Here is a 57,101-nt window from a genome sequence, read left to right on the forward strand (position 1 = left end):
ACCACGTAGTCGGACTGTTTGACGGTCAGCACCGCGCCGCGCATGACGCGGGCGATCTGGGTCCAGCCGAGGACGGCCAGGGCCAACACCACGGTCCACACCGTGCGGATGGTGAACGCGTTCAGCAGCACCAGGGCGCCGAGCAGCAGCGGGATGCCGAAGAAGATGTCGACGATCCGGGAGATCACCGCGTCGACGGCTCCGCCGTAGTACCCGGCGACCATGCCGGTCAGCCCACCGAGCAGGGTGACCGCCGCGGTCACGAAGATGCCGACGGTGATCGAGGCCCGGGCGCCGTAGATCACCCTGGCGTAGATGGACCGGCCCTGCGCGTCGTAGCCGAACCAGCCGGCACCGAAGAAGTCCGTCCAGTCCGGCCGCTTGAGGTAGTCGTGCACCAGGTCGGCCTTGCGCGGGTTGGCGTCGGTGAAGGCCCAAGGGAAGATCGCCATGACGACCAGCAGCAGGATCAGCACCACCGAGAGCAGGAAGATCGGCCGCCGGCGCAGGTCCCGCCAGGCGTCGCCCCAGAGGCTGCGGGCCTGTTCCCGCTTCTCCGGGTCGGGTTCGACCAGGGTCTCCTGCTCGACGGCCATGCCCTGCTCCCCCGCGTAGTCGAGGCGGGAGATGCCCGGCTTGGGGTGGGGTCGGTACGAGTCCTCGTCGTGGATGTCAGGCATAGCGGATCCTCGGGTCCAGGACCGCGTAGAGCAGGTCGACGAGCAGGCTGGCGACCAGGTAGATGATCACCAGGACGGTCACGATGCCGACCACGGTCGGGCCTTCCTTCTGGTTGATCGCCCGGTACAGGACGTTGCCGATGCCCTGCACGTTGAAGATGCCCTCGGTGACGATCGCACCGCCCATCAGCGCGCCGAGGTCGGTGCCGAGGAAGGTGACCACCGGGATCAGCGAGTTGCGCAGCAGGTGGCGGGAGATGATGGTCCGCCGGCGCAGTCCCTTGGCGGTCGCGGTGCGGATGTAGTCGGCCCGCAGGTTCTCGCCGATGGAGGTCCGGGTGAGCCGGGCGACGAACGCGAGCGAGAGCGAGCCCAGGACGGCCGCCGGCAGGATGAGCTGGGTGAGGTCGTAGCTGTCCTGCACCGTCGGCGTGACCCAGCCCAGGTTGGTGGCGAACACGGTCTGCGCGATGTAGGCCAGTACGAAGACCGGGATCGAGATCACCACCAGGGTCAGGATCAGCACCAGGGTGTCCGCGACGCTGCCGCGCTTCAGCCCGGAGAGCACGCCGAAGGCGAGTCCCACGACCAGCTCGAAGGAGAAGGCCAGCAGCGCCAGCCGGATGGTGACCGGGAAGGCGTCCGCCATGATGTCGGCGACCGGCCGGCCGGTGAAGCTGGTGCCGAAGTCCCCCTGGAAGAGGTTCCCCATGTAGTGCAGGTACTGCTTCCAGACCGGCTGGTCCAGGTAGTACGAGTGCTTGATGCTCGCGACCACGGTCGGGTCGGCGGCCTTGTCGCCGAACAGGGCGACCACCGGGTCGCCCGGCAGCGTGTAGACCATCACGAAGATCAGCAGTGTGGTGCCGAAGAACACCGGGATCATCTGCAGCACCCGCCGCAGCACGTAACTGCCCATCGAGCCTCCTTCCTAGGTGCCCGACCGGGCGGGCCGGGCGGGCAGGGAGACCGCGCCCCGCCCTCCGTGCGGGGAGGGCGGGGCCGGCGCGGGGATCAGGGCCCGGGATCAGCCCTTGACCTCGACCTGCGTCCAGGCCGGGTTGCCGAAGGAGTCGAACTTCACGTTCTGCACCTTGGTCGAGTAGCCCGAGTTGGTGCGGTAGTACCAGAGCGGGATGGTCGGCATCCCGGTCGCCAGCACCGCCTCGGCCTGCTGGTAGCCGGTCACCGTGTCGGCGACGCTGGCGGCCTCGTCGGCCTTGGTGGCGGCGGCGTCGAACTGGGGGCTGCTGTACCCGGTGTCGTTGGAGGCGGCGCCGGTGCGGTAGACATCGGCCAGGAAGTTCGCGTTCAGCGGGTAGTCCTGCACCCAGCCGGTGCGGAAGGCACCGTTGAGCTGGTGCGAGGTGATGGCCTGGCGGGCGGTCTTGAAGTCGGGCTTGGGGTCTCCCAGGCAGTCGACGCCGGTGTTCTGCCGGATCGAGTTGCAGACCGCGTCGACCCACTCCTTGTGGCCGCCGTCCGCGTTGTAGGTGATCAGCACCTTGTTGCCGGGGACGCCGCCGCCCTGCTGGATCAGCTGCTTGGCCTTGGCGACGTCGAAGTTGCAGAAGTCCCCGCAGGTGCCCGCCTTGTAGCCCTCGACGCCCTCGGCCACCCAGGCGCTGGCGGGCGCCCGGGAACCCTGCAGCACGGTCTTGGTGATGGTCGCGCGGTCGATCGCCATCGACAGGCCCTGACGTACCTGGGCCTTCTCCGGCGCTGCCCAGTCGGCCTGGTAGAGCGTGAAGCCGATGTTCTGGATGGCACCCTGCGGGGCGTCCACCGCCCGGTCGCCGAGGTCGTTCTTGTACGTCGCCAGAGCGGACGGCGGCACCTGGTCCATCACGTCCAGGTTGTTGGACTGCAGGTCGGCGTAGGCGGCCTCGGACGTGGTGTACATCTTGAAGACGATGCCGCCGTTCTTCGGCTTGTCCACGCCCTTGTAGCCCGGGTAGGACTTGGTGACCACCTGGCTGTTGTGCGACCAGCTGACGAACTGGTACGGACCGTTGCCCACGGGCTTCTGCCCGTATCCGGCCGGGTCGTTGAAGAAGGCGTCCGGCAGCGGCGAGAAGGCGATGTAGCCGAGCTTGTACTCGAAGTACGAGACCTTGTGGTTCAGCTTGACGGTGAAGTGCAGGTCGTCCGTGACGGTCAGCCCGGACATCTTGGTCGCGGTCGGGCTGCCGGCGGCCGGGTGGACGTCCTGGTAGCCCTCGATGTCCGAGAACCAGGAGCTGTTGATCTGGTTGTTCGCCGGGTTGGCAGCCCAGTTCCAGGCGTCGACGAAGTTCTTGGCGTGCACGGGGGTGCCGTCGTGGAACGTCCAGCCGTCGTTCATCGTGACGGTGAAGGTCTGGGAGTCACTCGTGTCGATCGCGCTCGCGACCTGCATCCGGATCTTGGCGTTGGTGGGGTCGTAGTCCACCAGGCCCTTGAACAGGTTCTGGATGATGCGACCGCCGCCGACCTCGTTCGCGTTCGCGGGCTGCAGCGGGTTCTGCGGCTCGTTGCTCTGGTAGCTGAAGGTCTTGGCGGTGTCCGACGAGCTACTGCCTCCTCCGCCGCTGCTGCTGCACCCGGTGGCCACCAGGACCACGGACGTCGCAGCGGCGAGGACCAGGCGAGCGCGAGCGGCTACGGGCATGGAGGTCCCTCCTCAGGGTGTGTGTCGCATCACACCCCATGAGAAGCGCGCCCCGGCGACGGCGCGAGTCGGGGGCACCCGGACGGGTGCCTCGACGCGCTGCGGAGTTGACGGAACGCCGGAAGGGCCCGTGGCGGGGAAGCCACGGGCCCTTCCGGGTGCGTACGGGACGTCAGGCCGCGGCCGACTCCCGGACCTCGGCGAAGTGGCAGGCCGACTCGTGGGCGGCCGGGCCCTCCAGCGTGGTCGGGATCGCCAGCAGCGGGACCTCCGTCGAGCAGCGCTCCTCCGCCTTCCAGCAGCGGGTGCGGAAGCGGCAGCCGGACGGCGGGTTGGCCGGCGAGGGGATGTCCCCGCTGAGCACGATCCGGTCCCGGGTCTCGCGCGCCGCCGGGTCCGGCACCGGCACGGCCGACAGCAGCGCCTGGGTGTACGGGTGGGTGGCGTTCTCGTAGATCTGCTCGTCGGAGCCGATCTCGACCATCTTGCCCAGGTACATCACGCCGACGCGGTCGGAGATGTGCCGGACGATGGAGAGGTCGTGCGCGATGAACATGTACGACAGGCCGAACTCGCCCTGCAGCTGCTCCAGCAGGTTGATCACCTGCGCCTGGACGGACACGTCCAGGGCGGAGACCGGCTCGTCGCAGATGATGATCTCCGGCTTGAGCGCGAGGCCGCGGGCGATGCCGATGCGCTGGCGCTGACCGCCGGAGAACTGGTGCGGGTACCGGTTGATGTACTCCGGGTTCAGACCCACGACGTCCAGCAGGTCCTGGACGGCCTTGCGGCGGTCGCCCTTGGGCGCCACCTCGGGGTGGATCTCGAAGGGCTCACCGATGATGTCGCCGACCGTCATGCGCGGGTTCAGCGAGGTGTACGGGTCCTGGAACACCATCTGGATGTTGCGCCGGACGGCCTTGAGGGCCGCACCGCTGAGGGTGGAGATGTCCTCGCCCTTGAACAGCACCTGGCCGGAGGTGGCCCGCTCCAGGTTCATCAGCACCTTGGCCAGCGTGGACTTGCCACAGCCGGACTCGCCGACGATGCCGAGCGTCTCGCCCTTCTTCAGCTCGAAGCTGATGCCGTCGACGGCCTTGACCGCCCCGACATGCTTCTTGAACAGGACGCCCTGGGTCAGCGGGTAGTGCTTGACCAGGTCCTTGACCTCCAGGATGTTCTCAGCCATGGAGGGTCTCCTTCCAGAGGTGGCACGCGCTGCGGCGGCCGGTGAGCTCCGTGCCGTCCTCGTCGGTCACGTGGTGCAGCACCGGGATCTCCGTGCGGCACTGGTCGGTGGCGACGTCGCAGCGGGGGTTGAACGCGCAGCCGGCCGGAACCTTCAGCAGGTTCGGAGGCAGGCCCTTGATCGCGTACAGCTCCTGGCCCTTCTGGTCCAGGCGCGGGATCGAGCGGAGCAGGCCCTTGGTGTACGGGTGCGCGGGGTTCGCGTACAGGTCGTGCACCGGGGCGGTCTCGACGATCCGGCCCGCGTACATCACGGCGATCTTGTCCGCGACGTCGGCGACCACGCCGAGGTCGTGGGTGATCAGGATCAGGCCCATGTTGTACTCGGCCTGGAGCTCCGCCAGCAGGTCCATCACCTGGGCCTGGACGGTGACGTCCAGGGCGGTGGTGGGCTCGTCGGCGATGATCAGGTCGGGCTGCAGCGACAGCGCCATGGCGATCATGATGCGCTGGCGCATGCCGCCGGAGAACTGGTGCGGGTAGTCGTTCACCCGCTGCTTGGCGGCCGGGATGCGCACCCGGTCCATCAGCTCGATGGCCTTGGCCTTGGCCTCGGCCTTGGACGCGCCCTCGTGCACCCGGAACATCTCGCCGAGCTGGTAGCCCACGCTGAGCACGGGGTTGAGCGCGGACAGCGCGTCCTGGAAGATCATCGCGATCTTCCGGCCGCGGATCTTGCGCCGCTCCTCGTTGCTCATCTTGAGCATGTCCCGGCCGCGGTACAGGATCTCGCCCTGGGTCACCTTGCCCGGGGGCATGTCCAGGATGCCCATGATGGTCTGGGCCGTCACGGACTTGCCGGAGCCGGACTCGCCGAGCACGGCGAGGGTTTCGCCGGCCGCGACGGAGTAGTTGACTCCGTTCACGGCCTTGGCGATGCCGTCCCGGGTGTGGAACTCCACGTGGAGGTCCTTGACCTCCAGGAGCGGGGTTCCGACTTCGAGACGATCGTTCTTCTGGCTGTTGTTCTCGATCACGGTGGTCATCGGGTCGTCACCTCTTCTCTCAGCGGAGCTTCGGGTCGAGGGCGTCGCGCACCGCGTCGCCGAGCATGATGAAGGCCAGCACGGTGAGGCTCAGCATGCCTGCCGGGAAGAACAGCGCGAACGGCGCCGTACGGATCAGCTTCTGGGCCGAGGCGATGTCGATGCCCCAGGAGATGGTCGGGTCCTGCAGACCGATGCCCAGGAAGCTCAGCGTCGCCTCCAGGGCGATGTAGCCGCCGAGGGCGATGGTGGCGACGACGATCACCGGGGCGATCGCGTTCGGCAGGATGTGCTTGAACATGATCCGGCTGGTGCTGGCGCCGAGTGCCTTGGCGGCCGTCACGAAGTCGGACTGCTTGACCGTGATCACCGAACCGCGCATGACACGGGTCATCTGGGTCCAGCCCAGGGCGACCAGGGCGAAGACCACGCTCCAGATCGTGCGGGTGGGGAAGGCGTTGAGGATCACCAGCGCGCCGAGCAGCAGCGGGATGCCGAAGAAGATGTCGGTGATGCGGGAGATGATCGTGTCGACCCAGCCGCCGAAGTAACCGGCGATCATGCCGGCGATGCCGCCGAGGACGGTCGTACCGACGGTGACGCAGATGCCGACCACGACCGAGGCACGGGCGCCGTAGATGATGCGGGCGTAGATGCTGCGGCCTTGGCCGTCGTAACCGAACCAGTCCCCTTCGAAGAAGTGGGTGTAGTTCGGCGGCGTGTGGAAGTGGTTGCGCAGGTCGCCGGCGCGCGGGTCCACCGAGGTGAACAGCCCGGGGGCGATCGCGATCACGATCAGCAGCAGGATGAGCAGCGCGGAGATCACGAAGATCGGCTTGCGCCGGAGGTCGTGCCAGGCATCGGAGCCGAGGCTGCGCGGCTTCTCCGGCTTGGCGGCCACCGCAACGGTGGTCTGGGCCGGGATCTTCCCGGTCGTCTTCTTCTCGGTCAGGTCAGGCATACCGGATCCTCGGGTCCAGGACCGCGTAAAGCAGGTCGACGATCAGGCCGGCGGCCAGGTACACGATCACCAGGAAGGCCACGAAGCCGGAGACGGTCGCGCCTTCCTTCATGTTGATCGCTTGGTAGAGCGCGTGGCCGACACCCTGGACGTTGAAGATGCCCTCGGTGACGATCGCACCGCCCATCAGCGCGCCCAGGTCGGTGCCGAGGAAGGTGACCACCGGGATCAGCGAGTTGCGCAGCAGGTGGGTGCCGATGACCTTCCGGCGCGGCAGGCCCTTGGCCACCGCGGTACGGACGTAGTCGGACTTGATGTTCTCGGCGATGGAGGTACGGGTGAGGCGCGCGACGTAGGCCAGCGACAGCGAACCGAGCACGACGGCCGGCAGCACCAGCTGGGTGATGTCGTCGCTGTGCTGCACGGTCGGCGTGACCCACTTGAGGTTGATGCCGAAGATCGTCTGGAAGAGGAAGCCCAGCACCGGGACCGGGATCGAGATCAGCAGCAGGGTGAAGACCAGCGCGCCCTTGTCGAAGATCTTGCCGCGGCGCAGACCGGCGACCAGGCCGATGCCGATGCCGAGCACGATCTCGATGACGAACGCGAACAGCGCCAGTCGGACCGTCACCGGCAGCGCCTCGGTGATCTTGTCGAGCACCGGACGTCCGTCCAGTGCCTTGCCGAAGTCACCGGTGAGCAGGCCCCCCATGTAGGAGAGGTACTGCTGGACCAGCGGCTCGTCCAAGTGCTGCTGGTGCTTCAGGGCTGCGAGCTGCACCGGGTCCGGCGCCTTGTCGCCCCACAGTGCTGCCAGCGGGTCGCCGGGCAGCAAGTGCACCATGAAAAAGATGAGTGCGGTCGTTCCGAGGAACACCGGGATCATCTGGAGCAGTCGCCTCGCGACAAAGCGCCCCATCGTGCCTCCATGTATGACTCTGCCGGGCCCGTCAACCCGGCAAGAGATAAGTCGGCGTGCCAACGGCCGGTGCCAGTCCTCGCCCTCGTGGGGATGGGACGGGCACCGGCCGTTGTCACCGGGTCAGGCGGTGCCGACCGATTACTTCTTCTTCTTGACCTCGACGTCGGTGTAGACCGGGTCGCCGAAGGAGTTGAACTTCACGTTCTGAACGTTGTTGGAGTAGCCGGAGTTGGTCTTGTAGTACCAGAGCGGGATCTGCGGCATGTCCTTGGCCAGAACGGCCTCGGCCTGCTGGTACAGCTCCGCGGTCTTCTCGACCGTGGTGGCGGCGTCGGCCTCGTGCGCCAGCTTGTCGAACTCGGGGCTGGAGTAGCTGCCGTCGTTCGCCGCGGCACCGGTGCCGTAGACGTCACGCAGGAAGTTGGCGTTCAGCGGGTAGTCCTGCACCCAGCCGGTACGCATCATGCTGGTGACCTGCTTCTTCGTGATGATGTCACGAGAGGTCTTGAAGTCCGGCTTCGGGTCACCGAGGCACTCGACGCCGGTCGCCTGGCGGATGGAGTTGCAGACCGCGTCCACCCACTCCTTGTGACCACCGTCGGAGTTGTAGAGGATGGTGATCTTGTTGCCCGGGACGCCGCCACCCTCCTGGATGAGCTGCTTGGCCTTGGCCGGGTCGTACTTGCACGCGTCGCCGCAGGTGCCGGCCTTGTAGCCCATGACGCCGGGCGCCACGAACGAGTCGGCGGGCTGACGGCTGTTGTTCAGCACGGTCTTGGTGATGGTGTCGCGGTCGATCGCCATCGACAGGCCCTGGCGGACCTTGGCCTTGTCCGCGCCCTGCCACTCGGGCTGGTACATCGCGAACGAGATGTTCTGGATCGCGCCCTGCGCGGAGTCGACGGCGCGCTTGCCCAGGTCGTCCTTGTACTTCGGCAGGTCGGTCGAGTCGACCTGGTCCAGGACGTCCAGGGTGTCGGACATCAGGTCCTTGTACGCGGCCTCGGGGGCGGTGTAGCTGCGGAAGATGATTCCGCCGTTCTTCGCCTTGTTGACGCCGGTGTACTTGTCGTACGCCTTCAGCGTGACGGCCTTGTTGTGCTCCCACGAGACGAACTGGTAGGGGCCGTTGCCGACCGGCTTCTCGCCGTAGCCCTTCGGGTCCGCGAAGAAGCCCTCCGGCAGCGGGAAGAAGGCCGAGTAGCCGAGCTTGTACGTGAAGTACGAGACGGGGGCGGTCAGTTCGATGGTGAAGTGGGTGTCGTCGACGACCTTGAGGCCGGACATCTCCTTGGCGGTCGGGTCGCCCTTGTCCGGGTGGACGGCGTCGTAGCCGACGATGTCCGAGAACCAGTCGGAGTTGATCTGGCTGTTGGCCGGGTTGGCGGACCAGTTCCAGGACTTGACGAAGGACTGGGAGGTGACCGGGGTGCCGTCGTGGAAGGTCCAGCCGGACTTCAGCGTGACGGTGTAGTTCTTCGCGTCGGTGGTCTCGATCTTGTCGGCCACCTGGTTGCGCAGCGCACCGGTCGCGGGGTCGTAGTCGACGAGGCCCGTGAAGAGCTGCTTGACGATACGGCCGCCCTGGTTCTCCATGGCGTTGGCCGGCTGCAGCGGACGCTGCGGCTCCGCGCTCTGGTAGCTGAAGACGCCCGCCGGGTCAACCGCGGCACTGTCCGAGCTCCCGCCGGAGGAGTCGCTGCCGCCGCTGCTGCTACAAGCAGTCGCGGCGAGCGCGACAGCAACAGCTGCGACAACCCACTTGGCCTGGCTCACACCACGCATCGGTGTGCCTCCTGAATTCGACGATTGCGACGAGGAAGGCACCGCGGAACGGTAGTAACCGGACCCGCAATGCCGTCCGCGCTCGTGGTTTCGGCGCGCACCCCTGCGCGTTCACCCTTGACCCGAGCCTGACTGCACCCACTATCCGTCACGCACGGACACGAAAGTGACCAGTGACGATCTCAATTAGGTCACATGAACAGTCGGTAAGTTTCGAAAACCGGACATTTGAGACATAGCCAGACAGGCACCAAACGGACAGTCGTCACGGATGACGAACTGCCACGTTCGCTCAGCGGACACCTGGGTGTGATGAGCGCTATTCGGTTAATAGCGGCCCCGACAACTTGGAGTAGTTGAAAAAGTTCGCCCCCCTCTCCATTGGAAAGGGGGGCGAAGCATTCCGGCCAAAGGCCGATCAAGCCGTCCGGATCACGCCTTCTTGGCGCGCGAGGCGGTGCGACCGCGGTCCTTCTGGTCGAGCACGACCTTGCGGATGCGAACCGTCTCCGGAGTCACCTCGATGCACTCGTCCTCGCGGCAGAACTCCAGCGACTGCTCCAGCGAGAGCTTGCGCGGCGGGACGATCGACTCGGCCACGTCGGCGTTCGACGACCGCATGTTGGTGAGCTTCTTCTCCTTGGTGATGTTCACGTCCATGTCGTCGGAGCGCGAGTTCTCACCGACGATCATGCCCTCGTACACCTCGGTGCCCGGCTCGCAGAAGAGCACGCCGCGCTCCTGCAGGTTGGTCATCGCGAAGGCGGTGACCACACCGGCCCGGTCGGCGACCAGCGAGCCGTTGTTGCGGGTGGTCAGCGTGCCGAACCACGGCTCGTGGCCCTCGTGGATCGAGTGGGCGATGCCGGTGCCGCGGGTGTTGGTGAGGAACTCGGTGCGGAAGCCGATCAGGCCGCGGGACGGCACGACGAACTCCATCCGGACCCAGCCCGAGCCGTGGTTGGACATGTTGTCCATCCGGCCCTTGCGGATGCCCATGAGCTGGGTGACGGCACCCATGTGCTCCTCGGGCACGTCCACGGTGAGGCGCTCGACCGGCTCGTGGGTCTTGCCGTTGACCTCCTTGGTGACCACCTGCGGCTTGCCGACGGTCAGCTCGAAGCCCTCGCGGCGCATGGTCTCGATCAGGATGGCCAGCGCCAGCTCACCGCGGCCCTGCACCTCCCAGGCGTCCGGACGCTCGGTGTCCAGCACGCGCAGCGAGACGTTACCGATCAGCTCGCGGTCCAGGCGGTCCTTCACCTGACGGGCGGTGACCTTGCGGTCCACCTTGGCGCCGGACTTGGCATCCGCGCCCTTGCCGCTGCCGCCACGGCCGACCAGCGGCGAGGTGTTGGTGCCGATGGTCATCGAGATGGCCGGCTCGTCCACCGTGATCAGCGGCAGCGCGATCGGGTTCTCCGGGTCGGCCAGGGTCTCGCCGATCATGATGTCGCCGATGCCGGCGACGGCGCAGATGTCACCGGGGCCCGCCACCTCGGCCGGCTTGCGGGTGAGCGCCTCGGTCATCAGCAGCTCGGAGATGCGGACGTTGGAGATCGAGCCGTCGCGCTTGATCCAGGCCACGGTCTGGCCCTTGCGCAGCTCGCCCTGCTCGACGCGCAGCAGCGCGATGCGGCCGAGGAAGTTGTCGGCGTCCAGGTTGGTGACGTGGGCCTGGAGCGGCGCGTCCTCGTCGTAGCTGGGGGCCGGCACGTGCTCCAGCAGGGTGGAGAAGAACGGCTCCAGGCTGGTGCTGTCGGCCGGGACGGTGCCGTTCTCCGGCTTGGTCAGCGAGGCGACGCCGTCACGGGCACAGGCGTAGACGATCGGGAACTCGATCTGGTCCTCGTCCGCGTCCAGGTCCAGGAACAGGTCGTAGGTCTCGTTGATGACCTCGTCGATCCGGGAGTCCGGGCGGTCCGTCTTGTTGATGCACAGGATGACGGGCAGGCGGGCCGAGAGCGCCTTGCGGAGCACGAAGCGGGTCTGCGGCAGCGGGCCCTCGGAGGCGTCGACCAGCAGGACGACCGCGTCCACCATCGACAGGCCGCGCTCCACCTCGCCACCGAAGTCGGCGTGGCCCGGGGTGTCGATGATGTTGATGGTGATCGGCGCGCCACCATCCTTCGGGTGGTACTTGACCGCCGTGTTCTTCGCGAGAATGGTGATGCCCTTCTCACGCTCCAGGTCGTTCGAGTCCATCATGCGGTCGTCGAGGTGCTGGTGGGCGGCGAAGGCGCCGGCCTGCTTCAGCATGGCGTCGACCAGGGTCGTCTTCCCGTGGTCGACGTGGGCGACGATGGCGACGTTACGGATGTCGTTGCGCGTGGGCATGCCTAGCGGATTCTCCCGGAATCGTGGGTTACGGCGGGCCCGGCCGCGAGACGCGCACTTGCGGCCCTCGGCCGCTGCCACCCGTTCCGCCTGCTACTACCGGTCCACCCGCCGGGCATCTGGACATGCCTCGGCTTTTCCCTATGGTACGGGGAAGCGCCCAAGGGGGCAGAAACGAGCAGGTCGGGCGGGACCAAGATCACAGGCGGGTCACACCCTCTTCACCCGGCGGTCGCGTTCCGACACCCTTCCGTTCGTGATCCGACACCCCCGGGCCGCGCGGGGCGTCTAACGCTTCCAGCCCACGTCCTGGAACCGCGGCCACCCGAACCCGAACACCCCGGCCCCGACCACCCCGGCCCGCACCCCGACCAGCTCCGGCCGCTGGTACAGCGGCACCGAGTGCCCGAGCTCCCAGATCCGTACGTCCGCCTCCTGCAGCAGGTCCAGCCGGGCCGCCGGATCGAGTTCGGCGGCCGCCCGGTCGAACAGCCGGTCGATCTCCTCGGTGCCGCTGCGACCGTAGTTCCGGCCGGAGTCGAGCGCCCCGTCGGCGTCCGGCCGGGGCTTGGCGTACACGGCGCGCTGCTCGGCGGCCGGGCTGGGGCCGGCCGGCCAGGAGAAGAGCGCCAGGTCGTAGTCCCCGGCCGCCAGGTGGTCCTGGACGAAGGTGTCGGTGGGCGCGGTCTGCGGCTTCACCGCGATGCCGTAGCGGGCGAGGTCGGCGGCGAGCGCGTCGGCGGTGCGCCGGGCGGTCGCGGAGCCGGCCGGGAGGAGCAGGCCCAGGGCGAGTTCCCTGCCGTCCTTGACCCGGGTGGTGCCGCTCGCCAGCTTCCAGCCGGCCTCGTCCAGCAGCCGCGCCGGGTCGTCCGGCCCGATCGCGGCGCTGTCGTCCCGGTAGCCCTCCTGGTCGGCGGCGAGCAGGTGGCTGCCGAGCGGGGCGCCGGGCAGCCCGAGCGGGCCGAGCGCGGCCAGGGCGATCCGTCCCCGGTCGAGCGCCCGGGCCACCGCCCGCCGTACGCCCGGTTCGGTGAGCGGCCCGCGCTCGGCGTTGAGGGTGAGCTGGGTGAGCGAGGCGGCGGCCGCCCGGTGGACGGTGACCCCGGGCAGCGACTCGGCCCGCCGCAACGCCGCCTCGGGCGCGGCGGCGGGCGGAGCGGCGGGCGGAGCGGCGGCGGGCGAGCGCTCGGCCGGCGAAGGGGACGACGAAGGGGACGACGAGGGGGACGACGAGGGGGACGACGTCGCGACCGGCGCCGCCCGGTCCACCGTCGCGGTGAGCGGGGCGATGTCCAGCCGCCCCCGGTCCAGCGCGTCCAGCCGCCGCTCGGGCGGCGCGGCCAGGAAGTCGATCCGGTCCGTCTTCGGCAGGTCCCCCCACCAGAGCGGGTTGCGCTGCACGGTGACCCGCCCGTCCTCGGCGTCGTACCGGGTGAGGGCGTACGGCCCGGCGCTCAGGTGCCCGGTGCCGGCCAGCGCCCGGTTGAAGGCCTCCGGCGTGGCCGTCTCGGCGGCCGGGTAGAGCGGCCCGAACAGCGCCCGCCACTCGGCGTAGGGCCGCCGGAAGGTCACCTTGACCTCGTGCGGGTCACCGCCCTGGGTGACCGAGTCGACGGCGTCGTACCCGGCGGCCCGCCTGCCCCGGTAGGCCGGGTCCAGCCCGGACAGGGCGGCCCGCTGGGCGGTGAGGTCGGCGGCCGTCAGCGGGGTGCCGTCGCTCCAGACGGCGTGCGGGTTGAGCCGGTAGGTGACCACCTGGGGCTGTTGCCCGGGCGGGGTGGACTCGGCGCCGACCAGGTAGTCCGGGTCGGGGACGAGCCGGCCGTGCTCGTCGGGCCGGAACAGCGAGGGGTAGAGCGCGTGGGCGAGCAGCGCCGAGTCGGCGTCGGCGCCGCGCTGGTAGACGTTGAGCGTGGTCGGGACGCCGTCCAGCGCCCAGTGCAGCGTGCCGCCGTCCTGGACGGCGTCGCGGTCGGCGGGCCGGACGTCCCCGGTGGTGGCGGTGGGGTCGGCCGAGGCGGGTGCGGCCGAGGGGCCGCGGACCGGGTCGTCGGAGCAGCCTCCGAGAGCGGCGGCGAGCAGCAGCGCGACGGCTGCGGCGGTGAGCTGGCGGACGCGCATGGCGGACATCGAACGCCGCCCGCCCGCCCGGGCCCGCGCCGACACGACGTCCCCCCGGGCGACTGCACCCGGACGGCCCAGCGCCGGACCCGGTTACAGCGCCAGCTCGAACCAGACGATCTTGCCCTTGGGCGTGCGCCGACTGCCCCAGCGCTCGGCCAGCAGGCTGACCAGCTGCAGGCCTCGGCCGCCCTCGTCGGTCTCCTGGGCGCGCCGCTGCCGGGGCTGGGCGTAGCCGTCGTCCCAGACCTCGCAGACCATGCTGCGGTCGCGCAGCAGGCGCAGCCGGATCTCGCCCCGCCCGTGCTTGAGCGCGTTCGTGACCAGCTCGCTGACCAGCAGCTCGGTGGTGTCGACCAGTTCCTCCAGCCCCCGGGCGAGCAGCCAGCTGCAGGCCAGTTCGCGGGCCTTGGCGACGGAGGTGGGCTCGGGCGGCAGGAACCAGTTGCCGACGGCGTCCTCGGGGAAGGCGTGCACCTTGGCCATCAGCAGCGCGATGTCGTCCTCGCCGTGGTGCGGGTCGAGTTCGCCGAGGACGTGGTCGCAGAGGTCCTCCAGGCCCTTGCCGCGGCCGGCGAGCGCGGCCCGGAAGGCGCGCAGGCCCTCGTCCAGCTGGTGCTTGCGGCTCTCCACCAGGCCATCGGTGTAGAGGCCGAGCACGGCGCCGTCCGGGAGGGTCAGTTCGACCTCCTCGAAGGGCTCGCCGCCGACGCCGAGCGGCAGACCGGGCGGCACGTCGAGCATCCGGGCGGGCTCGCCGGGGCTGAGCAGGACGGGCGGCAGGTGGCCGGCGTTGGCGAACACGCAGCGGCGGGTGACGGCGTCGTAGACGGCGTAGACGCAGGTGGCCAGGTAGACCTCGCGGGCCTCCTCGTCGGCCGTCGAGGTGAGCCGGCCGTACGGGGCGGGCGGGCCGGCCGGGACGGAGTCGTCGCCGAGGCCTCGGGCGATCTCGTCCAGCGCGCCGAGCACCTCGGCCGGGTCGAGGTCGAGCATGGCCAGGGTCCGTACCGCGGTGCGCAGTTGGCCCATGGCGACGGCGGCGCGCAGGCCGCGGCCCATCACGTCGCCGATGACCAGGGCGGTGCGGTTGCCGGGCAGCGGGATGACGTCGAACCAGTCGCCGCCGACCTCGGTGTTGTTGTTGCTGGGCAGGTAGCGGCAGGCGATCTCCAGGCCGCTGGCGGCCGGGTTGCCCGGGGGCAGCAGGCTGCGCTGGAGGATCAGCGCCCGCTCGTGCTCGCGGCGGTAGAGCCGGGCGTTGTCGATGCAGACGGCGGCGCGGGCGACGAGTTCCTCGGCGATCGCCACGTCGCGGGCGTCGAAGGGCTCGCTGCCGATGGCCCGGGAGAGCTGGACGAGGCCGAGGACCTGGTCGCGGGCGACCAGCGGGACGATCAGGGTGGAGCGCAGCAGCGGGTCGCGGCCGGGCTCGGGGACGACGCTGCGGCCGGTGCGCAGCGCCCGGGCGTGCGGGGAGCGGCGCGGGTAGCAGAGGGTGCCGCCGGCTTCGGCGATCGGCAGGCCGGTGACGGAGCCGAGCACCGAGGAGGCCCCGCCGAGCACGCTGGAGACGGCGACCCGGCGCAGTTCGCCGCTGCCGTCGGTGAGCACGGTGTCGCCGAGCCGGCCGGCGCTGGGGACGGTCTCGCCGGAGAGCAGCGCGGTGTAGAGGTCGACGGTGGCGAGGTCGCAGAACGGCGGGACGACGACGTCTAGGAGTTCCTTGGCGGTGGTCTCCAGGTCGAGGGTGGAGCCGATGTGCGCGCTGGCCTCGTTGAGCAGGGCGAGGTTGCGGCGCACGCCGTCGGCCTCGCGCTCGGCGACGTGCCGGCTGGTGACGTCGGAGACCTGCCCGGCGACGCCCATCGGCTGCCCGGCCGCGCCGTTGAGCCGGTACAGCGAGACGGCCCAGAGCCGGTTGCCCTCCCGGGTCGGGACGGCGCTGTGGAAGCGCAGGTCGAAGACGGGCTCGCCGGAGGCGAGGACCTTGCGCAGGGCGGCGCTGAGCCGGTCGGCCTCGGACGGCGGGAAGAGGTCGTGCGGGGTGAGGCCCTCGAGGTCGGTGGGGACGAGGCCCATCCCGGAGGCGAAGGCGTCGTTGACCCGCTGCAGCCGCAGCCGGTCGTCGAAGAGCACGAAGCCGGTGGGCGTCTGGCCGAAGACGGCCTCGGAGGCGGCGAGGTCGGTCTCGATCCGGCGCAGTCGGCCGAGGTCGACGGCCAGACAGGTGGCGCCCGCGGTGGGCAGGGCGCTGTCGGGCATCAGGTAGAGCTCGGCGAGGCCCTCGCCGCCGACGGCGTCCCGGTAGGGGGTGGTGCCGACCCACTCCTCGCCGGCCAGGGTGCGCTCCAGCCGGGCGCGGCCGCGCTGCCAGAGTTCGCGGGGGACGAAGGTGGTGATCGGGTCCGAGCCGACGGCTTCGGCGGCGGCGACCCCGAAGAACTCGGCGGCGCGCTCGCTCCACTGGCTGATCCGCCCGTCCGGGCCGATCGCGAAGGTGGCGACCCGGATGTAGTCGTAGATCGAGCCCGGGTCCCCGGCGCCCCAGGGCCTGGGTTCGGCCGTGGGGTGGGCGCCCCGGTACCCGGACCGATCCGGGCCCGCGGCGCCGACGGCCGGCGGGGCCGCCGGTGCGGGCAGGTGCGGGGACCCGACCTGCCCGGGCACAGCGGCATGACCGCTGCTGCTCGGCGCGTTCCGCGCCGGAGTGCTGTTCAACGGACCGACCCCTCCAACCCGCGACCGTCCGGATGTCGAGAAGACCGAGTATTCATCATCGGGGGGTGCGTTCACACGCCCTCAACATCACAACATCAGATCGGGCGAAGGTTTTTGTCCTACCGCCCGCGCAACCACAATGCCACGCCCGCGCCCCCTTCCGGGGCGCGCGCTCCCCCTGGGCGCCCGATGGCATATGCAGCACCGTTCTCCTGCGGCTCTACTCGCGTCACTCTGCCGGGTCACTACCCGACAGCGCGAGCTCGAACCAGACCACCTTGCCGATCCCCTCGGCCCTGGCGCCCCAGTGCAGCGCCAACCGGTGGACCAGCTCCAGACCCCGGCCGCCCTCGTCGGCCTCGGCCGCGTGGCGCTCCCGGGGCGGGTCCGGCAGCGGGTCGGAGATCTCGACCAGCAGCGTCTCGCCGAGCGTCAGCCGTACCCCGATCGGGGCGCTGGCGTACCGGACGGCGTTCGTGACCAGCTCGCTGACCAGCAGCTCGGCGGTGTCGGTGAGGTCCTCGACGCCCCACTCGGCGAGCGTGGCGCGGACCAGCCGGCGGGCCCGGGAGACGGCGGTGGGTTCGGCGGGCAGGGTCCAGCCGGCCGTCGGGGTGCCGGCCTGGCCGTGCCCGAGCCGGGCCAGCAGCAGGGCGACGTCGTCCGGCTCGCGGCCCTGCTCCATGGTGTCGAGCACCGCCTCGCAGGCGGCCTGGATGGAGGCGTGCGGGTCCTGGAGCACGGTGACCAGCCGGCCGAGGCCTACGTCGAGGTCCTTGTCCCGGGACTCCACCAGGCCGTCGGTGCACAGCACGAGCAGGCTGCCCTCGGGGATCTTCAGTTCGACCGATTCGAACGGAACTCCGCCCACGCCGAGCGGGGCGCCGGAGGGCAGGTCGAGGATCCGGCCGACCCCGCCGGGCAGCGGGCCGCCGGTGCGGGTCGGCTCGGTGGCCTCCTCGCCGGGCACCACCAGCACCGGCGGGATGTGCCCGGCCTTGGCCACCGTCAGCATCGCCGTGCCCGGGTCGAAGACCGCGTAGACGCAGGTGGCCAGCAGCGCCTCGTCCGGGCCCTGGGCGAGGTCGTCGGCCAGCTCGTGGACGTGCCGCAGCAGGACGTCCGGCGGCAGGTCGAGGGCGGCCAGCACCCGGACGGCGGTGCGCAGCCGGCCCATGGTGGCGGCGGCCCGCAGGCCGTGGCCCATCACGTCGCCGACCACCAGCGCGGTGCGGTCGCCGGGCAGCGGGATGACGTCGAACCAGTCGCCGCCGACCTCGGTGCCGCTGCTGCCGGGCACGTACCGGTAGGCGACCTCGACACCGGTGGGCTGGGGGACCTGCTGCGGGAGCAGGGTGCGCTGGAGGGTGAGCGCGGCGGTGCGCTCGCGGGCGTACAGCCGGGCGTTGTCCAGCGAGCTGCCGGCCCGGTCGGCGAGTTCGACGGTGAAGGCGAGGTCGTCGCGGTCGAAGCCCTCGCGGTAGCCGGCCCGGCTGACCAGCAGCAAGCCGATCACGATGCCGCGGGCGCGCAGCGGGACGACCAGCATCGAGTGGACGCCCAGGTCGTGGGCGGCCTGCATCTTGGGGTCGCCGGGGTAGGTGACGTCGTCCAACTGCTCGGCGCCGGAGAGCAGTTCGGGCACGCCGGTGCGCAGCACCCGGCCGCAGGCGGAGTCCTCGGCGAAGGTGATCCGGGCGCCGCGCCGGAGCATCACCTCGACCTCGGGGCCGTCCTGGACGGAGGCGGTGCCGAGCTGGAGCAGCGAGGTGCGCCGGTCGTGTCCGTGCCGGGGCAGGTCGTCGCCGTGGGCGACGGCCTGGAGCAGGATCACCGCGGAGTGGTCGGTCAGCCGGGGGACGACGGAGCTGGCGAGTTCCTGGGCGATCCGGGCGGCGTCGAGCAGGTCGCCGACCCGGGAGCCGAACTCGTTGAGCAGCGAGAGCCGGCGCCGGGCGTGCTCGACCTTGGCCACCGCGCGGTAGCGCTCGGTCACGTCCATCACGGTGCCGGAGATGCCGAGCACCCGGCCGGACCGGTCGGTCATCCGGCTGTAGGAGATCGAGCGGTAGCCGGCCCGGGTGGTGACCGGGGAGGCGAGGGTGACGTCGATGACCGGCTCGCCGGTGGCCAGCACCTGGCGCTGGATCGCGGTGATCTCGTCGGCGGCCCGCTCGGGCAGGGTCTCGCCGATGGTGCGGCCGACGTGGTCCTCCGGGGCGACGCCGTTCATCTCGGCCAGGGTCTGGTTGACGGCGGTGTAGCGCAGGTCGGTGTCCAGGATCGCGATGCCCAGCGGGGACTGTTCGAACAGCGCGTCGCGCACCGCGAGGTCCCGCTCGACGGCCCGTACGCCGGCTGCCTCGGCGAGGTTGACCTGCAGGAACGGGGTGCCGTCGCCGTCCACCAGCAGGGAGATCCGGGCGTCCACGGCGACCGGCACACCGTCCCGGTCCCGCAGTTCGGCGTTGCCCGCCCAGCGGCCGTTGCGCAGGGTGTCCTGGACGGCGGCCCGGATCCGGGCGACCTGCTCCTGGTCCGGGATCAGTTCCTCGATCCGGCGGCCGACCAGCAGCTCGCTCGGCCAGCCGAGCAGCTCCTCGGCGGCCGGGCTCCACAGCACCACCCGGCCCGCGGTGTCCAGGATCGCGATGGCGACCTTGAGCATGTCCAGCAGGCTGCCGTCGGGGGGCGCGCCCAGGCCCTGCCGGGCGTCGGCCGGCCCGCCGGGGAACGGCCGGCCGGGGCGACTGCGCAGGCCGGACCGGACACCGGCCTCGGGGACGGCCAGGGTCGGCGCCGGCTGGACGGGCTGCGGCGCGGCGCCCGGGACGGCTGAGCCGCCGCGCCGACGGCCGGACGGCGGCTGCGGGGCGGCCGGACGGGCGGCGCGGCGCAGCCGGGCGCGGGCGGCGGCGGTGCCCGCCCGCCGCGCTCCCCCGCCGCCGTTCCCGGTTGTCGACACCGACGGGGCCTCCGGCTCTGGTCGGGATCGGCGTCGCCGGCTGGGACGGCTCACCGACTGGTGACGAATAGTGCCGAAAAGTGACATACCCAGCAGAACCCAGGCTATCCCGGCTGCCGGGTCGTCTTGTCCGATTGACCTATCCGGCGGCTTGCGCGTCGCCCGCCGTCGCGAGCAGCGCCGCGACCTGCGGAAGCACCTCGCGGTCGTGGCCGATCCAGTCCACCGACTCCAGCTCCGCCGGGCCCAGCCAGCGCAGTTCGTCGTGGTCCGCCAGCGCGCTCGGCTCGCCGGCCAGCAACTCGGCGGCCCAGAAGCGCAGCTCCAGCCCCGGGCGCACGGTCCACGCGCCGGGCAGCCGCCGCAGCGCCCGCGCCCGTACGCCCAGTTCCTCCCGCAGTTCGCGCTCCAGCGCCTGCGCCTCGGTCTCGCCGGGCTCGGTCTTGCCGCCTGGGAACTCCCAGCGCCCGGCGACCGCTGCGGGCGAGTTGCGGCGGGCGGCGAGCACCCGGCCGCCGCGGATCAGCACCCCGCCGACGACGATCCGGAGCGGGGTCCCGGTGGTGGTCTCGCCGGTCTGGTCCATGCCCCGAGCCTAGGGGGCCGGCTCCGGCTCCTGGGACTCGACCCAGTAGAGCTGCTTGTGGCCGCGCGCCTCGAACTCGGCCGCCAGGCGGTGCGCCTCGGCCTCGGGCAGGTCCGCGGCGACCAGGAAGCGGTTGCCGTTGTCGTCCTGTCGCATCACCCGGAAGGTGCTCATGCCGGGAGGGTACCGGGGCGCGCGCCCGGTGTCCCCGGCCGGCGTGGGGGTCGGGCCGGGGACACCGGGGTGACCCTACGGGCCGTTCGCTACCGGCAGGTACGGGCGCGGTTAACGCCGGGTAACCCGGCGGCCGGGCGGCTCAGACCCGGAGGTCGGGCACCTGCTCGCCGGTGGACAGGCCGAGCGAGCGCCGGACGTCCACGCTGAGCGGAGTGGTCTTGGCGACCAGCGCGCGAGCCCGGCGAAGGTCCCCCGCCAGGTCGCTGCCGGTGGCCGCGGCGTCCCAGGCGGCGGCCGCCTGGGACTGGGTCTCGGCCAGCTTGTCGATCTTCGGCTGGACGTCGGTCGGCCACTCGGCGGTCGGCCGGCGCAGCGCGGCGGCCTCGGCCCGGGAGGCGATGGCCATCCTCCGGGCCCAGGACCGGTACTCGGCCTCGGCGGCGGCCACGTCCTTGGCGGGCGCGTCCACATAGGCCGTGTTGAAGCCCCGGACGGCCTCCAGGTAGGCCAGCTGAACCGAGGTCAGGCTGCGGCGGTCGGTGCGGACGGTCCCCAGGTGCTGGTCCTCGCGGTCCTCGAAGGCGCAGGTGACGTACCGTTCGCCGACCGCCCAGTTGCCGGCGCTCGGGTAGAGGTAGACGTCGTCCATGCCGTCCGGGACGGCCCACTGGTCCAGCGCGTAGTCGTCGAGCACCGTGCGGCACAGCGTCGCGGCCCGCTCGCGCACGACGGCCGCGCCCGGGTAGGGGCCCCCGCCGTCGGGCACCTTCGCGGTGCCGGCCACCTCGCCGTTGTGCCGCTCCGAGCAAGCCACCCGGCGCACCCAGGAGACCGTCTCGTCGCCGTTCTCGTCCGGCTTCCCGCTCACGCCGGAGGAGGTGTAGCAGTCCCCGGCCTTCAGGGCGGACCAGCGGACGGATCCGGCCGGCGGCTTCTGGGTGTACCCGCCGCCGCGCCCGTCCCGCGCGGGACCGAAGTCCCCCGCGCCCAGGGCGAGCGACAGCAGCACCGTGCCCGCCGCCCCGAACACCAGACCGGTCACCGCCATGCCGCGGCCGCGCTGCCCGCGCCGCCTGATCTGGAACAGCGCGATGACCCCGAACACCAGGGCCACCGGCGAGAGCAGGCTCAGGCCGGTCGCCAGCGAGCCGACGGCGAAGCCGTTGGTGCGCGGCTCCGGCCGGGGGTCGTACGGGTTGAGGAGGGTGTGGGGGTACGGCGGGTAGGGGTGGGGCGGCTGGTGCGGGGCCGGGTTCTGCCGCGGCTGCGGGGCCGCGGGCCGGAAGCCGGACTCGGCGGCGGGTGACACCGAGGCCCAGCCGCCGGCCGGCAGCGGCGGGGGCGGCGGCGGGGGCGGGGCCTGCGACGGCGCCGGGGCGGGCGGGTCGGCCGGCGGGGCCCACGGGTCCCGCGGGTCCGGGGCGACCTTCGCCCCCGGGAGCTCCGGGGTCTCCGGCGCCTTCAGTGCCTCCGGCGCCGCGCCGTCGGGGCTCTCGGGGCTCTCGGGGTTCGCTACGGCCCCGGCGTCCGGTGCGGCCCCGGTGTCCGGTGCCTTGCGGAAGTCCACCCGCGGGTCCGGCCCCGCGGCGGCGGGCGGCCCGGACTCAGGCTTGGACACGTCGGCTCCCCCGACCCGCCGGAGCGGGCCTCTTACTCGGCGTTTCGGCTCTCGACACCGCCGCTCGGGCCGGGCGGGCCCGATCTGGACGGTCGCGCGACTTTACCCGATCTTTCCGAACGCCCGCCCGGCCGTCACCGCCCCGGTCCGGCCTCCGGGACCTGGGCCAGGATCTCGCCGTGGAGCATCGAGAACCACCCGTCCTCGGCGGCGCTCCACTCCCGCCAGCCGTCCGCGATCCGGGCCAGCTCGTCCCGGTCCGCGAAACCCCGCTCCACGGCCGTCCGGCCGAAGGCCGTGCCGGTCACCCGGTCCGCCCACATCCCGCCCCACCAGTCACGCCGCTCGGGCGTCGCGAACGTCCAGGTGCCGGTGCTCGCGGTGACCTCGGTGAGGCCGGCCGCGCGGGCCCAGGACAGCAGCCGCCGCCCGGCGTCCGGCTCGCCGCCGTTGGCGCGGGCGGTCCGCCGGTACAGCTCCAGCCAGCGGTCCAGCGCCGGCACCTCCGGGAACCAGGTCATCGAGGCGTAGTCGACGTCCCGGGCGGCGATCACCCCGCCGGGGGCGGTCACCCTGCGCATCTCGCCCAGCGCGGCCACCGGATCGGCCACGTGCTGCAGCACCTGGTGGGCGTGCACCACGTCGAACTCGCCGTCCCGGTACGGCAGTCGGTGCACATCGGCGAGCTCGAACACCACGTTGGACAGGCCGCGCCCGGCGACGTACCCGGCGGCCTGCTCCAGGACCTCGGCGGAGGCGTCCACGGCCACCACCCGCCCGGCCGGGCCGACCAGTTCGGCCAGGTCGGCGGTGATGGTGCCGGGGCCGCAGCCGACGTCCAGCAGTGCCTGGCCGGGCCGCAGGCGGTCCAGCAGGTAGGCGGCCGAGTCGGCGGCGGTGCGGGAGCGGTGCGAGCGCAGTACGGCCTCCTGGTGGCCGTGGGTGTAGGCGGCGGGCTGTGGTCCGGACATGGCTCCCCCTGAGGCGTGGTCGGTGTTCCGTCGTTCCGTCTCCTCGACGCTACGCCCATCCCGCATCGCGAGAAAATCCGTCTCACATAGCGACCACCACACGCCCCGCCCGCCCGGGGCCGCCGTACCGTGGAGGCGCCCCGACCGAACGGCCCCGACAGAACGGTCCCGCCCATGCCCGGCCCCGGCCAGCGCCCCTTCGTCCTGCTGAGCGCCGCCGTGTCGCTCGACGGCCACCTCGACGACGCCTCCCCCGAGCGCCTGCTGCTCTCCAGCGCCGCCGACTTCGACCGGGTCGACGCGGAGCGGGCGGCCGCCGACGCGATCCTGGTCGGCGGCAACACCCTGCGCGCCGACAACCCGCGGCTGCTGGTCAACGACCCCGCCCGGCGGGCCGCCCGGGTGGCGGCCGGGCGCCCGGAGCACCCGCTGAAGGTGACGCTCAGCGCGAGCGGCGCGCTCGACGCCGGCCTGCGCTTCTGGCACACCGGCGGCACCAAGCTCGCCTACACCACGGCGGCCGGGGCGGCGGTGCTGGCGCCCCGGCTCGACGGGCTGGCCGAGGTGGTCCCGCTCGGCGACTCGGTGGACCTCGGTGCGGTGCTGGACGACCTGGGCGCGCGCGGGGTGCGCCGGCTGATGGTGGAGGGCGGCGGCGGTGTGCACACCCAGTTCCTGGCCCGGGGCCTGGCGGACGAACTCCAACTGGCGGTCGCCCCGCTGCTGGTCGGCCAGGAGGGGGCGCCCCGGTTCGTCCGCCCGGCCGCGTTCCCGGGCGGCCCGGCCCGGCGGATGCGCCTGCTGGAGGCACGTACGGTGGGCGACGTCGTCCTGCTCAGGTACGCCCCGAAGGAGCCCGCCCCGTGACCCACCCCGCCGCCACCGACCTCGACCACCTGCGCCGGGCGGTCGAACTCTCCCGCCGCTGCCCGCCCTCGGCGACGGCCTTCTCGGTCGGCGCGGTGGTCGTCGGCGCCGACGGCGAGGTGCTGGCCGAGGGCTACAGCCGGGAGGCGGACCCGCACGACCACGCCGAGGAGGCGGCCCTGGCCAAGCTCCCGGCGGACGACCCCCGACTGCGCGGGGCGACCGTCTACAGCAGCCTGGAGCCCTGCGGCCGACGGGCCTCGCGCCCGGTGCCGTGCGCCCGGCTGCTCATCGCGGCGGGCGTGCCGCGGGTGGTGGTGGCCTGGCGCGAGCCGGACCTCTTCGTCACCGACTGCCAGGGCACGGCCCTGCTGGAGGCGGCCGGGGTCGAGGTGGTGGAGCTGCCGGAGCTGGCCGAGGAGGCGCGGGCGGTCAACGCCCACCTGCCCCCGTGATCTTTTGTATCATCTAGAAACAAAAGACTCGCCCTCCCTCCTCCGCCCCCTCCTCCTGGAGCAGCCCCATGACCACCGCCCCCGCCCGGCTCACCGCCCGCGCCCTCCTGCTCGACATGGACGGCACCCTGGTCAACTCCGACGCCGTGGTCGAGCGCTGCTGGACCCGCTGGGCCGAGCGGCACGGCCTCGACCCGGTCGCGGCGCTCACCGTCGTCCACGGCCGCCAGGGCCACGCGACCATGGCCGTCCTGCTGCCGGACCGCCCGGTCGAGGTCAACCTCGCCGAGAACGAGCAGATGCTCGCCGAGGAGCGCGCCGACACCGACGGCGTCGTCCGGATCCCCGGCGCCGATGCCTTCCTCGCCTCGCTGGCCGGCCTCCCGCACGCCCTGGTCACCTCCGCCGACCTGCCGCTGGCCCAGGTCCGGATGGGCGCCGCCGGCCTGCCGATGCCGCCCGTCCTGGTCACCGCCGAGTCCGTCGGCGCCAGCAAGCCCGACCCCGAGGGCTTCCTCAAGGGCGCCGCCGCCCTCGGCTTCGCCCCCGCCGACTGCCTCGCTTTCGAGGACTCCGGCGCCGGCATCGCCGCCGCCCGCGCGGCCGGCATGCGCGTCATCGGCATCGGCCCCCGCGCCGCCGCCCACCACCCGGACGCCCTCGCCGCCACCCTCGACGCCGTCACCGTCACCACCGCCCCCGACGGCGTCCTGACCATCACCGTCCAGGCCTGACCGACCGGGCGGACCGACCGAGCCGCGGCAGCGTGGGACGGGCCGCCGTCGCCGCCGAACTCAACGGCCGCCCACGCAAAACGCTCGGCTGGGAAACCCCAGCCGAGCGTCTCGCTAAACTCCTCGCGGCCTAGACAACCGACCACGTGTTGCGACGACCGCTAGAAACCGCCCCGTGGGAGTCCGGTCCCTTCGAGCCGTGCGGTCGGTCAGACGTTGAAGCGGAACTCCACCACGTCGCCGTCCTGCATGACGTAGTCCTTGCCCTCGATGCGGGCCTTGCCCTTGGCGCGGGCCTCGGCGATGGAGCCGGTCTCGACCAGGTCGTCGAAGGAGATCACCTCGGCCTTGATGAAGCCCTTCTGGAAGTCGGTGTGGATGACTCCGGCGGCCTCGGGGGCGGTGGCGCCCTTCTTGATGGTCCAGGCCCGGGTTTCCTTGGGGCCGGCCGTGAGGTAGGTCTGCAGGCCGAGGGTGTCGAAGCCGACCCGGGCGAGGGTGGCGAGGCCGGGCTCCTCCTGGCCCATGGACTGGAGGAGTTCGAGGGCCTCGGCGTCGTCGAGCTCGATCAGCTCGGACTCGATCTTGGCGCTGAGGAAGATCGCCTCGGCCGGGGCGACCAGCTCGCGCTGGGCGTTCTTGAAGTCCTCGTCGGCCAGCTCGTCCTCGTCCACGTTGAAGACGTAGAGGAAGGGCTTGGCGGTCAGCAGGTGCAGCTCACGGATCGGAGCGGTGTCGAAGCCGGCCTCGAAGAGGGTCTTGCCGGTCTCCAGGACCGCCTGCGCGGCCTCGGCGGCGGCCAGTACGGGGGCGGTCTCCTTCTTGAGGCGCGCCTCCTTCTGGAGCCGCGGCAGAACCTTCTCGATGGTCTGGAGGTCGGCCAGGATCAACTCGGTGTGGATGGTCTCGATGTCGTCCTTGGGCGACACCTTGCCGTCCACGTGCACCACGTCCGGGTCGGTGAAGGCGCGCACGACCTGGCAGATCGCGTCCGACTCGCGGATGTTGGCGAGGAACTTGTTGCCCAGGCCCTCGCCCTCGCTCGCGCCGCGCACGATGCCGGCGATGTCGACGAAGTCGACGGTGGCCGGGAGGATGCGCTGGGAGCCGAAGATCTCGGCGAGCTTGGCCAGCCGCCCGTCCGGGACGCCGACGACGCCGACGTTCGGCTCGATGGTGGCGAACGGGTAGTTGGCCGCCAGCACGTCGTTCTTGGTCAGGGCGTTGAACAGGGTCGACTTGCCGACGTTCGGCAGGCCGACGATTCCGATCGTGAGCGACATGAAGCGCAGTCCCGTGGGCTTGGAGGAGTTGGGTCGGCACCGTACGGGCCGACCCCCAAGTCTACGGGCAGCTCCCCCGGAGGCTCACGCCTCGGTCTGCGCGGGCAGCGGCTCCAGGAACTCCAGCCGGTTGCCCAGCTTGTCGGCGGAGTAGAAGCGGCGGTGGCCGGGGTGGTGGTCGTCCCAGGTCACCTCGTGGCCGTGGGCGGTGAGCCGCTCGGCCAGGGCGTCCAGGGAGCGCACCAGGATGCCCGGGTGCCCCTTCTTCGCCGGGCGGAAGTCCGGGGTGACGCCGAGGTGCACCTCGACCCCGCCGCCGCGGAACCAGCAGCCGCCGCGGGCCGCCAGCACCGGCGGCTTCGCCAGTTCCGTCATGCCGAGCACGCCGGACCAGAAGGCGCGGCACTCGTCCTCGGCGCCGGCCGGGATGTCGAGCTGGACGTGGTCGAGGCGTTCGAAGGTGAATGCGGTGGTCATGCAGTCCCCCGTACGGTGATCAGATGATCATGATGTGTCGACTCGGCCGAGCAGGTCAGCGCCTTGAGTGACGATCACAGGAGTACGCCATCCTGGGACACGGGACAAGACCTGAACGGTCCATTACACAGTGTGGCGATGATCGGACCGTACGTTGGGCGGGTGGAGCAGAGCATCCGTACCCAGCCGCCAGGGCCCAGACGCCGTCCGCCGAACGGCGCGGCCTCGGCCGCCGTCCCCGGCCCCGGCCGGGCGCCCGAGAGCGCCGGAGCCCCCGCGGCTCCCCCCTCCCGGCTGCGCCCGGTGGCCGACCGGCCCGCCGCGCGCCCCGCCCCGAAGCGCCGGCTGCGCGTCTACGGGCGGCGCCGGACCGGTCGGCCGACCCGGCTGACCGCGATCGGCACCGGCGTGGTCGCGGTGCTGGCCACGCTCGCGGTGGCCGGCCTGGACCGGGTGCTCTTCGACGACCTCGGCTGGCTGTTCGGCCTCGGCTACCTGATGGTCTGCTTCCAGCTGGCCGTCCGGGTCCGCTACGCCGACCTGCTGGCCGCCCCGATCAGCGGGCCGATCGCCTTCGCGCTCGGCCTGCTGCTGCTCGCCCCGGTCACCTCCGAGGGCGTCACCGCCCAGGTGGTGGCGCTGGCGACCGGGCTGGCGCTGCGGGCCGGCTGGCTGTTCTCCGGCACCGGGCTGGCCGCGCTGATCGTGCTGGCCCGCTTCGTCGCCCAGCGCCGGTTCCACCGCTCCCGCTGACGGCCCGGCGCGCGGGTGTCAGCCCGCCGCCCGGGCCGCCGCCATGGCCGCCCCGACGATGCCCGCGTCGTTGCGCAGCTCCGCCGGCACCACCCGCGCCCCGCGGTCCTTCAGCAGCGGCAGGAACTTCTCGTGCTTGCGGCTCACCCCGCCGCCGATCACGATCAGCTGCGGCGAGAACAGCATCTCCACCAGGTCCAGGTACTCGTCGACCCGCCCGGCCCACTGCTCCCAGCTCAGGTCGTGCCGCTCCTTGGCGGCCGAGGAGGCCCGGCGCTCGGCGTCCTTGCCGCGCAGCTCCAGGTGGCCCAGCTCGGTGTTGGGCACCAGCGCGCCGTCGACGAAGAGCGCACTGCCGATGCCGGTGCCGAAGGTGAGCACCAGGACCACGCCCCGCTCGCCCCGCCCGGCGCCGTGCGCGGTCTCGGCGAGGCCGGCCGCGTCCGCGTCGTTGAGGACGGTCGCGGGCAGGTCCAGCGCGTCGCGGAACAGCGCCTCGGCGTCCAGACCGATCCAGCCCTTGTCCACGTTGGCCGCGGTCCGGGTGCGGCCGCCGACCACCACACCGGGGAAGGTCAGCCCGACCGGGCCCTGGTGGTCGAAGTGCCGGACCACCTCGCGGACGGCGGCGACCACGGCCTCCGGCTCGGACGGCTGGGGGGTGAGCACCTTGTGCCGCTCCTGGGCGAGCACGCCCCGGGCGAGGTCGACCGGGGCGCCCTTGATGCCCGAACCGCCGATGTCCACGCCGAATACCGCCGTCATCGCTCCACCCTCCGCCGTCCGGCCGCGGACCGGCTCGTCCACAGCCTGTGCACAAAGTTACGAGAGCCCGGGCGGGGGTGCACAGCAAAGAGCACCCCCGGCCCTGGACGGCGAAGGACCCGGCGCCCGCACCGGGCACCGGGTCCGACGTGTTCGGCCGAAACGCGTTACAGCTTGCCCGCCGCCTCGGAGCGCAGGTCGCGGCGCAGCTCCTTGGGCAGCGAGAAGATCAGGTGCTCCTCGGCGGTCTTGACCGTCTCGACCGTCTCGTAACCGCGCGCGGCCAGGAACTCCAGCACGCCGTCGACCAGGATCTCCGGCACCGAGGCGCCGCTGGTCAGGCCGACCGTGGTGACGCCCTCCAGCCAGGACTCCTGGATCTCCTCGGCGAAGTCGACCAGGTGGGCCGCCTTGGCGCCGTACTCCAGGCCGACCTCGACCAGCCGGACCGAGTTGGAGGAGTTCTTGGAGCCGACCACGATCAGCAGGTCGGTCTCCGGGGCCAGCTGCTTGACCGCGACCTGACGGTTCTGGGTCGCGTAGCAGATGTCGTCGCTGGGCGGGCTGACCAGCGCCGGGAAGCGCTTCTTCAGCTCGCCGACGGTGGCCATGGTCTCGTCCACCGACAGCGTGGTCTGGGACAGCCAGACGATCCTGGACTCGTCCCGCACCTGGACGTTGGCGACGTCCTCGGCACCGTCCACCAGGTGGATCCGGTCCGGGGCCTCGCCCATGGTGCCGATGACCTCCTCGTGGCCCTCGTGGCCCACCAGCAGGATGTCGTAGCCCTCGTCGGCGAAGCGCACGGCCTCCTTGTGCACCTTGGTGACCAGCGGGCAGGTCGCGTCGATGGTGGCGAGCTTGCCGGCCCGCGCCTCGTCGTGGACGGCCGGGGCGACGCCGTGGGCGGAGAACACCACGATCGAGCCCTCGGGCACCTCCTCCGTCTCGTCGACGAAGATCGCGCCCTTCTTCTCCAGGGTCTGCACCACGTACTTGTTGTGGACGATCTGCTTGCGGACGTAGATGGGCGCCCCGTACTGCTCCAGGGCCTTTTCCACGGCGATCACGGCGCGGTCGACACCCGCGCAGTAGCCCCGGGGGGCGGCGAGCAGGACACGGCGCTGCGCGGTGTTGGACATGGGTCCATCGTACGGGCGGTCGGGAGGCCCGCCGCCCGGGACGGGGAGCCGCGCCGACGGTGGGCGCTTTCCGGTCGCAAAGGGTTGGAAAGTGATCAAATCTGGTCTCCATGAGCGCTGTGAGCGAGCAGCCGACGCCGAGCGGCCTGCGCCGCACCCTGGGCGTCCGCGATCTGATGGTCTACGGACTGCTGTTCATCGCCCCGATGGCCCCGGTCGGCGTGTTCGGCGTGCTGGACGCCAAGAGCCACGGCGCCGTCGCCACCGTCTACCTGGCGGCGACCGTCGCGATGGGCTTCACCGCCTTCTCGTACGCCCAGATGGTGCGCGCGGTGCCGCAGACCGGCTCGGTGTTCGCCTACGCGCGGGCCGGGCTGGGCGAGGGGCCGGGGTTCGTCGCCGGGTGGATGGCGATGCTGGACTACCTGCTGATCCCCGCGGTGGCCTACCTGTTCTCCGGGATCGCGCTGCACTCGCTGGTGCCGGAGGTCTCCCGCTGGGTGTGGACGGCGGTCGCCGTGGTGGTGACCACGGCGCTCAACCTGATCGGGGTGCGGACGGCGGCCGCGGTCGGCTTCGCCGTGCTCGCGCTGGAGATCGCGGTGCTGGTGGTGTTCGTGGTCGCGGCCGTGGTGGTGCTGGCGCGGGACGGCGCGCGGCGCAGCTGGGACACCCCGTTCACCGCCGTCGGGGACTTCTCGCCGACCGCGGTGCTCTCCGCGGTGTCCGTCGCGGTCCTCTCCTACCTGGGCTTCGACGCGATCGCGACCTTCGTCGAGGAGGCGGTCGGCGCCTCGGCGGCGGTGGCCCGAGCGGTGCTGTGGTGCCTGGCGCTCGCCGGGGTGCTGTTCGTCGTCCAGACCTACCTGGCGGCGGTGCTGGAGCCGACCACCCCGCAGCAGCTGGCCGCCGACCCGGCCGCGCAGGGCTCGGCCTTCTACGACACGGTGGAGGGCGGCGTCGGCCACTGGCTGCACGTGCTGGTGGCGGCCAGCAAGGCGATCGGCGCGGCCTTCGCGGCGCTCGCCGGGCAGGCGGCGGCCGGCCGGCTGGTCTTCGCGATGGGCCGGGAAGGGCGGCTGCCGCGGCTGCTCGGCTCGGTCGACCCGGACAGCGCGGTGCCGCGCCGGGCGCTGCTGGCGGCCGCCGTGGTCACCATGGCGGCGGCGGTCTGGGCGGCCGAGCGGGACGACGGGCTGGACCAGCTGACCTCGGTGGTGAACGTCGGCGCGCTGACCGCGTTCGCGCTGCTGCACGCCTCGGTGGTCGGCTGGTACACCGTCCGGCACGGCTCGCGGGACCGGCTGCGGCACCTGGTCGTCCCGCTGCTGGGGATCGCGGTGATCGGCGCGGTGGTCTACGAGGCCTCCACCACCGCGCAGCTGGTCGGGCTGGTCTGGCTGGCGGTCGGCCTGGTGGTGCTCGGCGTGCAGGGCGCCACGGCGGACGGTGTCGGCGGGCGCCGCTAGCCTCGTACGCATGGCCAACTCCAGCTCCCCCGAAGCCCCGCTCCCGGTCGGCAAGGTCTCCGCGCTGATCGGCGGCTGGATCGACCGGCTCGGCGCGGTGTGGGTCGAGGGGCAGATCACCCAGCTCAGCCGCCGCCCCGGGGCGGGCGTGGTGTTCCTGACCCTGCGCGACCCGCAGGCCGACGTATCGCTCACGGTGACCTGCTTCCGCTCGGTGTTCGACCAGGTCGCGGACGTGGTGCAGGAGGGCTCGCGGGTCGTCGTGCACGCCAAGCCGGAGTGGTACGCGGCGCGCGGGCAGCTGTCGCTGCGGGCCTCGGAGATCCGGCCGGTGGGCCTGGGCGAGCTGCTCGCCCGGCTGGAGCAGCTGAAGCGGCGGCTGGCCGGGGAGGGACTGTTCGCGGAGGCGCGCAAGCAGCGGCTGCCGTTCCTGCCGCAGTGCGTCGGGCTGGTCACCGGGAGGGGCTCGGCGGCCGAGCGGGACGTACTGGAGAACGCCCGGCGGCGCTGGCCTGCCGTGCGCTTCGAGGTGCGCAACGTCCCGGTGCAGGGGGTCAGCGCGGTGGAGCGGGTGAGCGCGGCCGTCCGGGAGCTGGACGAGCACCCCGAGGTGGACGTGATCATCGTGGCCCGCGGCGGCGGCAGCGTGGAGGACCTACTGCCGTTCTCGGACGAGGGGCTGGTGAGGCTGGTCGCGGCCGCCCGTACGCCGGTGGTCAGCGCGATCGGACACGAGCCGGACCAGCCGCTGCTGGACTTCGTCGCCGACCTGCGCGCCTCCACACCGACCGATGCCGCCAAACGGGTGGTTCCGGACGTCGGCGAGGAGCTGGCCAAGGTCCGCCAGCTGCGCGACCGGGCCCGCCGACACGTGCGGTCCCGGGTCGAGCGCGAGCTGCACGGGCTGGACGGGCTGCGCAGCCGCCCGGTGCTGGCCGCCCCGCACCGGATGCTGGACGGCCGCGGCCAGGAGGTGGCTGGCCTGCTGGAGCGGGCCCGGCGCACCCTGCGGCACCGGCTGGACCACGCCCAGAGCGACCTCGGGCACACCCTGGCCCGGGTGGTCGCGCTCTCCCCCTCGGCCACCCTGGAGCGCGGCTACGCGGTGCTGCAGCGGGCCGACGGCTCGGTGGTGACGGATCCGGCGCAGGTCACGGCCGGGGAGGGGCTGCACGCCCGGGTGTCGGGCGGCGGCCTCGACGTCACGGTGGCGCCGGAGCAACGGGACTAGCCGGGGACTGGCCGTGGCCGGCCAGGACCGGTGACGGCTGGTGGGAGCGCGGCCGGGAGGGCGTGATCGAGTGCTCGCCGGACCCGGGTTTCGGCCCGTGGGAGCCGCCCCTGTCGGCGCCAGCCCCTACGCTGGCACGCATGGCAGAGCAGCAGGAGCAGCGGCAGGACGCGGCGGCACCGACCCCGGACGACGCGCTGGGCTACGAGCACGCCCGGGACGCGCTGCTGGACGTGGTCCGGCAGCTGGAGAACGGCGGCACCTCCTTGGAGGAGTCGCTGGCGCTGTGGGAGCGCGGCGAGCAGCTGGCGAAGGTCTGCCAGCGCTGGCTGGACGGTGCCCGGGCCCGGCTGGACGCCGCGTTGGCCGCCGAGGAGGGCGGGGCCCCGGGCGGTGAGTGATCCTCCCGGGCAGCACCCGGTGGGTGTGGGGCAGGTCACAATCACTTGGGGAATCGTTGAATCTTCACCTATGTTGGAGGAATTGATCGGCCGCGCCGGTCACTCCGACGAACCCCCTCCCGCATGAGGTGCAGAAGCATGACCACCGACGCCCTGGTACTCGACGCCGCCGCTCAGGACCTGCTGTTCCGCGAGGCCCGCACCGCGAACACCTTCACCGACGAGCCGGTCACCGAGGAGCAGGTCCAGGCCATCTACGACCTGGTCAAGTACGGCCCGACCGCCTTCAACCAGCAGCCGCTGCGCGTCGTCCTGGTCCGCTCGGCCGAGGGCCGCGAGCGCCTCGTCCAGCACCTGTCGGACGGCAACAAGGCCAAGACCGCCGCCGCCCCGCTGGTCGCCATCCTGGCCGCGGACAACGAGTTCCACGAGGAGCTGCCGACCCAGTTCCCGCACTTCCCGCAGGCCAAGGACGTGTTCTTCTCGGAGCGCGCGGTCCGTGAGCAGTCCGCCAAGCTGAACGGCGCCCTGCAGGCCGCCTACTTCATCATCGGCGTGCGCGCCGCCGGCCTGGCCGCCGGCCCGATGACCGGCTTCGACGGCGAGGGCATCAACAAGGAGTTCTTCGGCGACGGCGAGCACTCGGTGCTGGCCGTGGTCAACATCGGCAAGCCGGGCGATGACGCCTGGTTCCCGCGCTCCCCGCGCCTGGCCTACGACGAGGTCGTCACCACGGTCTGATCCGCGGCGACACGGCGAAGGGCCCGCACCGGTTCGTCCGGTGCGGGCCCGTCCGCGTTCGCGGGGCGGCCGGCCGCTACTTGAGCGCCCGGGCCAGCTCGGCCAGCTCCTCGTAGGAGGCGGTGCCGGTGATCAGGGTGGTCGCCGAACCGGTCTGGACCGCCAGCGCGCGGGCCTTCTCGCCCTGCACCCGGTCCCAACTGTGCCCGGCGGCGTCCGAGGTGCCGTCCGGCTGGGCGCCGGCGACCTTGTCGGCGAGCAGCTTCTCGCGCGGGACGTCGGCCTGCTCGACCGCCGCGTACTGGCCGGAGGGGGTCACGAAACCCAGGTGCCAGGCATTGCCCTTGCCGTTGTTGATGCCGGCCGGCGTGTAGCTGACCGAGGTGGCCCGCCACTTGTCGGACAGCCCGTCCGGGGACAGCAGCGGGTACGGCGCGGCCCGCTTCGCCGAGGCCGCCGCCACCTTGTACTCGACCACGTGCACCGGGTCGCTGTTCGCGTCGTGCGGGAGGAACAGGTAACCGATCCAGACGACGAAACCGACCGCCAGCATCGACAGGACCATGTCCCGTACGGTCTGCCGACCCCTCATGCCCTTGCTCTCTGCAGCCACCCCCTCATGGTGACTCATCCACATTCCACCGGGTCCACCCGGGGTGTGCACGTACGGGTGAAGCGGGACGAACCGGTGGTTTCCGCTCCGGGGTGGCGACCCGCGCCACAGACAGTCATCTCGTGGGCAGATACGATCGCACTACCCTCACCACGGCGTTCGACCTGGCAGTAGTCGGGCGCTCACTGGCCGTCGCGTACAGAGAGGTAACGACGATGACCACGCAGTACCCGCACCACCTTCCCAGTGCCCTGGAGGTCGCGCCCGAGGCTCCGGACCGGAACCTCGCGCTCGAGCTCGTCCGGGTCACCGAGGCAGCGGCGATGGCCGCCGGCCGGTGGGTCGGCCGGGGAGACAAGAACGGAGCCGACGGTGCCGCCGTCAAGGCGATGCGCACCCTCGTCTCGACCGTCTCGATGAACGGCGTGGTCGTCATCGGCGAGGGCGAGAAGGACGAAGCCCCGATGCTCTACAACGGCGAGCGGGTCGGCGACGGCACCGGCGCCGAGTGCGACGTCGCGGTCGACCCGGTGGACGGCACCACGCTGACCGCCAAGGGCATGAACAACGCGGTGGCCGTGCTGGCCGTCGCCGACCGCGGCACCATGTTCGACCCCAGCGCCGTGTTCTACATGGACAAGCTGGTGGCCGGTCCGGAAGCCGCCGACTTCGTCGACATCACCGCCCCGCCGGCCGTCAACATCCGCCGGGTCGCCAAGGCCAAGGGCAGCGCCGTCGAGGACGTCACGGTGGTCGTGCTCGACCGCCCGCGCCACGACGACCTGGTCCGGCAGATCCGCGAGGCGGGCGCCCGGATCAAGTTCATCTCCGACGGCGACGTGGCCGGCGCCATCATGGCCGCTCGCGAGGGCACCGGCATCGACCTGCTGATGGGCGTCGGCGGCACCCCCGAGGGCATCATCGCGGCCTGCGCGATGAAGTGCATGGGCGGTGTCATCCAGGGCCGGCTGTGGCCCAAGGACGAGGCCGAGCGGCAGAAGGCCCTCGACGCCGGGCACGACCTGGACCGGGTGCTCACCACCAACGACCTGGTCAGCGGCGAGAACGTGTTCTTCGTCGCCACCGGCATCACCGACGGCGAGTTGCTTCGCGGCGTCCACTACCGCTCGGAGACCGCCACCACCAGCTCGCTGGTGATGCGCTCCAAGAGCGGCACGATCCGCGAGATCAACTCCGTCCACAAGCTGTCGAAGCTGCGGGCGTACAGCGCGATCGACTTCGACCGGGCCAACTGACCCGGACACCGCGCGGCGCGGCCCCGGCGGAATCCCCCTCCGCCGGGGCCGCGTTGCGTCTCCGGCCGCCGTGGCGGGCGGGCGCGAGCTCGATGCCGGGCGCGATTCGGGTGGCGGGCGCGGTCCGGGTGGCGGGCGCGGTCCCGCCGAGGCCGTCGTCGGGGCGGCCGCCGTACCGGGCCGGTCTTCGGCCCGGCGTCAACCGGCTATCCGGCGCCCGGTCGTGGCCACCCGGGCCGCCTCGCGCAGCTCGGCGTCCCGGCGCCGCCGCCGGGCCAGCACCACCCGCCGCTCGGCCGCCGTCAGCCCGCCCCAGACCCCGTACGGCTCCGGCTGGGCCAGCGCGTGCTCACGGCACTCCAGCAGCACCGGGCAGCGGGCGCACACCTGCTTGGCCTGCTCCTCGCGCGACAGCCGGGCCGCCGTCGGTTCCTTCGAGGGTGCGAAGAACAGCCCTACCTCGTCCCGACGACAGGCCGCACCGGTGTGCCACGGATTGTCCTCGCCCGCGGCCGTGCCCTGGCCGCCGCCCGGGGGTTGCGGCTGCGGGCGGACGGCCGGCCGGCGCTCCAGCAACTGGGCGGCGGCGACTGGCGAGGTGGTGCGGGACTCGATCGGATGCAGCACGGCCGTACTCCTGACGAGGCTCTCGGACACGGGGAACCTCGCTCCCCTGCCGGCTGCGAACCCCCGCTGTCCAACGCCCGGGGCGGCCGCTGGGCCGCCTCCGGTGCACAGCCGTACAAGAAGCGATGTGCGGAAGGAACTACCCCGCCCAGCCGCGATTCATGCACACTGCACGCAATCGACTACGGAGTGCACCGGACACAACGCCGGGTGCCCGGCCGGGAGTTGATTCCCGGCCGGGCACTCGACAGGTCAATTCGGGCTATTCCGTACCGAGTTGCTTGCGGACCCACTCCTTGAGCTTCTTGCCCCGGCGCGGCTTGGCCTCGCAACCGCCGAACAGGGCAAGGCCCTTGACCCGCACGACCGGAGCGTACGGGTCCGCCGCGGTCTGCTCCCGGACGTCGAAGCCGCCGAAGATGCCCACCCCGGAACCGAGCAGGGTCACGTTCTCCGGCACCCGGATGTCGACCCCGCCGAAAACCGCCGTCACGGTGATCTCCACCTCGGGGGACTCGAAGACGGCGTCGGTGAGGTCGATCTCCACCCCGCCGAACGCGGTGAAGGCCGTCAGGTGCGAGCCCACCCGCCAGCGGCCCTTGCGGGAGGCACCGCCGAAGATCGCCACCACCGACGGGGCCTCGTGCCGCGCCGGCGCCAGCGGCCGGGCGGGCGCGGGGGCCGGCGCCGAGGCGTCCAGCGGCGGCTTGTCGAAGGACACCGACCGGTGGGCCGGAAGGTCCCTGGTCAGTGGGACCAGGTCCCCGAAGGTCTTGGCGGCGTACGCGGCCTCGATCCGCTCGGCGTGCTCGTCCGCGTCCAACCGGCCCTCGGCGTAGGCGTCCCGCAGCAGCTCCGCGGTCCGCTCGCGGTCGGCGTCCGAGACCCGCATCTCCGTCTGGGCCACCGGGGCGTTCGCCTCGGGCCTGGGCTGGGGCCTCAGTTCGGCCTGGGGCGTCGGTTCGGCCTGGGGCGTCGGTTCGGGCTGGGACTTCGGTTCGGCCTGGGGCTTCGGTTCGGACTTGGTCGGGGGAACGGGCGCCGGCACCGTCGGCTGCCCCGGGTCGTCCTGCGACGGCGAGTTGTCCACGGCCCAAGCCTAGTCGCTCGCACTGCTGCCCGAGTGAGCCCGGTCACGCAAGGCTGACCTGTCCGCATGCGTCCGGCGGCCGGGTCCTACCCTGGATGGTGCTTCGCCGACGCAGCCGGACCACTGGACCCCTAAGGACCGCCCCGATGGCTCCCACGCCAGACTTCGAGTACAGCGACCTGCTCCCCCTGGGCGCTGACCCGACCCCGTACCGCAAGCTCACCTCCGAGGGTGTCTCCACCTTCGAGGCCGGCGGCCGCACCTTCCTCCAGGTCGAGCCCGAGGCGCTGCGCCTGCTCACCGCCGAGGCGATGCACGACATCTCCCACTACCTGCGCCCCGCGCACCTCGCCCAGCTGCGCCGCATCCTGGACGACCCGGAGGCCAGCCCCAACGACCGCTTCGTCGCGCTCGACCTGCTGAAGAACGTCAACATCTCGGCCGGCGGCATCCTCCCGATGTGCCAGGACACCGGCACCGCGATCGTCATGGGCAAGCGCGGCCAGAACGTGCTCACCTCCGGCGCGGACGAATCCGCCATCGCCCGCGGCGTGTTCGACGCGTACACCAAGCTCAACCTGCGCTACTCCCAGATGGCCCCGGTGACCATGTGGGACGAGAAGAACACCGGCAACAACCTGCCGGCCCAGATCGAGCTGTACGCCACCGACGGCGACGCGTACAAGTTCCTCTTCATGGCCAAGGGCGGCGGCTCGGCCAACAAGTCGTACCTGTACCAGGAGACCAAGGCCATCCTGAACGAGGCCAGCATGCTCTCGTTCCTGGAGCAGAAGATCCGCTCCCTCGGCACCGCCGCCTGCCCGCCGTACCACCTGGCGATCGTGATCGGCGGCACCAGCGCCGAGTTCGCGCTCAAGACCGCCAAGTACGCCTCGGCGCACTACCTGGACAACCTGCCGACCTCCGGCGACGCCAAGACCGGCCACGGTTTCCGCGACCTGGAGCTGGAGGCCAAGGTCACCGAGCTGACCCAGAAGATCGGCATCGGCGCCCAGTTCGGCGGCAAGTACTTCTGCCACGACGTCCGCGTGGTCCGACTGCCGCGCCACGGCGCCTCGCTGCCGGTCGCGATGGCCGTCTCCTGCTCCGCCGACCGCCAGGCGCTCGGCAAGATCACCGCCGAGGGCGTGTTCCTGGAGCAACTGGAGACCGACCCGGCGAAGTACCTGCCGGACACCACCGACGAACACCTCGACGACGACGTGGTGCGCATCGACCTCGACCAGCCGATGTCCGCGATCCGCGCCGAGCTGTCGAAGTACCCGGTCAAGACCCGGCTCTCGCTCACCGGCACGCTCGTCGTCGCCCGCGACATCGCCCACGCCAAGATCAAGGAGCGCCTGGACGCCGGCGAGGGCATGCCCAAGTACCTCCAGGACCACCCGGTCTACTACGCCGGCCCGGCCAAGACCCCCGAGGGCTACGCCTCCGGCTCCTTCGGCCCCACCACGGCCGGCCGGATGGACTCCTACGTCGACCAGTTCCAGGCGGCCGGCGGCTCCATGGTCATGCTCGCCAAGGGCAACCGCAGCAAGCAGGTCACCGACGCCTGCGCCGCCCACGGCGGCTTCTACCTCGGCTCCATCGGCGGCCCGGCCGCCCGCCTCGCCCAGGACTGCATCAAGAAGGTCGAGGTGCTGGAGTACGCCGAGCTCGGCATGGAGGCCGTCTGGCGCATCGAGGTCGAGGACTTCCCGGCCTTCATCGTCGTCGACGACAAGGGCAACGACTTCTTCCGCGAGACCACCGAGGGCCCGCTGATCACCAACCTGCGGGTGCGCTCCAAGGAGTGACCGCCCCCGCCCCGTCCGTCCCACCGCCCCGGTCGCGCCCGCCGCGCCCGGGGCGGTTTTCTCGGGGTGACCTCGCCGGCCACTGGTCCCGCCGGATCGACGACGAACACCGGCGGGTGCACCGGGCCGACGAGAAGGAGGTGAGGATCCTCAGGGCCCGCTACCACTACCGGCAGCCCGGGACCCGGCCGGCCCCTCCTGCCCGCCCTACGCGTCGAAGTCGTACTCCAGGACGTAGGAGGCGGCGTCCAGGATCATCTCGTTGAGCTCGACGACCTGGCCCTCGTCGGCGAAGGCGGTGCGGCAGATCAGGATGACCGGGGTGCCGGCGGAGAGTTCGAGGCGGGCCGCCTCCTCACCGCCGGGCATCCGGGAGCGGACCTCCTCGCGGAAGTGCACGGGCTTGGCGCCGATCTCGGCCAGCCGGGCGTAGGTGCCGCCGGGGCCGGTGTCCTCGCGGGTGATCGCGGTGCCGGCGACCAGGACGGCCGGCAGGTAGGAGGTGGAGAGCAGCACCGGCTTGCCGTCCAGGACGAAGCGGCGGTGCCGCACGCACATCGGGACGCCCGGCTCCACTCCGAGCACCCGGGCCACGTGCTCGGGCGCGCCCTGCTCGGTGACCGACACCTGGTCGACCACCAGGCTGCGGTTGTCGATGTCCGCGGACCATATCGACCGGCCGGAGCCCCACTGGCCCTGCGCCAGCCGCTGGATGCCGCGCCGGCGCAGCGGCCGGAAGTCCCGGACGAACACCCCCGAGCCCTTGCGGGCCTCCACGATGCCCTCGCTCTGCAGCACGCCGAGCGCCTGGCGGGCGGTCATCCGGGCCACGCCGTACTCGTCCATCAGGTCGTTCTCGCCGGGCAGCCGGTCGCCCGCGCGGTAGCGGCCCGCGTCGATGGCCGCCTTCAGGGAGTCGGCGATCCGCTGGTACTTGGGCTGCTTGTCGCCACTGCTGCCGGTCATCGCCGCTCCCTCTCCCTCGGATGAATCGTAGGCGCGCCCGCGGCCGCTGATAAGGAGATACGACCGTTGACATCTCTAGAGATATTAGCTTCTCTAGAGATGTCTGCCAGTCGCTGACAGAGCGAAGGAGCAGTGCGGTGAGCACCCGACAGCGCAACGCCCCGGCCTACCGGCCGCACGTGGGTGAACTCGTCCTCGACCGGAGGACCGGACGCACCGGCATCTACATGGACACCATCGGCGGCGAGCACTACCTGCGCCCCGAGCACGGCGGCCGCGAATGGACCGCCGAACCCCACCACGTCTCACCCGCCCCCGAGCCCCGCGAGTCGACTGAATGAGGCCGGCTCCGTAATTTCGGCAAAATCCAGGCAAACCGCAACATTTGGCGCCCGTAATCCCCTGGTGAATCCAGAATTCCGGAACGCCCCTCGCCTGCCGTCGGGCACGTTACGGACGAGGCCGGTCACGAAGCGTGCACCGCGGACGGTAATCGGGCACCGCAATGGCCCCGCAAACGAATTGGCGCGCACATAACCAACAGCGCCCCCGCGCCCGGAGGGACGCGGGGGCACTCGGCCGACCTCTTTACGGGCAGCCGGAGACGACGTTCTCGGGCTCATAGGTCTTGCCCGGCTCGTCGCCGGCCGGCTTGACGGGCTCGACCACGTGCTCGGCCTCGTCACCGAAGACCTCGTTCCCGAAGGCGTCCTTCCGGTCCGCACTCGGCTCGGAGTACTCGGTCGGGTGCGAGGTCGCGGCCACCGCGCCCTGGACAGCCTGGCCGGCCTCCACAGCGGCAGCCGAAGTCCGCGCCTCGCCCTCGGGCGTCGACGGCACCGGGGTCTCGCTCTGGTCGTTGGCCATTGGGCGGCCGCCTTTCGGTCATCAATTGCCTTCAGCCCGACCTGCTTGGCGCGGGCGCGGGGACAGTATCGTAGGGTTGATTAAATGTCCGATAAACATCGTGGGGCTTGCGGGGCCGTCCGGCGGAGTCGGGCGTCCGCCTAAGCTGAAGCACCGCGGCGGACCGCCGAGCGCCCTCTCACGAGATCAACACCACAGGCTATCGGGGGACTTCATGGAGTTGAGGGAGACACCGCAGGCCCCTGCGCTGCGCTTCCAAGTCCTCGGTCCGGTCCAGGCATGGCTCGACGGCAGGCCTCTTTCCCTCGGGTCCCCCCAGCAGCAAGCCGTCCTGACCACCCTCCTGTTGCAGACCGGCCGTCCGGTCACCACCCAGGACCTCGTCGACGCCCTGTGGGGCGACCGACCGCCGACCCAAGCCGTGGCAGCCCTCCGCACGTACGTCTCCCGACTGCGCTCCGTCATCGAACCCCGCCGGGAGATCCGCAGGCCCTCCGAGGTGCTGGTCTCCATCGCAGACGGTTATGCGCTGCGGATCCCGAACGACGCCCTGGACCTGACGGTCTTCGAGAAGCTGTCCGCCGACGCCGCGGCCGCCCGGGCCTCGGGAGACCAGCACGAGGCGCACCGGCTCCTCACCCAGGCCCTGCAGCTGTTCAGCGGCCGTCCGCTCACCGGAATCCCCGGGCCCTACGCCGACGCCCAACGGCTGCGGCTGGCCGAACGCCAGGTGGCCGCGGCCGAGGAGACCTGCGCCGTCGCCCTCGACATCGGCCTCCACGCCGAGATCATCGGCGACCTCAACATCCTGACGGCCGAACACCCGCTGCGCGAACGACTGCGCGAACTGCTCATGCTGGCGCTGTACCGGTCCGGTCGCCAGGCCGAGGCCCTGGGCGTATACACCGACACCCGCAAGCTGCTCATCGAGGAACTCGGGGTCGAGCCGGGCGCCAGCCTGTCCGCCATGCACTCCCGCATCCTCGCGGGGGACCCGGCGCTGGCCCTCTCGGAGGTGACCGTCTCCGGGACGGCCCGCCGGAACGGTCCCGCCGCGTTCCCCGCGCCCGCCCAGCTCCCCGCCGACGTGTCGGACTTCAGCGGCCGCTCGAACCTGGTGGCCGATCTCTCGACGATCCTGCAGAACGCCACCGGCCAGGCCGTGGTGGTGACCTCGCTGGCCGGGATCGGCGGCGTCGGCAAGACCACCCTCGCCGTCCACGTCGCCCACCGCGTCCGGTCGGAGTTCCCGGACGGTCAGCTGTATGTCGACCTGCGCGGGGCCGGCACCTCTCCGGCAGACCCGGTCGTCGTCCTGGGCGACTTCCTCCACTCACTCGGCGTCACCGAGAGTCCCGACTCACTCGAACAGCGCGCGGCCCTCTACCGCTCCCAGCTCGCCGGCCGACAGATGCTCATCCTGCTGGACAACGCACGGGACGCCGAACAGATCAAGCCGCTGATCCCAGGCGTCTCCGGCTGCGCGGTACTCGCCACCAGCCGGTCCCGACTGGCCGGCATTCCGGGTGCGCAGCTGTTCGACGTGGAGGAGCTGACGCCGGCCGAGGCACTGTCGCTGTTCTCGGCCATCGTCGGGGAAGAGCGGGCCGCCGCCGAGCCGGAGGCCGCCATGGCCGTGGTCAAGGGGTGCGGCTTCCTGCCGCTGGCCGTCCGCATCGCGGCCGCCCGTCTGGCCAGCCGCCCGCGCTGGAGCGTCTCCGACCTGGCCCGCCGGTTAGCCGATCAGAGACGCCGTCTCGACGAACTCCAGCTGGGCAACCTCGCCGTGGAGACGACCATCGGGCTCGGCTACGGACAGCTCTCCGCGGCCGAGGCCCGGGCCTTTCGGCTTCTCTCGTTGATCGACTCCACCGACATCCCGCTGGAGGCGGCAGCCGCGCTGCTCGATCTGGACGAAGACGACGCCGAGGACCTCGCGGAGGCACTGGTCGAAGCGAACATGCTGGAGTGCTTCACCCCGGGCCGCTACCGCTACCACGACCTGCTCCGCCTGTACGCCCAGCGGCAGAACGAACGGATCGGCGACGCCGAGGAACGGGAACAGGCGATTCAGCGGCTGTTCGACCTGCTGATCCCGACCATGCGCAACGCGGCCCAGGCCATCGAACCGGACGACACACTGCCGGAGCTGCTGACGACGCCCGCCCTGCCGGGGATCGACCTGCCGACCAGCCGGTCCGCACAGGACTGGCTGCGGACCGAGGGCGCCCTGCTCCTCAGCGCCGTCGAGACTGCGGCGAACGGTCCCGACGCCCTGCAGCGCTCGGCAGTCGATCTGCTGAACCTGATGTTCAGCATCGACCCGGACCCGACCCGCGGCCCCCGGGGATGCCGGGTCCTGGAGACCATCAGCCAGGACGCGGAACGACGTGGCGACTCGGGGGTGCTCGCCCGAGCCTACTTCGCCCTCGGCACCCTCCAGTCCGTCACCAGCGACTTCCAGGGTGCCGAGCAGTCGCTGCGTCGCAGCCTCGACCACCAGGCACCGGACGAGCCGTCCGTCCTGCTGCTGGCCACGGCCAACACGCTGGGCTGGATCCTGGGCATCGGCAACAGCAAGACCGAGGCGCTGGGGTTCCTCGAACAGGCCCGGGCCACCAGCCAGGCTGTCCGCACACCGACCGCCGAGGCACGGATCGTCGGCAACATGGCCCGGGTGCAGCACTGGCTCGGCATGACCGAGACGGCGATCCAGTCCGCCAGCGACGGTGTATCCGCAGCGCGCGAGTCCAAGAACGGTCCGCTGCTCGCGCAGACGCTGTACCAGCTCGGCGTGGTGCTCACCGGCGCCGAAGCCGTCCCGCACCTGCGGGAGGCGCATCAGCTCTACGAGTCCCAGCGGAACCGGCTCTGGGAGGGCTACACCCTCGCCCGCCTGGCTTCCGCCCTACTCACCGCCGGGCAGCACGCCGAGGCGGCCGAGGCGGCCGGCGCGTCCTTGGCGATCGCGCAGAAGATGGACTCCGCCTACTGCCAGGGCCTGGCCAACGCCGCCCTCGGCGAGGCGTTGCTCGCCCTGGCCCAGCCGGCCCGTGGCCTCGCCTGTCTCCAGGAGGCGCACGCGATCTTCACGCGGCTCGGTGTGCCGGAGGCCTCCCCCGTGGCGGACCTCATCTCCCGACAGCACACCGAGCCCTTCTCTTCTCCCCCCGCGCCGTGAGGCCTCCGCTCCCCAACGGAGCACCTCCCCCGATCCGCGCGTCGGCGCCCCCGCAGCCCCCCGGCTGCGGGAGCGCCCTCAACGCTTCCCCGGCGCTGGATCCCACTGTGCACCCCGCCGATTGACGTTCGATAAACGTCCGATTGTCAGCCTGCGGATCGGCGAAACCGCAGGTCAGCGCCGCTGACCCGGCGCGCCGTCCGGCGTGCGGGGCCGGTCGCACCACCCGGCCCGCACCCCCGTGCTTCCGCGGACCCGGTCCACATCGGCCCAAGCATGACGAGTTGGCCGGAAAGGGACCCCATGGCGCAGTGATCACGCATATTCTCAGATGCCAGTACGCACACGAGTGTCTGCCGGCAACGTGTCGGGGTGCAGGCCGTCAGTGTGATGCGGGGAGCGTGACGTACCGCCACCGGCAGCGGCCCAGGAGGCTGCGGAGGAGCCGACCGGAGGCCACGGGTGGAAGGGTGCCTCTCAACGTGACGACCGGACAGATATCCGACGCGTTCCCGGTCGGCGAGGACGCCGGCGACGACGGGCCCGACGTGCGACGACGCCGGGCGGCCCGGGCCCTGCAGGCGGTCGCCTTCGACACCATCGGCGCCGGGTACGGCGAGGCGTTCCCGGCCAAGGACGGGCAGCTGGAGTGCGGCCGGCAGCTGCTCGCCGAGCTCGAACCCGGGGCCCGGGTGCTGGACGTGGGCTGCGGCACCGGTGAGCCGACCGTCCGCCAGCTGACCGCCGGCGGGCTGCGGGTGACCGGGATGGACCTCTCCGACGGGATGCTCACGCTGGCCCGGCAGGACCGGACCGCGGGCCCGTACCCGGCCGAGTTCCACCGCATCGACCTCTACGATCTGGCCACCGAGCGCGCCGACCGGGTCTGGGGCGCGCCCGGGCTGGGGCCGGCGGGCCGCGGCGCCTTCGCCGCCGTCACCGCGTTCTTCTCACTGATCCTGCTGCCGCAGGACGAGATCCCGACCGTGCTCGGCCGGCTGCGCGAACTGCTGCGGCCCGGCGGACTGCTGGTGCTCGGTATGGTCGAAGCGGACCTGGATCACGTTCCGCTTCCGTTCCTTGGCAGAGAGCTGCGGATCAGTGGGTATCTGAGGGAGGATCTGGAACGGGTTCTGGTCGCGGCCGGTTTCGCCGTCGAGGAGTGCTCGGGGCATCCGTACGCGCCGGCCAGTACCACGCTGCCGCCGGAGGAACAGCTGTTCCTGTGCTGTCGACGCGTCGGCTGACCGACCAGAGGACCAGCACAGCCCATCGACACACACACCTCCCGACCACACCGAATCCAGGACAGGCAGCCGTGCGCGACCAGCTCAAGACCGAGGCGGAGCAGCCGCCCGCCGTCCCGGGCCAGCGCAGCATGGTCCCGATCAGGGCGCACCCCCCGGCGAAGCCGCCGACCTCCCGGCCGGACCACGCCAGGTCGCCGGAAGGAGCGGCGGAACGGGCGGCGGAACGGGTGGCGGACCGCCTCGCCTACCTCGACGCGGCGACCCGGCGGATCAACAGCGCCCTCGACCTGGCCGCGACCCTGCGCAACATCGGTCGGGTGCTGGTGCCGACGCTCGCCGACGCGGCCGTCGTCCACCTGCGCGATCCGCTGCCCAACGTCGAGCGCGAACCCGGCTTCCCGGAGGAGCTGCGGATACACCACAGCACCGGCACCCGGATCGGCCGCCGCGGCCGCAAGAGCGGCGCGGACGACCGGCACCGCTCGCGCTTCGGCTCCCGCTCGACCGCCGACACCGGCCCGGCCACCCCGGTCACCCGCGGCGGCGCGCTGGCGCACATCCTGCTGAGCCGTCGTCCCGCCGAGTCGGCCGTCCTCGGCACACCCGCCGCCGAGCGCACCGAGGCGCTGCTGCGCGAGCTGTACGGCACCCGCGGGCTGGCCCGGCTGGCCGCCGGCACCTCGGTGGTGGCCCTGCCGCTGCGCGGCCGCAAGGCCGTCCTCGGCCTGCTGGTGCTGATCCGCCGACCCCCTGAACGCACCGGCCGCCCGGCCTTCGACGCGACGGACACCGCGACCGCCGCGCACCTGGCGACCCAGGCCGGGCTGGCCGTGGACACCGCGCTGCGGTACGCCCGCGAGTGGGAGATAGCCAACGAACTCCAGCGCAGCATGCTGCCGTTGCGGCTGCCGCAGTCGCACGGGGTCCGGCTCGCCCAGCGCTACCTGCCCGGTGAGCGCGGCGCGCAGGTCGGCGGCGACTGGTACGACGCCGTGCCGCTGCCCGGCAACCGGGTCGCCCTGATCGTCGGCGACGTGATGGGCCACTCGCTCACCTCGGCCGCCATCATGGGCCAACTCCGCACCAGCGCCCAGACCTTGGCCGCACTCGACCTGCCGCCGCACGAGGTGCTCTACCACCTGGACGAACAGGCCCAGCGGCTCGGCCGCGAACAGCACCTGGCCACCTGCGTGTACGCGGTGTACGACCCGATCGCCAACCGGGTGGTGCTGGCCAACGCCGGGCACGTCCCGCCCGTGCTGGTCCGCCCGGACGGCACGGCCGAGTTGGTGGAGCTGGACTCCGGGGCGCCGATCGGGGTCGGCGGGGTGGACTTCAACTCGGTCGAACTGCCCGCACCGCCCGGCTCGGCGCTGCTGCTGTTCACCGACGGCCTGGTGGAGACCCGCAGCCGCCCGCTCAGCGACGGCCTGGAGGTGCTCCGCGCGCGGATCGCGGCCGCCCGCTGGCAGTCTCCCGAGCAGCTCTGCCAGGAGGCGCTGCGGATCCTGCCGCCCGGGGACCGCGGCGACGACATCGCCCTGCTGGGCGCCTGCTTCGACGGCATCCCGGCCGGGGACGTCGCGCACTGGTACCTGCAGCCGCGCAACGAGACGCCCGGCCGGGCCCGGCGGCTGGCGGCGCACACCCTGCGCCGCTGGGGGCTGGACGGGCTGAGCGAGGCGACCGAGCTGATGGTCAGCGAACTGGTGACCAACGCCGTCCAGCACGCGACCCGGCCGGTCACCCTGAGCCTGGTGCGCACCACCCGGCTGCGCTGCGAGGTCGGCGACGACAGCCCGCTGCTGCCGCGCCCGCGCCGTACCGGCCCGGAGGACGAACGCGGGCGCGGGCTGCAGATAGTGGCCCGGTGCGCGGACCGCTGGGGCGCCACCCGGCTGGGCACCGGCAAGGTGGTCTGGTTCGAGCAGCGGCTGCCGCAGTAGCGGCGGGCCCGGCGGGGCGGACCCCGCCGGGCACCGCGGTCACACTCCGACGGGCACCGCGGTCACACTCCCACGGGCTCCCTGGCCCGCTCCTCCTCCAGCCGGGCGATCAGCTGCTCGCCCTCCATGTCGACCTTCGGCACGACCTTCTCCAGCCGCTTCGGGAACCACCAGGCCGCCTTGCCGAACAACGCCATGGCGGCCGGTACCAGCGCCATCCGCACCACGAAGGCGTCCACCAGCACGCCCACCGCGAGGGCGAAGCCGATCGGCTGGACGATCGGGTCGTGTCCGAGGACGAAGGCGCCGAACACCGAGATCATGATCAGCGCGGCCGCCGTCACCACCCGGGCGCCGCCCTTCACCCCGCCGACGACCGCCTCGCGCGGTGCCTTGCCGTGGACGTGCTGCTCCTTCATCCCGGAGACCAGGAACAGCTCGTAGTCCATCGCCAGCCCGAACAGCACGCCGATCAGCAGGATCGGCACGAAGCTGACCACCGGGCCGACCTTCGGCACGTCGATCAGGCCGTCCAGCCAGCCCCACTGGTAGACCGCGACCACCGCGCCGAGCGAGGCCAGGATGCTGAGCAGGAAGCCCAGCACCGCCTTGAGCGGCACCAGCACCGAGCGGAAGGCCAGCGCGAGCAGCACCAGGGCGATGCCGACGATCACCGCGACGAACGGCGGCAGGGCCTGGCCGAGCTTGGTGGAGACGTCGATGTTGGCGGCGGTGGTGCCGGTGACGGCGATGCTCGCGCCGGTGGCGGCCCTGAGCCCGTCGCGCTGGTCGCGGATCTCCTTGACCAGGGTCTCGGTGGCCTTGTCGTCCGGACCGGTCTTCGGGATGACCGGCACCAGGGCGGTACCGCTCGCCTGGTCGACCTTGGGCGGCAGCAGGGTCTGCACACCCTTCAGGCCCTGCAGCCGGCCGGCCACCTCCTGCACCGCCTGTTCAGGCTTCGGCGTGCCGTGGGCGTCCACGACCACCACCAGCGGCGCGTTGAAACCCGCCCCGAAGCCTGCGCTGACCAGGTCGTACGCCTTGCGGGCGTCCGTCCCGACGGCCTGTGAACCACCGCCCGGCAAGCCGAGGTTCAGGCTCGCGGCGGGAACCGCGAGGGCACCCAGTCCGGCCAGGCCGACCAGCAGCACGGGCAGTGGGCGGCGGACCACGAAGCGGGCCCAGCGCTCGCCGAGGGTGACTTTGCCGTGGGTGGTCAGCGCCCGCTTCCAGATCGGCAACCGGTCGATCGCGCGGCCGGTGAAGCCCAGCACCGCGGGCAGCAGCGTGATCGCGACCAGGACGGCCACCACGACGGCGCCGGAGGCGGCCAGGCCCATCACGGTGAGGAACGGGACGCCGGCGACGGCGAGTCCGGCCAGCGCCACGACCACGGTCAGGCCGGCGAAGACGACGGCGCTGCCGGCGGTGGCGGTGGCCCGGGCGGCGGACTCCTCCGGCTCCAGGCCCTCGTCCAGGTGACGGCGGTAGCGGAACAGGATGAACAGCGCGTAGTCGATGCCGACCGCGAGGCCGACCATCAGCGCGAGCACCGGGGCGGTGGTGATGATCTCGAACGAGCCGGTCAGCGCCAGCAGTCCGGCCATCGCGACGGCGACGCCGACCAGCGCGGTCAGCAGCGGCAGCCCGGCCGCGACCAGGGTGCCGAGGGTGATCACCAGCACCACGCCGGCCACCACCAGGCCGATCGCCTCGGAACCGCCCTCGATCTGGGCGAACCGGTTGTACGCGTCGCCGCCGAAGGCCACCTCCAGTCCGGCCGCGCGGGCCGGCTCGGCGGCGGCCTTGACCGCGTCGCGCTGCCGGTCGGTGACATCGGCGAGCTTGTGGTCGAAGGAGACCAGCGCGATCGCGACCCTGCCGTCCGGGGAGACGGCTCCGGTGGCGTACGGGTCGGGCACCGCGGCCACGCCGGGGACGTGGGCGATCCGGGCGACCGCCTCGCCGACCGCCTTGCCCGCCTCGGGCGAGGTCATGCCGCCGGACGCCCCGGCCGCGAAGACCACCTGGGCCGAGCCGTGACCCTGCTCGGGGAAGGTGCCCTTGATCCGGTCCAGGGTGGCCTGGGCCTCGGTGCCCGGGACCTTGAACTCGTCGCTGGTCTTGCCCGCGAAGGCGCCCGCGGCCCCGCCGATGGCGATCAGCAGCGCGATCCAGACGGCCAGGACGGCGCGCCTCCTCCGGAAGCAGTGGCGGCCCAATCGGTACAGGTACGTGGCCAAAGGTCTGACCCCTCGGGTGCGGTCGGCGGACAGGCGGGTGCCTGAGCGAACCCCTCCCACGGTAGACCCAACTTTGTCGGGTGACAAAGTTGGCCGACAAAATCGATCGACACAGTTGTCCGACCATGGCGCTACCCTGGCTGGATGGCTCATGTCCCCGCCTCCGAACGCCGACCCCAGCTGGTCCGGGCCGCGATCGACCTGATGACCCGGGAGGGCGTCGCGGCCGGCAGCACCCGCGCGATCGCGGCCGAGCTGGGCGTCGCCCAGGCGACGGTGCACTACACCTTCGGCACCAAGAAGGACCTCTACCGGGCCGTCGTCGAGGAGGTGGCCGCCCAGTTCATCGACCAGGTGCGCGCCGCCTCCGCCGGTGACGGCCCGTTCGGCGAACAGGTCCGCACCCTGGTGCACGCGCTCTGGGACGCCGCCACCGGCGAGGAGGGGCGCTGCGTCCTGCTCAGCGAGTTCGAGACGCTGGCGATGCGCGACCCGGACGTGCGGGAGATCATGCTCGGGCTGCAGCTCGCCATGGAGGGCACCGCCACCGAGATGCTCACCGCCCTCGCCGCCGCCCACGGACTCACCCTGGCACTGCCCGCCGACCGGATCGCCGCCCACTTCCTCACCGGCTTCGACGGGCTGACCGCCCGCCAGCTGATCCGGCGCCACCCGGACGGACAGCCCGACCCGGGGACCCTGGCGGCACTGGACCTGCTGGTGGCGACCACGGTCGGGCTCTGCCTCGGCGCCCCGGCGGCCTAGGCCCCTTCCCCTCCCCCGTCTCCCCCGTCTCCCCCGTCTCCCCCGTCGACGATCCGGACCGGCAGTTCGGCCAGCACCTCGCGCAGCGCCGCACCGAAGCGCTCGTACTCGGCACTGCGGGCCGAACCCGGCCGGGTGGCCAGCCCGATCCGGCGGCCGGGCGCCGGGGCGGCGAAGCGGACGGCGGCCAGCCGGTCGGTGCGCCCGGCCTCGACGTCCAGCGCGGTGGCCGGCAGCAGCGTCACCCCGAGGCCCCCGGCGACGAGTTGGACCAGGGTGGACAGGCCCGCCGCACGGGTGGTGGAGCCGGCCGGGTCGGCGCCGACCTCGCGGCAGATGTCGAGGGCCTGGTCACGCAGGCAGTGGCCCTCCTCCAGCAGCAGCACGTCCAGGTCGAGCAGCACGTCGCGCGGGACGTCGATCCGCCCGGCGAGCGGGTGCTCGGGCGGGGTGACCAGCACGAAGTCCTCGTCGAACAGCGGGATGTCCCGGGTCGGCGAGGATCCGCCGGCCGGGAGAGCGAGCAGCAGGACGTCCAGCCGCCCGGCGGCCAGCCCCTCCAGCAGCGAGGGGGTGCGCTCCTCGTGGACGTGCAGCTCCAGCTCCGGGAAGCGGTCGCGGACCAGCCGCAGCACGATGGGCAGCAGGTACGGTGCGACGGTCGGGATCACCCCGAGGTGCAGCGGTCCGGTGAACGGACGGCGGGCGGCCTCGACCTCCTCGGTGAGGGCCTGCAGCGAGGCGAGCACCCGGCGCGCGTGCCCGTGCACACGCTCCCCCAGGGGAGTGACGATCACCTTGCGCGTCGTACGCTCGACGAGCTGGGCGCCCAGCGACTCCTCCAGCGCCGCGACCGCCCCGGACAGCGCCGGCTGGCTGGTCCCGGTCGCGGCGGCGGCCTCCCGGAAGTGCCGGTGCTCGGCCACCGCGACGAAGGCCCTGAGCTGGGCGACCGTCGGGGTGCGCGGACTGCGCGCTGTGGCGCTCCCCACAGTCGGCTCGGGTTTGCCGGCGGCGCCCCTGCGGGGGCGGGGCCGGGACGTGGGCGGTTCGGTACTGATAACAATCTCCGATCAGACACATCCAGTGTAGCTATTTCCCTGATCAGTCCACGATGTGGAATTCTGGGTCGTGTCCGGAATCCGGACAAAACTCCCCGCAGTCTCATCTTCTGGAGAAGCGAACGTGCTCACGATCGGCGACAAGTTCCCCGAGTTCGACCTCAAGGCCTGCGTCGACCTGGACGCCGCGAACGCCTTCGCCGACATCGACCACAAGACCTACGAGGGCAAGTGGAAGATCGTCTTCTTCTGGCCGATGGACTTCACCTTCGTCTGCCCGACCGAGATCGCCGCGTTCGGCAAGCTGAACGACGAGTTCGCCGACCGTGACGCCCAGATCCTCGGCGTCTCCGGCGACTCCGAGTTCGTGCACCACGCCTGGCGCAAGGACCACAAGGACCTGCGCGACCTGCCCTTCCCGATGCTGGCCGACATCAAGCACGACCTGATGCGCGCCTGCGGCGTCGAGGGCGAGGACGGCACCGCCCAGCGCGCCGTGTTCATCGTCGACCCGAACAACGAGATCCAGTTCGTCATGGTCACCGCCGGCTCCGTCGGCCGTAACCCCAAGGAGGTCCTGCGGGTGCTGGACGCCCTGCAGACCGACGAGCTGTGCCCGTGCAACTGGACCAAGGGCGAGGACACCCTCGACGCCCAGGCCCTGCTGGCGGGCTGACCCATGGCCCTCGACGACCTGAAGGCCGCCCTCCCGGACTACGCCAAGGACCTCAAGCTCAACCTGGGCTCGGTCATCGGCAACTCCGACCTCCCCGCCCAGCAGCTCTGGGGCACCGTGCTGTCCTGCGCGATGGCCACCCGCAGCCCCGGCCTGCTGCGCGAGCTGGAGCCCGAGGCCAAGGCCAACCTCTCCCCGGAGGCGTACACCGCCGCCAAGGGCGCGGCCGCGATCATGGGGATGAACAACGTCTACTACCGGACGCTGCACCTGCTCTCCGACAAGGAGTACAGCACGATGCGGGCCGGTCTGCGGATGAACATCATCGGCACCCCGGGCGTCGAGAAGATCGACTTCGAGCTCTGGTGCTTCGCCGTGTCGGCCATCAACGGCTGCGGCCAGTGCCTCGACTCGCACGAGGCCGTCCTGCGCAAGGCCGGCGTCGAGCGCGAGGTCATCCAGGCCTCGATGAAGATCGCCGCCGTCCTGCAGGCCGTGGCCGGCGTCCTCGACTCCGAGGCCGCCCTCGCCGCCGTCAACGCCTGACGCACCCCGCACCACCTGACGGGCCCCTCCGCTAACCGGAGGGGCCCGTCGGCGTTTCCGGGGCCCCGGGGGGTCCAACTCGGCTACAGTGCAAGGCGATCCGTGCACGACATTCGGTCCGAGGGGGAACCGCAGTGTCCGAACACCCGGGCTTCCAGGTCGACACCGACCTGCTCCACCAGGCCGCCGGCAAGGCCGGTGAGACGGCCGCCCCGATCCCGGACCAGACCAAGGCCGTCCTCGACTCGTCCCACCGGACCGTCGCCGGACTGCGCGGACTCCGGTGCGGCACCGCGCTCGACGCCTGCACCGGCGCCTGGCACCAGCTCCTGAACGACCTCCACGCCACGATGAGCCGCCACGGCCAGCACCTCGAAACGGCCGCCCGCCGCTACGGGGGCACCGACCACCGGACCGCCGGCGGCTTCGTCCCGACAGCGGCGCAACAGCAGAACTTCGTCCAGCACTTCGGATAAGGGGCCGACGGCATGGACCTGGCGACGCTACGCGACACCGACTTCACCCTGCTCCACGGCACCGCCGACGCGTACGACAAACTGCGCGGCGACTTCGGACACCACCTGGAGAACTGGCGCACCGGCGTCGACCAGCGCATCGCCGCCGCCGGCTGGACCGGCCCCGCCGCCGACGCGGCGACCCCCTCCCTCCAGCTCACCACCGGCGAGTTGAAGGCGGCCCAGACCGAGATCGGACAGATCGGCAAGGTCCTCCGGGCCGGCGCCGACGCCCTCGTCCTCGCCCAGTCGGCACTGCGCAAGGCCCTGGAGGACGTGAAGAGCGCCGACATGTCGGTCAACGAACACGGCGCCGTCGCCTGGGAGGCCGCCTCCTCCGCCGACCAGCACGACCCCGACTACCAGAAGACCCGCGACCGCACCGCCAAGGCCCTCGCCGCCCGCATCACCACCGCCCTCACCGAGGCCGACACCGTCGACCAGGCCCTCGCCACCCGGCTCCAGCACTACACCACCCGCGCCCACGAGGGCACCGGCCTCGACCCGACCGCAGCCGACCAGGACCGCCTCGACCCGGCCCTGGCGCCGGTCAACCTGATGTTCGGCGCCGTTCCCCGCCCCGACGCGCCGCCGACCGAGGTCAACGCCTGGTGGAACAGCCTCCCCGCCGACCGACAGCAGTGGATCATCGCGGAGCACCCGGACCTCGTCGGCAACCGCGACGGGATCCCCGCCGTCGTCCGCGACAAGGCCAATCGGATCCTGCTGTACCGCTACATCGAGGAGTACGCACGGGACGGATCCCCGGCCACCGGGCACCGCTGGCAGAAGCTCGAAGGCTTCCGGAAGATCAGCGAGCGGCTGCTGAACTCCGCGGGACAGGATCCACCGGTGTTCCTGCTCGGCATCAGCGACCAGGGCCAGGGACGCGGCATCCTGTCGTTCGGCAACCCCGACACCGCCGACAACGTCACCTCACTGGTCGGCGGCCTGGGCACCGAACTCCAGCGCATCGGCGACGGCGACGCGAACCGGGCCAAAGCCGTGTACGAGGCCGCCAGGCGCGCCGACCCGACGCGGTCGACGGCGTCGATCGCCTGGCTGGGCTACGACGCCCCGCTCACCGCCCCGGAGACCCTCGACTTCAGCCGCGCCCAGAAGGGGGTCGACGCCTACCGCAAGTTCCTCGAAGGGCAACGAGTCACCCACCAGGGGCCACCGGCCCATGTCACCGCGCAGGGGCACAGCTTCGGCTCGGTCCTGGTCGGCATGGCCGCGAAGAGGCCCACCGGGCTGGCCGCCGACGACATCATCCTGGTCGGCAGCCCCGGTACGGACGCGGTCCACGCCTCGGACTTCTCGGTCGGCGCCGACCACACCTACGTCGGCGCCGCCCAATGGGACTACGTCTCGCAGGCCGGTTGGTACACCAGGGATCCGGCGCGGGCCGATTTCGGCGCCCAGCGCTTCGCGGTCGCGGACGGCTCGCCCAACGGCTCCGCGCACTCGTCCTACTGGGACGACCAGCCCGGCGAGGACCACACCTCGGTCGACAACATCGGCGAGATCGTCACCGGCCACGGTGACCGGATCACGAGGGAGGCCCCGCGCGGTGGCCGGCGGTAACCCGGTTCCACGGCCGCCCCGCCCCTCGCTCGCCGAGGCGGCCCTGCGGCAGCCGCCGCTCCTGACCCCGTCCAGTTCCCTGTGGGCGCCCCTGGCCTGGACTTCATGGATCGTGACCGCCGTCTTCGCCCTGGGGTGGCTGTTCCTCGCCGTGATCCAGAACTCGTACCGGTCCATGAACGAGGGCTGGTCCCAGGCCCAGGGCGACCGGCTGATCTACCTGCCGATGCTCGGACCGGCCGCCGCTGCCGTTCTGGTGCTGCTGGTCGTCCTGATAACCCCGGCCCGGCGCTGGGGGCTCAGGGCGACGGTGGCCCTGGCCGGCCTGGGAGCGGTCCTCGGGTGGCTGAGCGAACTGGCCGACTGGCTCTTCCTCACCGCCCGGTGATCTCCGCGCTCCTCCCCTAGTCCGCGGCCGCCGCCGGCTGAGCCGTCGCGGGTTGAGCTGCCGCCGGCTGGGCGGCCGCGGTGCGTTCGGCGGCTTCGCGGGCGGCTTCGAGGGCGGTGAAGACGGCCTGGCCGGCCTCGTTGCGGCGGCGCAGGTGGGCGACCACGGTGTTGGTGACGGCGATCAGCGGGACGGCGACCACCGCGCCGCCGATGCCGCCGATGATGCCGCCGGCCGCGACGCCGAGGACCACGCCGAGGGGGTGGACCCGGACGGCCCGGCCGAGGATGAGCGGCTGGAGGATGTGGCTCTCCACCTGCATCACCGCGATCAGCACGACCAGCACCATCAGCGCCGTCCACGGCCCCTGGGTGACCAGTGCGATCAGGACGGCGACGGTACCGGTGACCAGGGCGCCGACCAGTGGGACGAACGCGCCGAGGAAGATGATCACGGCCAGCGGCATGGCCAGCGGCACGCCGAGCAGGTCGATGCCGATGCCGATGCAGACGGCGTCGATGAAGGCCACGCAGACGGTGCCGCGCACGTACGCGGTGAGCGTCGTCCAGGCCTTCGGACCGGCCCCCGCCATCGCGAAGCGGGACTGCCGGGGCAGGCCGCGCAGCGCCCAGTTCCAGATCTTGGCACCGTCGTAGAGGAAGAAGAAGGTGGTGAAGAAGGTCATCAGCAGCGCGGTCAGGATCTCGACGGCGATCTGCGCGCCGGTGATCGAGGCCGAGGTGATCTGGTCGGTGTTGGTGGTGATGGCCTTGGTGATCTGGTTGGCGAAGTCGGTGATCTGCTGCTGGGTCAGGTGCAGCGGTCCGGTGATCATCCAGTCCCGCAGCTGGTTGACGCCGGTCTTCACCTGGTTGGTGACGTCGGGCAGGTTGGTGGACACCTGCCAGACCACGAACCAGCCGACCAGTCCGATCCCGGCGAGGCCGCTGAGGAACACCCCGCCGGCAGCGAGCGACCGCGGCACCCCGCGCCGGCGCAGCCAGGAGACCGAGGGCTCCAGCAGCGCGGTGATCAGCAGCGAGGCGAGCACCGAGAAGGCGACCAGCCGCAGCATGTCGACGACGTAGAAGAGGACGTAGAGCGCGGCGCCGAGCAGCAGCAGCCGCCAGGTCGACTCGGCGGCGACCCGCAGTCCCCAGGGCACCGCCTCGGCGGGGGTGGCGGGCCGGCCGGGGTGGTGCTCCCGGCCGAGTCCGGCGTGCGCGACGGGCGGCGCGACGGGCGCGGACGGCGCTGCGGGCGCGGCCGCCGCGGCAGCCGACGCCGGGTTCGCCGCCGCCTCGACGGGCGGGACCGAGGCCGGGACCACGATCGGTGCCGGTGCCGGCGCGGGGGCCGGATCGGCGCGCGGCACCGGCACCGGGCCGGGCGCCTCGCCGACGGCGGGTGCGGGGAGTTCGTGCGGGTCGGCCGCCATCGCGGCGCGCCGGCGCCGTTCGATCACGGCGGCCGCGCTCGCCACCACGGCCATGCCCTTGGCCACGGCCTTGAAGGCCTTTCCGCCCCGCGCCATCCTCGCTACCACCGCTTCCCTGCCGGACCCGCCGAGTGCGGCGGTACGCCGTGGGTCCCGCCACGGCCGTCGGGGATGACGCTACCCGGCGGGGACGGGGCGGGTGCGATCGCCAGGAGGTTCGATGCGATCGGTTCATTCCATGAACTTGGACAAAACACCAGATTGGTGATGTTTTCACCGGCAGGCTGATGGGGAGTAGTCCGAACGGGACCGAACGGTCACCGGGAAGGACCAACCGCCGGCGGACCGGCCGGCGCGGGGAGCAACCAGGACCCCTCCCCGCGCCCCGCGTCCGCACCCAGGACCGCACCGCCCGTGGGCGCGCCGGTCAGCGCAGCCCGGGCGGCGCGGCCCGCCCTTGTCCGGCAGTCACCCCACCCCGACGGTCCCCCTGGCCCGACGGCCCCCCGGTCCGCCCCCACCACCACGGCAGCCGCCGGAGAATGCCGCGGCCCCCGACCACTCGTCGAACGGGACGAGCGGCCGGGGGCCGTGTGGAGTGCGCCGCCCCGCGGGGCGGCGGGCCCTCCTAGTACCAGCTGTGGGCCTGCCAGAACGACCAGGCGCCGCAGGGGCTGCCGTAGCGGCTGTTCATGTAGCCGACGCCCCACTTGATCTGGGTGGCCGGGTTGGTGCGCCAGTCGGCGCCGGCCGAGGCCATCTTGGAGCCGGGCAGGGCCTGGACCAGACCGTAGGCTCCGGAGCCGCTGTTGGTCGCGGTGTAGTCCCAGCCGCTCTCGCGCTTCACGATCTGGCTGAAGCACTGGAACTGGGCGTCGTTGCCGACGATCTGCCGGGCCATGTCCTGGACGGAGCCGGGGCTGACCGAGACCGGCGGGGCACTGTTGTCCACCGCGGACATCGCCGAACGCGCCTTGGAGCGGTTGGCGGCGGCATCGGCGGCGGCGCGCTGGTCGGCGGCGGCCTTGGCGGCCTTGTCCGCGTCGGCCTTGGCCTGGGCGTCCGCGGCGGCCTTCTGGCGCGCGGCCTCCTCGGCGGCCTTCTGCTCGGCGGCAGCCTTGGCCGCGGCGTCGGCGGAAGCCTGCTGGGCGGACGCCTGCTGGCCGATGTTGTCACTGACGGCCTGCGCCTGGGAGCCGGAGGGGACTTCGGCAAGCAGGGTC

The 57,101-nt window shown here is 72.1% G+C and carries 48 protein-coding genes and 1 pseudogene (2 of these 49 only partly in view); 20 read left to right on the forward strand and 29 right to left on the reverse strand.

Annotation, left to right across the window (positions count from 1 at the left end; genetic code table 11):
* The 16 genes from ACFWIS_RS06490 to ACFWIS_RS06565 all read right to left on the reverse strand — a co-directional run.
* A protein-coding gene (locus ACFWIS_RS06490; RefSeq protein ID WP_380457930.1) for an ABC transporter permease crosses the window boundary here: on the reverse strand, positions 1–596 show its 5' portion. It extends 319 nt beyond the left edge of the window; the window shows 596 of its 915 coding nt (coding positions 1–596); the start codon lies at positions 594–596; its stop codon lies off the left edge, out of view.
* Between the two features lie 76 nt (positions 597–672).
* On the reverse strand, positions 673–1,599 hold the full coding sequence (locus ACFWIS_RS06495; protein WP_380457900.1) for an ABC transporter permease: 927 nt from the start codon (positions 1,597–1,599) through the stop codon (positions 673–675).
* 108 nt (positions 1,600–1,707) lie between these two features.
* The gene (locus ACFWIS_RS06500) at positions 1,708–3,330 is read right to left on the reverse strand and encodes an ABC transporter substrate-binding protein (RefSeq protein WP_380457902.1); all 1,623 of its coding nucleotides are present in this window, start codon (positions 3,328–3,330) and stop codon (positions 1,708–1,710) included.
* Positions 3,331–3,502: 172 nt separating this feature from the next.
* Positions 3,503–4,519 carry an ABC transporter ATP-binding protein gene (locus ACFWIS_RS06505; RefSeq protein ID WP_380457904.1) on the reverse strand — a complete coding sequence of 339 codons (1,017 nt, stop codon included), beginning with the start codon at positions 4,517–4,519 and terminating at the stop codon, positions 3,503–3,505.
* Positions 4,512–5,564, reverse strand: a complete 1,053-nt coding sequence (locus ACFWIS_RS06510; protein WP_380457906.1) for an ABC transporter ATP-binding protein — start codon at positions 5,562–5,564, stop codon at positions 4,512–4,514. Before ACFWIS_RS06510 ends, ACFWIS_RS06505 begins: the two co-directional genes overlap by 8 nt.
* Before the next feature lie 19 nt (positions 5,565–5,583).
* Positions 5,584–6,525: an ABC transporter permease gene (locus ACFWIS_RS06515; RefSeq protein WP_380457908.1), complete on the reverse strand. Its 942-nt coding sequence runs from the start codon at positions 6,523–6,525 to the stop codon at positions 5,584–5,586.
* Complete coding sequence (locus ACFWIS_RS06520) at positions 6,518–7,444, reverse strand: ABC transporter permease (RefSeq protein WP_380457910.1); 927 nt, start codon at positions 7,442–7,444, stop codon at positions 6,518–6,520. The genes ACFWIS_RS06515 and ACFWIS_RS06520 overlap by 8 nt, the downstream gene beginning before the upstream one ends.
* A gap of 141 nt (positions 7,445–7,585) precedes the next feature.
* On the reverse strand, positions 7,586–9,232 hold the full coding sequence (locus ACFWIS_RS06525; RefSeq protein ID WP_380457912.1) for an ABC transporter substrate-binding protein: 1,647 nt from the start codon (positions 9,230–9,232) through the stop codon (positions 7,586–7,588).
* A 432-nt stretch (positions 9,233–9,664) separates the two neighbouring features.
* Entirely contained in the window at positions 9,665–11,569 is a 1,905-nt protein-coding gene (typA, locus tag ACFWIS_RS06530) for a translational GTPase TypA (protein ID WP_380457914.1), read from the reverse strand.
* 288 nt (positions 11,570–11,857) lie between these two features.
* Positions 11,858–13,690, reverse strand: coding sequence for an ABC transporter family substrate-binding protein (locus ACFWIS_RS06535; RefSeq protein WP_380457916.1), 1,833 nt, complete (start codon positions 13,688–13,690; stop codon positions 11,858–11,860).
* Between the two features lie 93 nt (positions 13,691–13,783).
* Positions 13,784–16,411, reverse strand: coding sequence for a SpoIIE family protein phosphatase (locus tag ACFWIS_RS06540; protein WP_380457918.1), 2,628 nt, complete (start codon positions 16,409–16,411; stop codon positions 13,784–13,786).
* 229 nt (positions 16,412–16,640) lie between these two features.
* Positions 16,641–19,376, reverse strand: a complete 2,736-nt coding sequence (locus ACFWIS_RS06545; protein ID WP_380523495.1) for a SpoIIE family protein phosphatase — start codon at positions 19,374–19,376, stop codon at positions 16,641–16,643.
* Between the two features lie 139 nt (positions 19,377–19,515).
* Positions 19,516–19,962, reverse strand: a complete 447-nt coding sequence (locus ACFWIS_RS06550; RefSeq protein ID WP_380453910.1) for a (deoxy)nucleoside triphosphate pyrophosphohydrolase — start codon at positions 19,960–19,962, stop codon at positions 19,516–19,518.
* A gap of 9 nt (positions 19,963–19,971) precedes the next feature.
* Positions 19,972–20,136 carry an SPOR domain-containing protein gene (locus ACFWIS_RS06555; protein WP_380453908.1) on the reverse strand — a complete coding sequence of 55 codons (165 nt, stop codon included), beginning with the start codon at positions 20,134–20,136 and terminating at the stop codon, positions 19,972–19,974.
* A 142-nt stretch (positions 20,137–20,278) separates the two neighbouring features.
* Positions 20,279–21,757, reverse strand: a complete 1,479-nt coding sequence (locus tag ACFWIS_RS06560; RefSeq protein WP_380453906.1) for a DUF4190 domain-containing protein — start codon at positions 21,755–21,757, stop codon at positions 20,279–20,281.
* Between the two features lie 134 nt (positions 21,758–21,891).
* Positions 21,892–22,728: a methyltransferase domain-containing protein gene (locus tag ACFWIS_RS06565; protein ID WP_380453905.1), complete on the reverse strand. Its 837-nt coding sequence runs from the start codon at positions 22,726–22,728 to the stop codon at positions 21,892–21,894.
* A gap of 174 nt (positions 22,729–22,902) precedes the next feature.
* On the opposite strand from ACFWIS_RS06565, the pseudogene ACFWIS_RS06570 reads away from it, so the two are divergent.
* Positions 22,903–24,050, forward strand: a pseudogene (locus ACFWIS_RS06570) (dihydrofolate reductase family protein).
* A gap of 68 nt (positions 24,051–24,118) precedes the next feature.
* Positions 24,119–24,784 carry an HAD-IA family hydrolase gene (locus ACFWIS_RS06575; protein WP_380453903.1) on the forward strand — a complete coding sequence of 222 codons (666 nt, stop codon included), beginning with the start codon at positions 24,119–24,121 and terminating at the stop codon, positions 24,782–24,784.
* Positions 24,785–24,993: 209 nt separating this feature from the next.
* Here ACFWIS_RS06575 and ychF read toward each other — a convergent pair whose 3' ends face one another.
* Both ychF and ACFWIS_RS06585 read right to left on the reverse strand, forming a co-directional pair.
* On the reverse strand, positions 24,994–26,067 hold the full coding sequence (ychF, locus tag ACFWIS_RS06580) for a redox-regulated ATPase YchF (RefSeq protein WP_380453901.1): 1,074 nt from the start codon (positions 26,065–26,067) through the stop codon (positions 24,994–24,996).
* Positions 26,068–26,151: 84 nt separating this feature from the next.
* Positions 26,152–26,544, reverse strand: a complete 393-nt coding sequence (locus tag ACFWIS_RS06585) for a VOC family protein (RefSeq protein ID WP_380453899.1) — start codon at positions 26,542–26,544, stop codon at positions 26,152–26,154.
* Positions 26,545–26,706: 162 nt separating this feature from the next.
* Here ACFWIS_RS06585 and ACFWIS_RS06590 point away from each other — a divergent pair, with 162 nt between their 5' ends.
* Entirely contained in the window at positions 26,707–27,297 is a 591-nt protein-coding gene (locus tag ACFWIS_RS06590) for a DUF6542 domain-containing protein (RefSeq protein WP_380453897.1), read from the forward strand.
* Positions 27,298–27,315: 18 nt separating this feature from the next.
* Here ACFWIS_RS06590 and ppgK read toward each other — a convergent pair whose 3' ends face one another.
* Positions 27,316–28,062 carry a polyphosphate--glucose phosphotransferase gene (gene ppgK, locus ACFWIS_RS06595; protein WP_380453895.1) on the reverse strand — a complete coding sequence of 249 codons (747 nt, stop codon included), beginning with the start codon at positions 28,060–28,062 and terminating at the stop codon, positions 27,316–27,318.
* A 167-nt stretch (positions 28,063–28,229) separates the two neighbouring features.
* Complete coding sequence (locus ACFWIS_RS06600; protein WP_380453893.1) at positions 28,230–29,204, reverse strand: 4-hydroxy-3-methylbut-2-enyl diphosphate reductase; 975 nt, start codon at positions 29,202–29,204, stop codon at positions 28,230–28,232.
* Positions 29,205–29,314: 110 nt separating this feature from the next.
* On the opposite strand from ACFWIS_RS06600, the gene ACFWIS_RS06605 reads away from it, so the two are divergent.
* The 4 genes from ACFWIS_RS06605 to ACFWIS_RS06620 all read left to right on the forward strand — a co-directional run bounded on the left by ACFWIS_RS06605 (position 29,315) and on the right by ACFWIS_RS06620 (position 33,046).
* The gene (locus ACFWIS_RS06605; protein WP_380453891.1) at positions 29,315–30,673 is read left to right on the forward strand and encodes an APC family permease; all 1,359 of its coding nucleotides are present in this window, start codon (positions 29,315–29,317) and stop codon (positions 30,671–30,673) included.
* Between the two features lie 10 nt (positions 30,674–30,683).
* Complete coding sequence (gene xseA, locus ACFWIS_RS06610; protein WP_380453889.1) at positions 30,684–31,904, forward strand: exodeoxyribonuclease VII large subunit; 1,221 nt, start codon at positions 30,684–30,686, stop codon at positions 31,902–31,904.
* 140 nt (positions 31,905–32,044) lie between these two features.
* Positions 32,045–32,305, forward strand: a complete 261-nt coding sequence (locus ACFWIS_RS06615) for an exodeoxyribonuclease VII small subunit (RefSeq protein ID WP_380453887.1) — start codon at positions 32,045–32,047, stop codon at positions 32,303–32,305.
* 138 nt (positions 32,306–32,443) lie between these two features.
* A complete protein-coding gene (locus tag ACFWIS_RS06620) occupies positions 32,444–33,046 on the forward strand; it encodes a malonic semialdehyde reductase (RefSeq protein ID WP_380453885.1) in 603 nt (200 codons plus the stop codon).
* Between the two features lie 76 nt (positions 33,047–33,122).
* On the opposite strand, the gene ACFWIS_RS06625 is transcribed toward ACFWIS_RS06620, so the two are convergent.
* Positions 33,123–33,659 carry a DUF4245 domain-containing protein gene (locus ACFWIS_RS06625; protein WP_380453883.1) on the reverse strand — a complete coding sequence of 179 codons (537 nt, stop codon included), beginning with the start codon at positions 33,657–33,659 and terminating at the stop codon, positions 33,123–33,125.
* A 215-nt stretch (positions 33,660–33,874) separates the two neighbouring features.
* Between ACFWIS_RS06625 and glpX the strand changes: the two genes are divergently transcribed.
* The gene (gene glpX, locus ACFWIS_RS06630; protein WP_188309604.1) at positions 33,875–34,915 is read left to right on the forward strand and encodes a class II fructose-bisphosphatase; all 1,041 of its coding nucleotides are present in this window, start codon (positions 33,875–33,877) and stop codon (positions 34,913–34,915) included.
* A gap of 198 nt (positions 34,916–35,113) precedes the next feature.
* Here the strand turns inward: glpX and ACFWIS_RS06635 are convergent, their stop codons facing one another.
* Complete coding sequence (locus ACFWIS_RS06635) at positions 35,114–35,491, reverse strand: WhiB family transcriptional regulator (RefSeq protein ID WP_380453915.1); 378 nt, start codon at positions 35,489–35,491, stop codon at positions 35,114–35,116.
* A gap of 313 nt (positions 35,492–35,804) precedes the next feature.
* Positions 35,805–36,632, reverse strand: coding sequence for a DUF1707 domain-containing protein (locus ACFWIS_RS06640; protein ID WP_380453881.1), 828 nt, complete (start codon positions 36,630–36,632; stop codon positions 35,805–35,807).
* Between the two features lie 146 nt (positions 36,633–36,778).
* On the opposite strand from ACFWIS_RS06640, the gene ACFWIS_RS06645 reads away from it, so the two are divergent.
* Both ACFWIS_RS06645 and ACFWIS_RS06650 read left to right on the forward strand, forming a co-directional pair.
* Positions 36,779–38,446, forward strand: coding sequence for a fumarate hydratase (locus ACFWIS_RS06645; RefSeq protein WP_380453879.1), 1,668 nt, complete (start codon positions 36,779–36,781; stop codon positions 38,444–38,446).
* Positions 38,443–38,712, forward strand: a complete 270-nt coding sequence (locus ACFWIS_RS06650; protein WP_380453877.1) for a type II toxin-antitoxin system YoeB family toxin — start codon at positions 38,443–38,445, stop codon at positions 38,710–38,712. The genes ACFWIS_RS06645 and ACFWIS_RS06650 overlap by 4 nt, the downstream gene beginning before the upstream one ends.
* Here the strand turns inward: ACFWIS_RS06650 and ACFWIS_RS06655 are convergent.
* Positions 38,654–39,412, reverse strand: a complete 759-nt coding sequence (locus ACFWIS_RS06655; protein ID WP_380453875.1) for a GntR family transcriptional regulator — start codon at positions 39,410–39,412, stop codon at positions 38,654–38,656. The two genes, ACFWIS_RS06650 and ACFWIS_RS06655, sit on opposite strands and share 59 nt — an antisense overlap.
* A 137-nt stretch (positions 39,413–39,549) precedes the next feature.
* Here ACFWIS_RS06655 and ACFWIS_RS06660 point away from each other — a divergent pair, with 137 nt between their 5' ends.
* Positions 39,550–39,753, forward strand: coding sequence for a hypothetical protein (locus tag ACFWIS_RS06660; protein ID WP_380453873.1), 204 nt, complete (start codon positions 39,550–39,552; stop codon positions 39,751–39,753).
* Positions 39,754–40,000: 247 nt separating this feature from the next.
* Here the strand turns inward: ACFWIS_RS06660 and ACFWIS_RS06665 are convergent, their stop codons facing one another.
* Positions 40,001–40,279 (reverse strand): hypothetical protein, encoded by a 279-nt coding sequence (locus tag ACFWIS_RS06665; RefSeq protein ID WP_380453871.1) that lies wholly within the window; start codon positions 40,277–40,279, stop codon positions 40,001–40,003.
* 214 nt (positions 40,280–40,493) lie between these two features.
* Here ACFWIS_RS06665 and ACFWIS_RS06670 point away from each other — a divergent pair, with 214 nt between their 5' ends.
* From ACFWIS_RS06670 to ACFWIS_RS06680, 3 genes are all read left to right on the forward strand, one after another.
* Entirely contained in the window at positions 40,494–43,460 is a 2,967-nt protein-coding gene (locus ACFWIS_RS06670) for a BTAD domain-containing putative transcriptional regulator (protein WP_380453869.1), read from the forward strand.
* Positions 43,461–43,942: 482 nt separating this feature from the next.
* Complete coding sequence (locus ACFWIS_RS06675) at positions 43,943–44,707, forward strand: methyltransferase domain-containing protein (protein WP_380453867.1); 765 nt, start codon at positions 43,943–43,945, stop codon at positions 44,705–44,707.
* 71 nt (positions 44,708–44,778) lie between these two features.
* Positions 44,779–46,656 (forward strand): SpoIIE family protein phosphatase, encoded by a 1,878-nt coding sequence (locus tag ACFWIS_RS06680; RefSeq protein WP_380523496.1) that lies wholly within the window; start codon positions 44,779–44,781, stop codon positions 46,654–46,656.
* A 62-nt stretch (positions 46,657–46,718) separates the two neighbouring features.
* On the opposite strand, the gene ACFWIS_RS06685 is transcribed toward ACFWIS_RS06680, so the two are convergent.
* Complete coding sequence (locus ACFWIS_RS06685) at positions 46,719–48,902, reverse strand: MMPL family transporter (protein ID WP_380453863.1); 2,184 nt, start codon at positions 48,900–48,902, stop codon at positions 46,719–46,721.
* Positions 48,903–49,046: 144 nt separating this feature from the next.
* Here ACFWIS_RS06685 and ACFWIS_RS06690 point away from each other — a divergent pair, with 144 nt between their 5' ends.
* Entirely contained in the window at positions 49,047–49,667 is a 621-nt protein-coding gene (locus ACFWIS_RS06690) for a TetR/AcrR family transcriptional regulator (protein WP_380453861.1), read from the forward strand.
* Here the strand turns inward: ACFWIS_RS06690 and ACFWIS_RS06695 are convergent.
* Entirely contained in the window at positions 49,664–50,659 is a 996-nt protein-coding gene (locus ACFWIS_RS06695; protein ID WP_380453859.1) for a LysR substrate-binding domain-containing protein, read from the reverse strand. The genes ACFWIS_RS06690 and ACFWIS_RS06695 overlap by 4 nt on opposite strands.
* 193 nt (positions 50,660–50,852) lie before the next feature.
* Between ACFWIS_RS06695 and ACFWIS_RS06700 the strand changes: the two genes are divergently transcribed.
* The 5 genes from ACFWIS_RS06700 (at position 50,853) to ACFWIS_RS06720 (ending at position 54,440) form a co-directional block, all read left to right on the forward strand.
* Positions 50,853–51,404 (forward strand): peroxiredoxin, encoded by a 552-nt coding sequence (locus ACFWIS_RS06700; protein WP_380453857.1) that lies wholly within the window; start codon positions 50,853–50,855, stop codon positions 51,402–51,404.
* 3 nt (positions 51,405–51,407) lie between these two features.
* Positions 51,408–51,950, forward strand: a complete 543-nt coding sequence (locus tag ACFWIS_RS06705; protein ID WP_380453855.1) for an alkyl hydroperoxide reductase — start codon at positions 51,408–51,410, stop codon at positions 51,948–51,950.
* Positions 51,951–52,084: 134 nt separating this feature from the next.
* Positions 52,085–52,426, forward strand: a complete 342-nt coding sequence (locus ACFWIS_RS06710; protein WP_380453853.1) for a type VII secretion target — start codon at positions 52,085–52,087, stop codon at positions 52,424–52,426.
* Between the two features lie 12 nt (positions 52,427–52,438).
* The gene (locus ACFWIS_RS06715) at positions 52,439–54,052 is read left to right on the forward strand and encodes an alpha/beta hydrolase (RefSeq protein ID WP_380453851.1); all 1,614 of its coding nucleotides are present in this window, start codon (positions 52,439–52,441) and stop codon (positions 54,050–54,052) included.
* Positions 54,053–54,164: 112 nt separating this feature from the next.
* Positions 54,165–54,440 (forward strand): hypothetical protein, encoded by a 276-nt coding sequence (locus ACFWIS_RS06720; RefSeq protein WP_380453849.1) that lies wholly within the window; start codon positions 54,165–54,167, stop codon positions 54,438–54,440.
* 16 nt (positions 54,441–54,456) lie between these two features.
* On the opposite strand, the gene ACFWIS_RS06725 is transcribed toward ACFWIS_RS06720, so the two are convergent.
* Both ACFWIS_RS06725 and ACFWIS_RS06730 read right to left on the reverse strand, forming a co-directional pair.
* The gene (locus ACFWIS_RS06725; RefSeq protein WP_380453847.1) at positions 54,457–55,974 is read right to left on the reverse strand and encodes an AI-2E family transporter; all 1,518 of its coding nucleotides are present in this window, start codon (positions 55,972–55,974) and stop codon (positions 54,457–54,459) included.
* Positions 55,975–56,506: 532 nt separating this feature from the next.
* Positions 56,507–57,101: the 3' portion of a transglycosylase SLT domain-containing protein gene (locus ACFWIS_RS06730; protein ID WP_380523498.1), read on the reverse strand. Its footprint extends 146 nt past the window's final position; the window shows 595 of its 741 coding nt (coding positions 147–741); its start codon lies beyond the right edge, outside the window — the gene reads right to left on this strand; the stop codon is at positions 56,507–56,509.

Origin of the sequence: Kitasatospora sp. NPDC127060 (assembly GCF_042724935.1) — a bacterium.
GTDB lineage: Bacteria > Actinomycetota > Actinomycetes > Streptomycetales > Streptomycetaceae > Kitasatospora.

Excerpts from the sequence above, each read along its gene's own strand:
- ACFWIS_RS06715 (WP_380453851.1), top strand. The coding sequence starts at position 52,439 with ATGGACCTGGCGACGCTACGCGACACCGACTTCACCCTGCTCCACGGC.
- typA (WP_380457914.1), bottom strand. The coding sequence starts at position 11,569 with ATGCCCACGCGCAACGACATCCGTAACGTCGCCATCGTCGCCCACGTC.
- glpX (WP_188309604.1), top strand. The coding sequence starts at position 33,875 with ATGACCACGCAGTACCCGCACCACCTTCCCAGTGCCCTGGAGGTCGCG.
- ACFWIS_RS06550 (WP_380453910.1), bottom strand. The coding sequence starts at position 19,962 with ATGGACCAGACCGGCGAGACCACCACCGGGACCCCGCTCCGGATCGTC.
- ACFWIS_RS06705 (WP_380453855.1), top strand. The coding sequence starts at position 51,408 with ATGGCCCTCGACGACCTGAAGGCCGCCCTCCCGGACTACGCCAAGGAC.
- ACFWIS_RS06575 (WP_380453903.1), top strand. The coding sequence starts at position 24,119 with ATGACCACCGCCCCCGCCCGGCTCACCGCCCGCGCCCTCCTGCTCGAC.
- ACFWIS_RS06655 (WP_380453875.1), bottom strand. The coding sequence starts at position 39,412 with ATGACCGGCAGCAGTGGCGACAAGCAGCCCAAGTACCAGCGGATCGCC.
- ACFWIS_RS06565 (WP_380453905.1), bottom strand. The coding sequence starts at position 22,728 with ATGTCCGGACCACAGCCCGCCGCCTACACCCACGGCCACCAGGAGGCC.
- ACFWIS_RS06535 (WP_380457916.1), bottom strand. The coding sequence starts at position 13,690 with ATGCGCGTCCGCCAGCTCACCGCCGCAGCCGTCGCGCTGCTGCTCGCC.
- xseA (WP_380453889.1), top strand. The coding sequence starts at position 30,684 with ATGGCCAACTCCAGCTCCCCCGAAGCCCCGCTCCCGGTCGGCAAGGTC.
- ACFWIS_RS06620 (WP_380453885.1), top strand. The coding sequence starts at position 32,444 with ATGACCACCGACGCCCTGGTACTCGACGCCGCCGCTCAGGACCTGCTG.
- ACFWIS_RS06495 (WP_380457900.1), bottom strand. The coding sequence starts at position 1,599 with ATGGGCAGTTACGTGCTGCGGCGGGTGCTGCAGATGATCCCGGTGTTC.
- ychF (WP_380453901.1), bottom strand. The coding sequence starts at position 26,067 with ATGTCGCTCACGATCGGAATCGTCGGCCTGCCGAACGTCGGCAAGTCG.
- ACFWIS_RS06605 (WP_380453891.1), top strand. The coding sequence starts at position 29,315 with ATGAGCGCTGTGAGCGAGCAGCCGACGCCGAGCGGCCTGCGCCGCACC.
- ACFWIS_RS06585 (WP_380453899.1), bottom strand. The coding sequence starts at position 26,544 with ATGACCACCGCATTCACCTTCGAACGCCTCGACCACGTCCAGCTCGAC.
- ACFWIS_RS06510 (WP_380457906.1), bottom strand. The coding sequence starts at position 5,564 with ATGACCACCGTGATCGAGAACAACAGCCAGAAGAACGATCGTCTCGAA.
- ACFWIS_RS06515 (WP_380457908.1), bottom strand. The coding sequence starts at position 6,525 with ATGCCTGACCTGACCGAGAAGAAGACGACCGGGAAGATCCCGGCCCAG.
- ACFWIS_RS06500 (WP_380457902.1), bottom strand. The coding sequence starts at position 3,330 with ATGCCCGTAGCCGCTCGCGCTCGCCTGGTCCTCGCCGCTGCGACGTCC.
- ACFWIS_RS06670 (WP_380453869.1), top strand. The coding sequence starts at position 40,494 with ATGGAGTTGAGGGAGACACCGCAGGCCCCTGCGCTGCGCTTCCAAGTC.
- ACFWIS_RS06690 (WP_380453861.1), top strand. The coding sequence starts at position 49,047 with ATGGCTCATGTCCCCGCCTCCGAACGCCGACCCCAGCTGGTCCGGGCC.
- ACFWIS_RS06505 (WP_380457904.1), bottom strand. The coding sequence starts at position 4,519 with ATGGCTGAGAACATCCTGGAGGTCAAGGACCTGGTCAAGCACTACCCG.
- ACFWIS_RS06555 (WP_380453908.1), bottom strand. The coding sequence starts at position 20,136 with ATGAGCACCTTCCGGGTGATGCGACAGGACGACAACGGCAACCGCTTC.
- ACFWIS_RS06600 (WP_380453893.1), bottom strand. The coding sequence starts at position 29,204 with ATGTCCAACACCGCGCAGCGCCGTGTCCTGCTCGCCGCCCCCCGGGGC.
- ACFWIS_RS06645 (WP_380453879.1), top strand. The coding sequence starts at position 36,779 with ATGGCTCCCACGCCAGACTTCGAGTACAGCGACCTGCTCCCCCTGGGC.
- ppgK (WP_380453895.1), bottom strand. The coding sequence starts at position 28,062 with ATGACGGCGGTATTCGGCGTGGACATCGGCGGTTCGGGCATCAAGGGC.
- ACFWIS_RS06665 (WP_380453871.1), bottom strand. The coding sequence starts at position 40,279 with ATGGCCAACGACCAGAGCGAGACCCCGGTGCCGTCGACGCCCGAGGGC.
- ACFWIS_RS06615 (WP_380453887.1), top strand. The coding sequence starts at position 32,045 with ATGGCAGAGCAGCAGGAGCAGCGGCAGGACGCGGCGGCACCGACCCCG.
- ACFWIS_RS06725 (WP_380453847.1), bottom strand. The coding sequence starts at position 55,974 with ATGGCGCGGGGCGGAAAGGCCTTCAAGGCCGTGGCCAAGGGCATGGCC.
- ACFWIS_RS06525 (WP_380457912.1), bottom strand. The coding sequence starts at position 9,232 with ATGCGTGGTGTGAGCCAGGCCAAGTGGGTTGTCGCAGCTGTTGCTGTC.
- ACFWIS_RS06520 (WP_380457910.1), bottom strand. The coding sequence starts at position 7,444 with ATGGGGCGCTTTGTCGCGAGGCGACTGCTCCAGATGATCCCGGTGTTC.